This window comes from Rothia mucilaginosa, from assembly GCF_964210535.1.
GTDB lineage: Bacteria > Actinomycetota > Actinomycetes > Actinomycetales > Micrococcaceae > Rothia > Rothia mucilaginosa_F.
Genome location: NZ_CAXOMR010000012.1, coordinates 1 through 57,671, shown reverse-complemented (window position 1 = coordinate 57,671; position 57,671 = coordinate 1). Strand labels below are relative to the sequence as shown.

Here is a 57,671-nt window from a genome sequence, read left to right as displayed (position 1 = left end):
CCACCGGTGACGGTACCGGCATCGTCCACCAGGCACCCGCCTACGGTGAAGATGACCAGAAGGTCTGTGAAGGCTACGGCATCCCCGTGATCCTCTCCCTCGACGAAGGCGCAAAGTTCCTGAACCTCTTCGCCGAGCCCACCGCCTCCGGCTCTACCGCTCTGGCTGAGATTGCAGGCGTGCAGGCATTCGACGCGAACCGCACCATCATCAACGCCCTCAAGGCAGACGATGTGCTGATCCGCGAGAAGTCCTACGTGCACTCCTACCCGCACTGCTGGCGCTGCCGCACCCCGCTCATCTACCGTGCAATCACCTCCTGGTACGTGAAGGTCACCGACTTCAAGGACCGCATGTACGAGCTGAACAAGCAGATCAACTGGATCCCGGAAAACGTGAAGTACGGCCAGTTCGGCAAGTGGGTTGAGAACGCACGCGACTGGTCCATCTCCCGTAACCGCTTCTGGGGCTCCCCGATCCCCGTGTGGGTTTCGGACGACCCGAACTACCCGCGCATGGACGTGTACGGCTCCCTCGAAGAGCTCAAGGCAGACTTCGGCCGCCTGCCCCTGAACAAGGACGGCGAACCCGACCTGCACCGCCCGTACATTGACGAGCTGACCCGCCCGAACCCAGACGACCCGACCGGTAAGTCCACCATGCGCCGCGTGGAAGACGTGCTCGACGTCTGGTTCGACTCCGGCTCCATGCCCTACGCACAGGTGCACTACCCCTTCGAGAACCAGGAATGGTTCGAGAACCACTACCCGGCAGACTTCATCGTCGAGTACATCGGTCAGACCCGCGGCTGGTTCTACGTGCTGCACGTACTGGCGACCGCACTCTTCGACCGCCCCGCGTTCAAGAACGTCATCAGCCACGGTATTGTGCTCGGCTCGGACGGTCAGAAGATGTCCAAGTCCCTGCGTAACTACCCGGACGTCTCCGAGGTCCTCGACCGCGACGGCTCCGATGCAATGCGCTGGTTCCTGATGTCCTCGCCGATTCTGCGCGGCGGCAACCTGATCGTGACCGAACAGGGCATCCGTGAGGGTGTTCGCCAGGTCATGCTGCCGCTGTGGAACGTCTACCACTTCTTCGCCCTGTACGCTAACGCCGCCAACAACGGCGAAGGCTACAGCGCAAAGCTCAAGTACGACTCGCAGCACGTGATGGACCGCTTCATCCTCGGCAAGACCCGCGAACTCATCGAGCAGGTCACCGCAGCGATGGACTCCTACGACATCTGGAACGCCTGCGAATCCCTGCGCCAATACGCCGACGCACTGACCAACTGGTACGTGCGCCGCTCCCGCGAGCGCTTCTTCAACGAAGATACCGACGCATTCGACACCCTCTACACCGCACTGGTGACCGTGTCGAAGGTCGCCGCATCCCTGCTGCCGCTCAGCAGCGAGGAAATCTACCGCGGCCTCACCGGTGAACGCTCCGTGCACCTGGCTGACTGGCCCGAGGCATCCGCTTTCGCTGACGAGTCCGACCTGCTGGCTCTCATGCAGACCGTGCGTGAGGTCTGCTCCGCCGGTTCGGCACTGCGCAAGGAAAAGAAGATCCGCGTGCGCCAGCCGCTGCAGAAGATGACCGTAGCGATCGCACCCGAGCAGTTCGCTGCCCTGGGTACCGCTTTCGGCGAGAAGGGTGCGGAGTACTTCGCGAACATCGTCGAGGACGAGCTGAACCTGCGCCAGGTGGAGCTGGTCAGCGCCGACACCGTCGACCCCGCTGACTACGGCATCTCCCAGCAGCTGAAGGTCAACGCACGTGCGGCAGGCCCGCGCCTGGGCAAGCAGGTGCAGGTTGCCATTAAGGCATCCAAGTCCGGTGACTGGACCGTGACCGAGGACGGTACCGTCCTGGTCGGCGTGGCAGCCCTGGACGGCGGCCTGGCTCTGGAAGAGGGCGAATACGAGCTGGCAACCGTGGTTGCCGCTGACGCTGAGGGTGCTGAGCACACTGCGGCTGCGGTTCTGCCCGGCGGCTTCCTGGTCCTCAACATTGAGCTGACCGACGAGCTGGTTGCCGAAGGTATCGCCCGCGACACCATCCGCGCTATTCAGCAGGCACGTAAGGACGCCGACCTGAACGTTGCGGACCGCATCAACCTCTCCATCAAGGCACCCGAGGAGACCCTGGCGGCCCTGCGCGCCAACGAAGCACTGGTGACCGGCGAAACCCTCGCAGTGTCCCTGCAGCTGAGCGAAGCAGCCGAGCTGAGCATTAGCGTAGCCAAGGCATAAAACGCCTGAACCGTACGGCCGTCCCGCCCCATCACCGGGCGGGGCGGCCCGTCGTCTATCCCGCCGCACGGCGGGCCCCTGCCGGCACCGGCTGGCTATCCCAGTGAGGAGAACAATGAGCGAGAAGAACTACCCCGCAATTCCCGACCCCGAGGGCGTGGAGCGGGTCTACGGTGAACTGCTGGCACGAGCGCCCGAAAACAAGATGGCACCGCGCCTGGACGCCGTGGCGCGCGCCGTCGAAATTCTCGGCGACGTGCACCGTGCCGCACCGGTCATCCACATCACCGGCACGAACGGTAAGACCAGCACCGCCCGCATGATTGAGGCGCTGCTGCTCGGCCACGACCTGCGCGTGGGCCGCTTTACCAGCCCGCACCTTGAGAGCGTCACCGAACGTATCTGCATTAACGGTGCGCCCGTACCGGATGCCACCTTCGTGCGCATTTGGGAGGAAATCGCCCCCTACCTGCAGATTGTGGACGCGGAAATGACCTCCCGCGGCGAGCCCGCCCTGACCTTCTTCGAGTCCATTACCGTGCTCGCCTTCGCGATTTTCGCGGACGAGCCGGTGGACGTTGTGGTGCTCGAGGTCGGTATTGGCGGCACCTGGGACTCCACGAACGTTGCCGACGGCGTGGTTTCCGTGGTCACCCCGATTGGTCTGGACCACACCGACATGCTCGGCGAAACCCTCGCCGAAATTGCGACCGAAAAGTCCGGCATTATCAAGCCCGGCGGCTTCCTGATTTCTGCCGCACAGGACCCCGAAGCAGCGGACGTGCTGCTCGCCTCCGCCCGCGAGAAAGAAGCATCCTTCGCCTTCGAAGGCGTGGAGTTCGGCGTCGTCTCCCGTGAGCTTGCGGTCGGCGGTCAGCTGCTGACCCTGCGCGGCTTGGCGGGGGAGTACCCGGATGTGCCGCTGTCCCTGCACGGTGCGCATCAGGCGCAGAACGCCGTGGTGGCTCTCGCCGCCGTGGAGGCATTCTTCGGCGGTCAGCGTCAGCTGCCCGAGGACGTGGTGCGTACCGCGTTTGAGACGGTGCGCTCGCCGGGCCGTCTGGAGGTTGTGCGCACCGAGCCGCTGACCATCCTGGACGCGGGCCACAACCCGCACGGTGTGCGTGCTTCCGCCGCTGCGCTGACTGAGGCGTTCAAGCTTTCGCACCTGCACGCGGTGGTTGGCATCCTGGGTGAGAAGGACGCCCTGGGCATGTTTGAGACCATGCGCGAAGAGTACGTGGACGCTTCCGACGGCACCTTCCGCCTGTACCTTGCGGCGTCGGATTCGCCGCGTGCGATTGCCCCGGAGCGCCTGCACGAACTCGCCCTGGACGCGGGTCTGGACGAAGACTCGATCGAGGTGTTCGAGCACCTGGACGAGGCGATTGCCACCGCCATGGAGAACGCCCTCTTCGAGCAGGAGTCGGCGGGCGTGCTGATTACCGGTTCGATTACGGTCATCGGTGAGGCGCGTACCCTGCTGGCTGCGCATGAGCAGGCGAAGACCCCCGGCGCTGAGGCTGAGGAGCTGCCGGATGAGCTGCCCGCCGAGGGTGCTTACGCGGGTTCTGCGGGCGCGGCGTCGGTGGCGACTCTGGCTGCTGCGGCGGCTGCGGCTGCGTCCGCTGAGCCTGATGAGCTGCTGGACGGCATCATGGCCGAGTTGGGTGGCGAGTCTGCGCCGGGTTCTTCGCTGGAGGATTCGCTGGGCCTGCCGCTGGGTGATTCGTACACCGATGATTTCTTCGGTGACGATGACTCCGAAGAAGACTGAGACAGCTACAACCTGTTGGCTAAGCCTAATCGGGTAAGAGGTTTATACTTCTGTGCAAAGGAAGTTGGTAGCTTATGCCATGACTTTATGTGAAACCTAGCTAGGTAGAATACTGGCTAGGTGCAAAAGGTATCGAAAATCTTACACGGACAAAGGAGAGTGAGAAGATGAGTACAGAACAGTACTTGAGTCGGTTACTAAACCCGGCTCCTGGTTTTACTGAAGCTGATATCCAGTCTGATATCAAAGGTCTATTAATTGCGGCAAAAATTGCTGACGATAGCAATGTCGTAAAACTTGAAGACCCTGTTAAAGATGGCACGCATCGCCGTATTGATATCGCTATAGGTTCAACTGCTATTGAAGTTAAGAAAAAGCTTCAAAGCGTTGAATTAAATAAAAAAGAAATTAATCAGCTTTCTGGATATGTTAAGGAGAGAGCTCGTCAGGAATCGAGTCGTTACAACGGGATTCTTACTGATGGTATTAATTGGTGGCTTTTCGAGTTGCTTCCTGGTAAAGAAGAGCTTGAAAAGCAAGCTGAATTTACTTTAAATTCACAAAATGGTGATCAACTAGTTTCCTGGCTGGAATCTGTTCTTGCTATACCTGCAGAGATTGTACCTACCGCCGCAACAATTGAACAGTATCTTGGAGCAAATTCTGCGGCGTATGCTCAGGACTCGGCATACCTAAAAGCTCTATATGAAGAATCTAAAGATAATAAAACTACTAAACTTAAGCGCGAACTTTGGGCACGCTTACTCCGTACAGCACTGGGTTCTGGATTCTCCGATACGACAGACCTCTTTATTGATCACACATTGCTAGTAATCGAAGCTTTAATTATTGGTCACGCTGTTCTTGAAGTTCCGATAAGTGAATTAAAATCTAATCCGGAAGTTATTATTACGGGGCAGAAATTTGAGAAAGCAGGCCTGCATAATTTTATGGAGGCAGGATTCTTTGACTGGATTAAAGATACTAGTGAATTTAAAATCTTTTTGAATAAGATTATTGAGCGCATAGGAATGTTTTCATGGGAAAATGTTGAACATGATATTCTCAAGGTTCTTTATGAATCTATTATTAGGGCTGACAGCCGTAAGCGCCTTGGCGAGTATTATACCCCTGACTACTTGGCTCAAGGTGTAATTGCTAACACTGTGACAAACCCGTTGGAGCAGAGAATTCTTGACCCTGCCTGTGGCTCAGGAACCTTTATCTTCCATGCTATTCGTCTAATAATTTCTGAAGCCGAAAAAGCTGGGTATGATGCTAGGGAAACATTGAATGTTGTCCAAAATAATGTTTTTGGACTTGACATCCATCCTGTTTCCATCCTTTTGGCGCGCATAACTTATCTCCTTGCTCTCGGTGGTCTTCTCCTTGATAAAAATCGTCCCGAAATATGGGCCCAAATCTATCTTGGTGATTCTATTCAGTGGCATCAGCCTGATGAGGTTGAAGCAGATCAGATTCGCATTAATACAGAATCAGATGCTCAGGATATTACTGTAGAAGAAAGCGCTAGTACTCTATTCTCTATGGCTAAAACTCTTGTATTCCCCATTGCAGGAATACAGGATGCTCGTGATTTTGATAGGCTTATAATGCGGTTAACTACAGAAGCGAAAAAATATAATAATTTATCTCAAGTGCCACCTAATTGTGAAAGAATTATAAATCAATTTGGTGTCCTTGATAAAAATGATATTGAAACTTTGCAAAATACTTTTAATCTTCTTTGTGAATTGAATGCAACAGGCCGTGACAGTATCTGGGGGTATTATGTTCGTAATCAGATTCGCCCAGTTTGGCTTTCCATGCCCGAACATAAAGTTGACGTTCTCGTGGGAAATCCGCCCTGGGTTGCATATAGGTATATGACTAAGCATATGCAGCAGTTGCATAAAGCATTTTCTCAAGATAGAGGATTGTGGGGAGCCTCAAAATTAGTAACTCAGCAGGACCTCGTATCACTATTTGTGGTTCGATCGGCGGAGAAATACCTTAAAAATGGTGGAAAATTTGGGTATGTTGTTCCAAATTCTGTTCTCTCTCGCGGTCAGTATGAGACCTTCCGCTCTGGTAAATGGGGAAAGTACTTGCGCTGCGAATTCACTGAGGTCTGGGATATGGATGGAATTAGGCCCCACCCCTTCCCTGTACCTGCTGGTGTAGTTTTTGGTCGCACTAGTAGTGCGACTGAGGGAGTAGAACTGATTTCAGGTAAATGGGCTGACCATATAACTAAATTTTCTGGTCGTATAATTGGTGATAGCTGGGATGCAATTTCTAGCCGACTTGAGAAGGTTGAAGCTCCTGCTGTAGTTTCTAATTTTCAGCAATCTCCCTATCGTAAGGTTGTCACTAATGGTGCAACGATTTTCCCTAGGTTCCTCTTTTTCTATAAAAGGGATGAATCCAAGAACAAATTGGGAATGGCTGCGGGCACGGTAAGCCTTGTATCGAAGCGCACAGGAAATGAAAAACCTCCGTGGAAGAATTTGAAAGAAATTGACGCTACTTTGCATAAGAGCTATATCTATAATGTGCATCTGGGGTCATCCGTTGTGCCGTTTGGGGTTCTAAAGCCGTGGCGAGCAGTATTGCCAATTACTCAAGGCAATCTGGTGGACACTGAATCTATAGGTGTAACAGATGAATCATTTGGTGAATGGTGGAATAAGGTGAGTAGTGTATGGGAAGCGAATAAAGCCAAGAGCTCCAAGTTGTCCTTGATGGATAATTTGAATTATCAAAATAAGCTTTTGAAGCAATTCCCGATGCCAACCTATCGCGTCGTATACACTAAATCCGGTACAACGCTTGCTGCGGCGCGGCTGACGAGAACAGACGATGTTATTGATCACAAGCTATATTGGCTTCCGGCACGTAGTGAAAATGAAGCCCTGTATCTTGTTGGTATTTTGAATGCACCTGTGACACTCTCAGAGGTTCAGCAATACCAATCACGAGGACTTTTTGGTGGTCGTGATTTTGATACCTATGTGTGGAATCTCCCAATTCCGCTGTTTGATGGTAGTAATGAACTGCACATAAGGATTGCGGAATTAGCAAGAGATTGTGAAAACCTTGTATCTACTTTAGACCTTGATGAATATCAATTCCAGAAGGCGCGTAAAATTGTTAGAAATTCTTTGGTAGAGAATGGTCTTATGGAAAAACTTGATAGCTCGGTCAAGCGGCTGCTAGATCAGAATAATCCAATGTAAAAAGAGATGAGGCGGGGCGCCGCCCTTGGCTAGCATTTCTATTTGCTGGCTGGGGGAGCGGTGCCCCGCTTTTTCGCGCTCTGCCTTTTCCGCACCCAGCCTTCTTGCGCCTCCGCCTTTCTGCCTCTGCTCTCGCGCTCCCACCCGAACCCACGTTCCCTCACGCGTTCCCATGGGCTCTCACGCAACCCCAATCACCCGATTTTCTTCGGCATACCCAGCCCTCACCCACCCGAAAATCGAAAATAACGAAAATTTTTGGGCACCGAGCACACAAAACCGGGCGCGCCTGCCCGCCACGGTGCTATATTCACTGAGGCGCCAGCCCCAACGTTCGAGGCCGCACCAACACACCCGCACACATACGCATACCAGCGACGGTATGCCACATAGCGAAAGGCACCCATCATGCCCGCACCCTTCACCGATTTGATTGGCACCGATTCGTTCACGGAGACGCTGCGCCAGGAGAACATTGCCACCTGGCTCTCCGCCACGAATCACCGCTTTGTTGCTGAGCTTTTTGACGGCTCGATTGCCCCGCAGGTCATGGCGGGCTACCTGGTGCAGGATTACCGCTTCCTGGACACGTTCCTCGCGCTGATTGGCGGCGCTATCACCAACGCTGACACTCTTGCGGGTCGCCTGCGCCTGGCGCAGTTCGCCGGTGAAATCGCGGGCGACGAGAACACCTATTTCCTGCGCTGCTTTGAGACTCTCGGCGTGACCGAGCATCAGCGTGAATCCATGCCCGATACGGAGGCGACCACCGGCTTCAAGCGCCTCTTCCTGGATGCGGCGGCAAGCGGTAGCTACGCGGCAATCCTGTCAGTGCTGGTGGTTTGTGAGGGCCTGTACCTGGATTGGGCGTCGAAGGCTCCGGCGAAGCGTCCGGATTCGTTTGTGCACCACGAGTGGATTACTCTGCACGACTACCCAGAGTTCCGTGAGCTGGTTGATTTCCTGCGCCGCGAACTGGACCGTGTGGGCCCGGCGGATGCGCAGGCTGCCCGCGAGTTCTTTAGCCGCGCGGTGGAGCTGGAGCAGCAGTTCTTTGACGAGTCGTACACCCACCCGCTGCCCTAAGTAATGCCCGTGAGGAGACCCCCAGAAGGTTCCGCCCGCCGCTAAATTGCGGGCGCCTCCCGGGGGTTTTCGCGTGCTCAAGACGCCCCGAAGACATCCCGAAAGCGCCCGGAATGAGTCCTGAAAGTGCCCCGAAAACGCGCCCATCTGCGTAAAATAACACGTCATAAAACGGAACATATAGGTTGATGGCGTGCCATTTGGTGGTGGGAGAGGCTAGGATAAATGGGGTACCGCTTCCGGGGTGCTGGCTATGCCGCGCCGGTATGTACCCGCTACTGCACGAGGTGAAACACACTATCTAAAGGAGTCGTATGAGTACCGCCGCATCGAGTACTACCGAGCCCAACCACACTGAGGCAGAAAAGCAGCACGGGCGCAAGGGAACCGCTGGCGGCTACTCTGACCGACAGCTCGGGTTCTGGCTGATTGGTGCGGGTCTGATTGCGCTGATTTCTTCTGCGATTCTGGTGTATGAGCGCCTGCAGATTTACATTGATGCCGGCCACTCCACGGTCTGCGATATTAACGCCCTGCTCAGCTGCGGTACGGTGATGCGCACCCCGCAGGCGGAGGCTTTCGGCTTCCCGAACCCGTTCATTGGCCTGGTGGGCTTCTCGATTGTGGTGACTATCGGCGCTGCGATGATGGCGGGTGCGCAGTTCAAGAAGTGGTTCTGGGTGTGCGCAAATATTGGTCTGGCTGCGGCGACCGCGTTCATCATGTGGCTGTGGTACCAGACGACGTTCCAGATTAACGCGCTGTGCCTGTTCTGCATGATCGTGTGGGTTATGACCATCACGCTTTTTGTGAAGACCACGGTCCGCAATATTTCGGTGGGGGTTATCCCGGCGTCGCAGTCGATGCGTGAGAGCGCTCGCGGCTGGTCCTGGTTTGCGATTAGCCTGTGGCTGATTCTGATTTTCGGCATTATTGTGATCCGCTTCTTCGAGGTCATTGTGAATATGATGCGCTAAGCATTTGAGGGCTGATGCCCCGAACATGCAACGCCCCGGTACGTGTTGGTGCCGGGGCGTTGCTGTGTCTGCGGGCGGGTGAGGCTGCGCAGAATATACCGGGCTGGGGCGCCGCGCAGAATACGCCGGGCTAGTTGCGCCGGGTAGCGGGGGAGGCGCCGGTGACCCGAGCCGTGAAGTCAGCGGGGAGGCGGCGCGGGTGCGTATAATGGTCAGGTATATTCATGAGCGGCATCAGCCGGGACCGCCCGCGGGTTTCACCCGCGGCGTCGGTTGCCTGCCGTTCTGCTGGACACTAGATTCTTGATACCCCTTCGAGGAGAACCGTGAAGACTACCGGAATTGCCGCAATGGGCGCTGCTGCCGTTATTTTTCTGACTGCCCTGCTGTTGCTGACCGCCGGTCACTTCTCGCTGCTGTGGGTGATTCTGCTGGTTGTTTCTCCGTTTGTTTTCATTCTGGGTGTTCCGTTCGCGACCGGTTCCGGTCCGGAGTACCTGCCGACCGACCCGAAGCTTGCTCAGCAGGCTCGTGAGGCGCGCGATGCGGAGCTGGGTCTGGACTAGTTCCTTCTCTGAAAGTTTTTTGAAGCCGGGTGGTGCGTAGTGGCACGCCCGGCTTTGCTGTACCCGCAATGCGTCCGCCGCAGAGTGCCCGCGGCAATGTGCCCGTGCATCCTGCCGGGAGGTGAAGCCCAGATAGGATGGGCGGGGTGGCTTAGAGGTACCCTCTACCGGGTATAATGGAACACGGTGTCTTGTGCGCCCCGCACGCGCATAAAGATCCCCACCAACGCATCGAGGGAGAGTACCCGAAGAGCGCCGGCTATAAGCCGCGGAGCATAACTGTCGCACCGCGCGGGCCGCCCGCCTCGGCGAAGAAACCCGAAGACCGGCAGGGCACCCAGGAAGGGTGTGAGCGTGCCGTGCTCGAGAGCGAGGTGGCTGTGACCGTCGCGGCGCGCTCTGCGTTCCGCCCGCTCGCCCCCTACGGCAGAAGCACTGAACGAGATAGTGCCCGGTAGCGCCGATGAACGCGCGCCGTAGGGTGAGGCTTGAGCCGCGGTGACAGCAACTAGGCTTTGCGCTGTATGCGCGCTGTTAAAATCCTTGCGGTGCGGAGCAGGGTGTAACGAAAGAAGATTAATGTCTGACGAGAAGAACGTCGAACTTGGGGTTTTTGAGGCGCTGAACGCCCTCGCGGAGGAGAAGAACGCCTCTGCAGAGACCCGTGAAACTCTGCGTAAGAATGTTCGTGAGAGCTCTGAGGCCCAGCAGGGCACTGAGCGCCGCCGTCCGGGTCGCCCGAAGAAGGAGAAGGCTCCTGAGGTTCCCCTGGAAGAGGCGATTGCGGCTGGCCTGACCAACCTGCGTAACGCTAAGGCTAAGCACGCGCCGGCACCGAAGGTTGCCGCTCCCGCTGCGTCTGAGACCGAGGTTGCTTCTGCTCTGGATAGCCTGTTTGAGGTTGCTGAGAAGAAGGCGGCTGAGCCTGCTGTCGTGGAGAACACCGCGAAGGTCGAGACCGTCGAGAAGACCGCGAAGGTTGAAGAGATCGCCAAGGTCGAGAAGGTTGCTAAGACCGAGACCGTCGAGAAGACCGCCAAGGTTGAAGAGATCGCCAAGGTTGAGGTCGTAAACCCCGCACCGGCTGAGAAGACTGAGGCTACCGCTGAAGTTACTGAGCAGAAGGCTGAAGAGCCTGCCGCTGAGCAGCCCGCCGAGGCTACTGCAGTTGCTGAGGAATCCGCAACCGAAGAGCCTGCACCCGAGGCACCCGCCGCAGAAGAATCTGCTGAGGAGCCCGCCGCTGAGGAGCCCGAAGTAGCTCCCGAACCCGTAAAGACCATTAGCGACCTGCAGCGCGAGAAGCTGCAGGAGCTGCGCTCGCGTACCCCCATGGGTGCGATGCCGCTGTTCATGGCGCCCGAGCCGGAGGAGCTGAGCGAGCTCGCTGTTGCCGCCAAGCTGGAGCGTGAAGCACGCCGCGCCGCTGCCGAGGAGCAGAAGCGTAAGGAGCGCATGGAGCGCCGCCGCGAGGAGGCTGCCGCTGAGGCTGAGGTGACGAGCCACCGTCGCCGTCGCCGTCGCCGCGGTACCGAAGATATTGAGATTGAGGGCGGCGTTGATGATGACGTTGAGACCGTCACCAAGGTGCGTGCGCCGCGCCTGGCTGACTCTCACGCATCCAACACCGTGACCGGTGTGCGCGGTTCTACCCGTCTGGAGGCGAAGCGTGTGCGCCGCCGCGAGTCCCGTTCGCTGGGCCGCCGCCGCCACATTGTGACTGAGGCTGAGTTCCTGGCTCGCCGCGAGTCCGTGGACCGTCAGATGCTGGTTCGTCAGAAGGACGGCCGCATCCAGATTGGTGTGCTTGAGGACGGCGTGCTGGCTGAGCACTTCGTGTCTAAGACTCAGCAGGATTCTCTGATTGGCAACGTGTACCTGGGTAAGGTTCAGAACGTTCTGCCCTCCATGGAAGCTGCGTTCGTTGACATTGGACGCGGCCGCAACGCTGTGCTGTACGCGGGCGAGGTCAACTGGGATGTTACCGGTCTGGACGGTGCGCCCCGCAAGATTGAGAACGCCCTGAAGCCCGGCGATTCGGTGCTGGTGCAGGTCACCAAGGATCCGATTGGTCACAAGGGCGCCCGCCTGACCAGCCAGGTTTCCCTGCCCGGTCGCTTCCTGGTGTACGTGCCGGGTGGTTCGATGACCGGTATTTCCCGCAAGCTGCCCGACACCGAGCGTGCTCGCCTGAAGAAGATTCTGAAGGACAAGCTGCCCGAGGGTGCTGGCGTGATTGTTCGTACCGCGGCGGAGGGTGCTTCTGAGGAGGAGCTGACCCACGACATTAACCGTCTGCGTGCGCAGTGGGAAGAGATTCAGGAGAAGGCTAACTCCCGCAAGGTGCTGGCTCCGGAGATGCTCTACCAGGAGCCTGACCTGATGATTAAGACCGTACGTGACGTCTTCAACGAGGACTTCACCGCGATGATTGTTCAGGGTGAGAACGCCTGGGATTCCATCGAGGCGTACGTGACCTACGTGGCGCCGGACCTGGTTTCCCGCCTGCAGCAGTGGGATGGCGAGGATGACCTCTTCGACCACTACCGCATCAACGAGCAGCTGGCGAAGGCTCTGGACCGTAAGGTGTACCTGCCTTCGGGTGGTTCGCTGGTGATTGACCGCACCGAAGCCATGACCGTGGTGGACGTGAACACCGGTAAGTTCACCGGTAGCGGCGGCAACCTGGAAGAGACCGTCACCAAGAACAACCTGGAAGCTGCTGAGGAGATTGTCCGTCAGCTGCGTCTGCGCGATATTGGCGGCATTATCGTCATTGACTTCATTGACATGGTGCTTGAGTCGAACCGTGACCTGGTTCTGCGTCGCCTGATTGAATGCCTGGGTCGTGACCGCACCAAGCACCAGGTGGCTGAGGTGACCTCGCTGGGTCTGGTTCAGATGACCCGTAAGCGTCTGGGTACCGGTCTGCTTGAGGTCTTCTCGGAACCCTGTGAGCAGTGCGCTGGTCGTGGTCTGATTGTGCATGATCAGCCGCTGAGCGGTCGTAGCGGTGGTGCGTCGGATTACATCCACCGTCACGAGCGTAATGACCGTAAGCGTGCCCGTGCGGCTGCCCGCGAGGATTCGCGTGACCAGCAGAAGCAGGATGCCCTGGAGTCGAAGAAGGCTGAGCGCCGTAACGCTATGGCTGCGGTGGCTGCCGCATCCGCTCAGGCTGATGAGGCTTCGGAGGAGACCACTTCGACCCGTAAGAAGCGTAAGCGTCGCAAGCGTTCGCGCCGCGCGGAGACCGCTGAGCTGTCTCTGGAGCAGGAGATTCAGGGTATTGCCGAGGCTGCCAGCGAGCAGGCTCACGCGGAGGTTGCTCAGCGTGAGGACAAGGTCGCTGAGGTCACCGAGGGCAACTGGATTGGCGAGCAGGGCGGTTTCTCCCTGGAGCAGCTGGCGAGCGCGTTCGACCGCGTGGAGGAGTCCGCTGAGGATTCCTCGAATGGCTCTGACCAGGAGCGTTCGGAGGACCGTTCTGAGGAGCGTCGTTCGTCCAAGCGTGGCGAGAAGAAGTCTTCTCGTAACCGCCAGCGCCGCGAGCTGACCGATGCGGATATTGCCGCTGTGGAGGATTCCGGCGCGGGTGCGCTGGAGGACGAGCACCACGTTGACCCGGAGCTCGACCCGCGTTTCAGCCGTTCCTCGGATCGTTTCGAGGCGATTCGCGCCGGTGAGGCGAAGGCTCGTGCTTCTCAGAAGGCTGGCCGTCTTGCCCGCACCGAGGGTGAGTCGTTCCGTTCGGGCCGTGAGGATCGTTCAGCGAAGCGTCAGGACCGCGAGCAGCAGAATGCTGAGGCAACCTCCGAGAAGGCTCAGGAATCCAAGCGTGTTGAGCGTGAGGACCTGCGCATTGAGGATGTCCGCGAGACTCCGCGTGCGTCCCGCCGCCGTGCTCGTCGTGCCGCTGATGAGAAGCGCGCCGAGAAGGCTGCTGAGCAGAGCATGGCATCTGAGCAGGCACCCGCAAAGGGTGATAAAGTTGAGAAGTCCGCGAAGGCTGAGTCTCGCCCGGTGGTAACCGGCGTGATTGGTGCTCCGGCTGTGACCGGTGTGATCGGTGTGATCGGTTCGGCTCCTGCCGCAGTTGAGGCTGAGGCTCCGGTTGAGGAGGCTCAGAAGCCTACGGCTCAGGTGCCCGGTTCGACCCCGCGTAAGCGTCGCACTCGCCGTGCGGCTTCGAGCGCTGGCGCTGGTGCTCAGGTCGTGACCGTGGACGCTTCCGAGCGTGCTGAGGGTTCCGTGGTTGCTTCCGCTTCTGTTGCGGATGTGGCTCCGGTGGCTGATGACGCTTCGGCTCCTGTCTTGTTCGGCATTGGCGTTGCCGCTGCCGATATTAAGCGTGAAGGTAAGGACGATTAGTCTTTAGCTTCCGATCATCGGAATTCCGATGGTGTGTATGTTGCGCCCCGGCGGGGTGGAGTAATCCACCCCGCCGGGGTTTTTATGCCCGGTTTATCTGCGGTGTATCTGCCGGGGTTGAGTAGTATCACGTGCCGACTTCGGGTGTTCCGAAAATTTATCTATTGCGCGGCGCGTAGATGATGCCGTATCCTTAAGGACTGGTGTTTATCTCAGTGAAGCCCTATCGACGCAGGGCCAGCGGGAGACACCGCTCCCACCCGCATCGTCTTCGGCGCGGTCGAGTATTCGGCAGAGTTTGGAACGTGCGGGAGAGAGACACCACCGGTGAGCCTCGCGTGTTGGCTTCGGCGGGCAATCCCGTCGGAACGCACGGGCCGTTCCTCCTTGTTCGCGGTTATTCGACTGGCGGGGGAGGGCGCACAGCAATGAAAGCGCAGGCTGCTCATTCGTGTGAGATCCAAGAAGCAAGTTGTCGAGAAAAGTGAGTCCCATAGTGGCATACGCGATTGTACGCGCTGGCGGCCGCCAGGAGAAGGTTTCCGTAGGCGACCTCGTTACCCTTGACCGTGTTGCAGGCGAGCCCGGCAGCACCATCGAGCTGCCCGTGCTGCTGCTCGTCGACGGTGACAAGGTCACCGCTGACGCAAAGTCCCTGGCTTCCGCCAAGGTTGTTGCTGAGAAGGTTGAGGACCTGCGCGGTCCGAAGATCGTTATTCAGAAGTACAAGAACAAGACCGGTTACAAGAAGCGTCAGGGCTTCCGCGCCGAGCTGACCACCGTCAAGATTACCGCTATCAACGCGTAATTAAGACGACCGGAATTCAACCCTAAGGTAGGAATACAGAATGGCACACAAGAAGGGCGCAAGCTCCACCCGTAACGGCCGTGACTCGAACCCCCAGTACCTCGGTGTTAAGCGCTACGGCGGCCAGTCCGTCAACGCAGGCGAGATTCTCGTTCGCCAGCGCGGCACCCACTTCCACCCCGGCCTGAACGTTGGCCGCGGTGGCGACGACACCCTGTTCGCTCTGGCAGCAGGCACCGTCGAATTCGGTACCCGCAAGGGCCGCAAGGTCGTTAACATCCTGGCAGCAGCTGAGTAATACTCACCGCTAGGGCAGAGGGGGTAGGCGTTAGTCTACCCCCTCTCGCTATGACCTCGAATGCCGTGGACGCCCGTGCTGGGCTCCACGATGAGGCGCACCCCAACCCGGTCGCGCCTGCCGCCGCATCCGCAGCATGATGGGTGTGTGCCGTGCGGTGGCGAAGTGAAGATGTTCAAGATAAGGAGAACCCGTGGCAGAGTTCGTGGACCGCGTGGTCTTGCATGTATCTGGCGGTCGCGGAGGTAACGGCTGCGTCTCCGTGCGACGTGAAAAGTTTAAGCCCCTGGGCGGCCCTAACGGCGGTAATGGTGGTAATGGTGGCGCGGTGATTCTGCGCGTGGATAACCAGACCACGACCCTGTTGGAGTACCACCACAGCCCGCATCAGCACGCCCCGAATGGCGATATTGGTCGTGGCGATATGCACCACGGCTTCAACGGTGAGGATCTGGTCCTGACCGTGCCGCAGGGTACTGTGGTGAAGGACCGCGAGGGTAATGTTTTGGCTGACCTGCTGCGTGTGGGCGACGAGTATGTTGCTGCGCGTGGCGGTATGGGCGGTCTGGGTAACGCTGCGTTGGCTTCGGCTAAGCGTAAGGCGCCTGGTTTTGCTCTGTTGGGCACCCCCGGTGAAGAGGCTGATATTGTTCTGGAGCTGAAGTCCATTGCGGATGTGGCTCTGGTGGGTTACCCCTCGGCGGGTAAGTCTTCGTTGATTGCTGCGATTTCTGCGGCGCGTCCAAAGATTGCTGATTACCCGTTCACCACCCTGATCCCGAACCTGGGTGTGGTGCAGGCGGGCGATGTTCGCTACACCGTGGCGGATGTTCCGGGTCTGATTGAGGGTGCTTCGGAGGGCCGCGGTCTGGGTCACCGCTTCCTGCGCCATGTGGAGCGTTCTTCGGCTCTGGTGCACGTGATTGACTGTGCAACTCTGGAGCCGGGCCGCGACCCGATTAGTGACTTTGAGGTGATCCGCGGCGAGCTGCAGAACTATGAGGTTGACCCGACTGCGGGTGTGACCGTGCCGCTGCATGAGCGTCCGCAGATTGTGGTGCTCAATAAGATTGACGTTCCTGAGGCTCGTGAGCTGGCTGAGTTTGTTCGCCCCGAGTTTGAGGAGATGGGCTTCAAGGTCTTCGAGATTTCGACGGCTTCCCATGAGGGTTTGAAGTCCCTGATCTTTGCGATGGCAAAGCTCGTGGAGGAGGACCGCGTGGCTCGTGCCGCTGCCGAGAAGGAAGCGGAGCGCGTGGTTGTTGAGGCTCCTGTGGTTCGCCCGAAGGGCTTCCGCGGTAAGAAGAAGCAGGAGTTCATTATTCGCCGCGAGGAGCGTAACCTTGAGCCGCTGTTCCGCGTGATTGGTGAGAAGCCTGAGCGTTGGATTCAGCAGACTGACTTCAATAACGATGAGGCTGTCGGCTACCTGGCGGACCGCCTGGCGCGCCTGGGTGTTGAGGATGAGCTGTTCAAGGCTGGTGCTCGCGCCGGTGACGCCGTGGTGATTGGTGAGAACGACAACTCGGTCATCTTCGATTGGGAGCCGACCATGGTCGGCGGTGCCGAGCTGCTGTCCTCCCCGCGTGGTACGGACGCTCGTCTGGAAGAGATCATTCGCCCGACTCGTGCGCAGAAGCGTGTGGAGTACAAGGAGCGTATGGACGCGAAGGCGGAGGCTCGAGCCGAGCTGGAGTCCGAGCGTGTTGCAGGCGTGTGGACCGAGTCGGTCGAGTACCGCAAGAAGCTGAAGGAAGGCAAGGTCGACGAGAATATCGACATGCCGAACGTTGACGACTAATAGCTGAGCGTTAGCTGTTGCCCGGCTGAGGCTTGGTTGTTAGGTATTGGCGCCGCGTGCCGGGGTTCGCTCCGGTGCGCGGCGCTTTCTTTTGTTTTCTGCGCCGTCTCTTGCGCCGGTTTTGCGCGCCGGAACATGCGGATGGGCGTGCTGGCTGGGTATTCCACTGGCGGCTTAGCTCACCCCCGTCATTTCGGTGTTTTTGACCGTAAGAAGGTAGCATAGAGGGGAATGTACGCGGGCACCGTTTTCGGTGTTGCGTACCTTCTGTGTACCTGCCCGCATCCGCGCCTGTGGCGGCTCCCAAGTTGCCGTGGTGCGGTCTCTGTCCCCAGCAAGGACGGCATTTGTGACTGACCAGCCTGTTCACCTTGATTTTGGTGCTCCGAGCACCGAGTCGATTCCCCCGCGCACTCCCGGTCGGGTGCGTCTGGGCGTGATGGGTGGAACCTTTGACCCGATTCACCACGGACACCTGGTGGCAGCTAGTGAGGTTGCCGCCGTGTTCGACCTGGATGAGGTTGTGTTTGTTCCGACCGGTCAGCCCTGGCAGAAGGTGGGGGAGCGGCACGTGAGTGACGCTGAGCATCGCTACCTGATGACGGTGATTGCGACCGCGTCGAACCCTCGTTTTACGGTGAGCCGTATTGATATTGACCGTGGCGGCGCCACCTACACCTTTGATACGCTTAACGAGCTGCGCGCCCTGCGCCCGGATGCTGACCTATTCTTCATTACCGGTGCGGACGCGATCAGCCAGATTATGACCTGGCGCAATGCCCATAAGCTGTGGGATTTGGCGACTTTTGTGGGTGTGACCCGCCCCGATCATGAGCTGGATCCGCCGCTGGCAGAGGGTCGTCATATTACGACCCTGAAGATTCCTGCGATGGCGATTTCTTCGACCGATATTCGTCGCCGCGCAGCTGAAGACGCCCCCATCTGGTACCTGGTGCCCGATGGTGTGGTGCAGTACATTGCTAAGTACGGCCTGTACAAGAAGGACGCCTTGACGGCGTACCGTGACGGCTTGCCCCGCGTGAAGGATGAGTCTGGGCAGGCACCCCAATCGACGAATAATGAGGGAACACATGAGTGAAGCTACGGGTTCGAAGCCCTATAGCGAGGACGAAGCGTACCTCTACGAGACGTACGTGACCGAGGACGGCATTGAGGTACCGCCGCCTACTAAGGTGATGGGTCCGCGCCGTCTTGCCCGTTACCGTGAAGAAGTTGCCGAGTACCTGCGTGCGAACCGCCGCGGTGAGCCCGCGAAGCCTGTTGCGAACATGGGCTCCGTGATTCATACGGACGCTATTGACCCGCAGGTTTTGGCTGTTCAGCGTCGTTTTGCGGCGTTGGCGGCTCAGGGCAAGATTGACACTGAGGCGAACGATGAGGAGAAGCTGCATGAGCCTGCTCCTCTGACCAGTAGCCTGCGTGTTCTTCGCCCCGAAGAGATCGCGCAGAACCGTGTGGATGCGACTAGCCCCTCCGCGGTGGATAACCCGATGACTTCTTCAATCCCGGTCATTGCCGTGGTTAAGGAGGAGAAGCCGGAACCCGAGCTGCACCAGTACTTGGTGCGCGATGAGCCGAAAGTTGAGGAGCTGGACAGCTCTGACGTTGAGGCTGAGCAGACCGAGGTTGCTTCCATTGAGGAAGAAGCCGTTGAGATTGCTGAGGTTGAAGAGTCTGCTGACGAGCTGCCCACCCGCGTGAGCGCGGTGGACGCGCAGGGTCTTGACCTGAGCGTGCTGGATAGCGCCTCCGCTGGTGACACCGTGGATTCGGTGGACGGCGACCCGACTGTTGCTCTGAGCCCGGATGAGGTGGAGGAGCTGCTGCAGCGCATGGTGGATCGTCAGGATCCCGAAGAGTCGGCTGCTCTGGTTGAAGAGGTTACCGAGGACGCTGAAGAGTCTGAGGAAGCCGCGAAGGATGCAGAGTCCAAGGTTGCTGATTCTAAGGTTGCTAAGTCCAAGTCTGCTCCGGTACCTTCCGCTGAGGCTTCCAAGGAGTCCGCTTCTAAGGGCGCTGTTGAGAAGGCTGAAGAGGTTCTGCAGCCTGCGCAGAAGGCCTCCCTGGCGTGGCTGTGGATTGTGCTGTTGCTCGCCCTGGTCGTTGTTGGTCTGATTATGATTTTTGGCCCTAAGTAGGCCGTGAACAATGCACCCCTGTTGCGGGTGCTGCCGGCGGGTGTTCTGCCGGCAAGGAAGGAAAATATGACTGCTGCACAGTCCTCGATTGAGGCTCTGCGCATTGCCGCCCGCGCTGCGGAGGAGAAGCAGGGAACGAACCTGTTCGCTGTGGATGCATCCGACGCGATGGGTCTGATTGATGGCTTCCTGGTGGTTTCTGCCCACAATGAGCGCCTCGTAAACGCTGTTGCGGATGAGGTTGAGGACGCTCTGCGTGAGCAGGCTGACCTGAAGCCGGTCCGCCGTGAGGGTCGTTCCTCGGGTCGTTGGATTCTGCTGGACTTCGGCGATATTGTCGTGCACGTTCAGCATGAGGAGGACCGCGAGTTCTACGCTCTGGATCGTCTGTGGGCTGAGGCTCCGCGTATTGAGCTGGGCGTTGAGAACGAGGCTCCCTTCGACATCGAGGGTGAGACTGAGGAAGATGCTGCACGCATCATTCCCGCTCAGGATGAGGCGTAGGCTTCCGCTTGATTTTTAGCTGATGAGGGGTGGGCTCTGCTGGCACTGTCGGTGCCGCGGGGTCTGCTCCTTTCGGCGTGTTTGGCCGGCGTGTTGACCTGCATGTCGAGGGTGTTTCTGCCTGCCCGGTTGCCTTTTCTCCTTGCCCGGTTATCCCGAAACTTTTTTGGTTGTGGGTGCGCTGGTTTGCATCGTTGTCCGTGGTGTGTGTAATATATTCATGTTGCCTCGTTGAGGTCACTAACAGAATATGGGGATATGGCGCAGCTGGTAGCGCACCTGCATGGCATGCAGGGGGTCAGGGGTTCGAGTCCCCTTATCTCCACGTTTTCCTCGGTTGAGGAGCTTGTCGCCCGGTTCTTGTGAATCGGGCGATTTTGCTATCCACTGATAACTCTCGATAGTCAACAACGCAGTTCATAGTTGAGGAGTAGCGCATGGGAGCGCACGCACATCACGGCCACGGCGGGCATCACGGGCATCACCATGGGCACGACCATTCGCATGCCCCGAGCCCGGAGGACGCCGCCTCGATGCGTCCGCGTCTACTGATTGCGTTCAGCTTGGCGGTCGTTATTGTGTTGGCGCAGGCGATTGGTTCGCTGGTCACGGGAAGTCTCGCGCTGTTGACTGATACGGCGCACGCCCTGGCGGATGCCTCCGGTCTGCTGGTTGCGCTCACGGCGGCTTCGCTGATGACGCGCCCGGCAACGTCCCGCCGCACGTGGGGTTTTCGCCGTATTGAGGTGCTGGCGGCGCTGGGCCAGTCGGTGCTGCTGCTGGCGGTGGGTATCTACACGGCGGTTGAGGGTGTGCATCGCCTGTTCGCCCCGCCGGAGGTGCCCGGCACCGAGCTGCTGATTTTCGGTGTGGTCGGCCTGGTGGCGAACGCTATCGGCATTGCGGTGCTGGCTACGGCGAGGAACGCAAACTTCAATATGCGTGCCGCATTCCTGGAGGTGCTCAATGATGCCCTGGGTTCGTTGGGCGTGATTGTGGCGGCTATCGTGATTTGGTTGACCGGCTTCTACCAGGCGGACGCCCTTGCCGGCCTGTTCATTGCGGCGCTGATTGTGCCGCGTGCGATGCGTCTGATGAAGCAGACGACCGCGGTGCTCATGGAGTTCACCCCGGACGGCCTGGACCTGGACGCGATGCGTGAGCACATGCTCCGCGTTGAGGGCGTGGTGGAGGTGCACGATGTGCACGCTTCGATGGTGGCGACCGGTCTGCCGGTGGTGACCGCGCACGTGGTGGTTGCAGATTCTTGCTTCCACGACGGGTCTGCGGTGGCGATTCTGGACCGTATTCGCTCATGCGTGGCGACCCATTTTGAGGTGTCGGTGGAGCACTCAACCTTCCAGCTGGAGACCGCCGAGCTGGGCGGTCGCGAGCCGGCTTCGATTCGCCACCCGTAAGCCACCTGAAAACCTTGCGTGTATGATTTCTGCGGGTTGAAATAGCGGGGAGAAGTGACCGTTATATTTGGTGGCTTCAACACGCAAAAGATACACTCTTTAGGGAGCAAAAGGTGCTCCTCACCCACACACTTTGACAGGCTCACCGGCAGGCTCTTTAGAATGGCCGCCGCGGTAGTCTGCAATGATGAGTGCCTCAGCCGAGCTGAAACGGAACAGCGGGCGGGCGCATCCTGGAATTTTTGACGAGAACAACCACGATTAGCAGCAGATACGGAACACTATGCATTCACCTATTGCCACTTACCTGACCGAGACCCTCGAGTCGGTCGCTTCTGATACCTCCGGTGAGTTGGCAAACTACATTCCGGAACTTGCCGCCGTGGACCCGGACAAGCTTGCCGCGTCCATCGCCATGGTTGATGGTGAGCAGTACGCCGCCGGTGACTCCGATGTGGAGTTCACGATCCAGTCGATTTCTAAGCCGTTCGTGTACGCCCTGGCGCTCGCGGACCGCGGCTATGATGACGTGCTTGCGAAGGTGGGCGTGGAGCCTTCCGGTGAGCCGTTCAACGAGCTGTCCCTGGAGGACGGCTCCGGTAAGCCGCTGAACCCGATGATTAACGCGGGCGCGATTACCACCCATTCGCTGGTTGGTCCTCCCGGTGCGACTCAGGGCGAGCGCATGGAGCGCGTCATTTCTGGTCTGTCTGCGTTTGCGGGTCGCCGCCTGTCGGTGAATGAGCGCGTGTACGAGTCTGAGCTGGAGCACGCGCACCGCAACTACGCGATTGCGCACATGCTGCGCGGCCACGGCATCCTGACCGGTGACCCGACTGTGGCGGTGCAGGGTTATACCCGCCAGTGCTCGCTGATGGTGACGGTTAAGGATTTGGCGTTGATGGCGGCGACTTTGGCGAACTACGGTGTGCATCCGGTGACGGGTGAGCAGGTGGTTCCTAAGACTGTGGTGCGTCAGGTGCTGAGCGTCATGTTCACGTGCGGTATGTATAACGCTGCGGGTGACTGGGCGACCCAGGTGGGTGTTCCGGCGAAGAGCGGCGTGGGCGGCGGCATTATTGGTGCGGTGCCCGGTCAGCTGGGCGTGGCGACGTTCTCGCCGCGTCTGGACGGTCACGGTAACAGTGTGCGCGGTGTAGAGCTGTTCGAGCAGTTCTCTGATGACATGGGCATGCACGTGATGAACGTGCCGACCGTGGCTCGTTCGGCGTTGCGCGCGAACTACCAGATCGGTTCGGGCGATGAGTCTATGCGACTGATTCAGTTGCAGGGTCGTATCCGTTTTGCGGGTGTGGAGCGCGTGATTCGTGAGATTGTGGAATCCCCGATGGAGGGTTCGAAGGTCGCCCTGGATGTGACGCGCGTGTACGCGGTGGATGAGGTCGCTCAGAGCATGCTCCTGGAGCTGATGCGTCGCCTGCGGAATGACGGGTACAAGGTGTACCTGATTGATAACGACGAGACAATCACGAATACGGATGCGCTACGCAGCATGGGTGTGAAGGTTCTGACGAACCCGGCGGCGGTGACTTCTGCTGAGTCGGATGCTGAGCGTGTGGCTGAGGCAGACGCCGAAGAAGCTGCGGAGGCTGCAGCTCTGGAGGCGCTGAACGCTCTGGATTCCGCTAAAGCGGAGCAGCCGGAAGCTCCGGAGTCCGAGTAGGTTTCACTCCGCGTACTTGGTTGTACGATTGTGTGAACTTATATATTGAGGCCCCTTTCCCGGGCGCGTTGTGAACGCGTTCTGGGGGAGGGGCCTTGCTGTACTTAGAACTGCACCTTGCGCTGTAGCTGGAGCTGTACTTGAATCTATACCTAGAGCTGTACCTGGGATTATCCGGCGTGCGGGTAGCTTAGTGTACTGAGCGTGGTCTTCGGTGAGTGAGGGGACTGAAAGTGCATAAAGGTTCTTTAATAGCGCCGTTGTTAATCATTAAGTAATATTTTGAATTTTTCGATAGCTGACGGCGGTCTCATCATACACTCGTAATATGAACACTGTTCCACACTCAGAAACACCTATCGCTCCTCGTCAATCCGCTATTACTGACCCCACCGCTGACCGGGCGGTGGTGGGTGCTTCTGCCCGCGCCTCCATGGGGCGACGGGAACTCTTACAACACGTTGGTACCTTTGGTCTAGGCGCGGTGAGCTTCGGCGTGCTGGGTCTTGGCCTCACCGGTTGCACCCCATCGAGCAGCCCGTCCGGTAGTGCGTCGGCGAGCCCTTCTTCGACCCCTTCGGCAAGCTCGGCGGCTGCTCCTTCCACATCTGGCTCCGCATCGGGTTCTGCATCCCCGACCGCCGCGGCGTCTAAGACGGCTTCTGCGACTGCGACCTCGTCGACCCCGGTTCCCGAAGCTCGTGCCTGGACTGGCCCGCAGACCGGCCTGCCGGGTGAGGGCAAGTACATTGCGTGGACGGTCGATGACGGTGCCGACCCGGAGGTGGTGCGCGCCTACGCGGAGTTCGCACACCGTACCGGCACGCGCCTCACCTTCTTTATCAACGGCCAGTACCCGGCGTTTAGGCAGCATCGTGACCTGTTGCTTCCGCTGGTAAAGAGCGGCCAGCTGCAGATTGCGAACCACACGTATAGTCATGCGGCGTTGACGAGCCTGACGGATGAGCAGATTGTCCAGGAGTTGACCCGTAATGATGAGGAGATTAGGCGGCTGTTTGGGGTGTCTTCGAAGCCGTATTTCCGCCCGCCGTACGGGTATTATGATGCGCGCGTGTTGGCAGCTGCGGCGTCGTGTGGTTTTACGCGCCCGGTGTTGTGGTTTGGGTCGTTGGCGGATTCGTCTAATATTTCTTCGGCTGAGGTGTACGCCTATGCGGAGAAGTATGCGTTGGCTCAGCATATTGTGATTGGGCATTTGAACTATCGGGGTGTGGTGTCTGAGCTGGACCGTATTCGGGCGTTGTTGGATCGGCGCGGGTTGAAGACGGTGACGATTCGCGACTATTACGGGTAGTGTGGGGGAGTCCCGGTGGGGTCTGGTGGGTATACTGGGAGGCATGACGAAGCTTCCTCAGAACCCTATTCTTCGGCAGGTGCACCGCTTCCGTGAGGCGTTGCTGTTTTTGCTGTATTACACGGTCTCTTTTCAGGGTGTGCGTTGGATGCGTGCCCGCCACCCGCGCCTGGCGACGGCGTGGTCGGTGACCCTGTGGGTGAAGATGGTGTTGCGTGGTATGGAGCAGGTGGTGCGTATGCTGGTGCCGGTCCTGCAGGATGCGGAGGCGCGCCGTGCCCGTGCTGAGCGTGCCCGCGCCTACCAGCCGCGCTAACCTCACAGGCTGAGCTGACAGAACGAAGCTGATACGACGAAGCCCCCTCGTACTAGAAATAGTACGAGGGGGCTTCGCTATATCTGAGGTAGAAACTTAGTGCTTCTTCTTTGGCTCACACGCCACGCCGTCACCATCAGAATCAAGACCAGGACGGTAACCCGGCTCGCCACGATGCAACGGCGCCGCACCAGCTGCACGTACCGCATCACAATTCTTGTAATAAACACTCGACTGCGCCGGAGCCTGCTGAACCGGCTGCGCGGGAGCTTGCTGAGCGGGAGCCTGCGCGGGCGCCTCCGTAGCTACCGGAGCCTGCTGCACCGGCTGAACGGGAGCCTGCTGCGCGGGCGCCTCAGAAACCGGAGCTGCCGGCGCCGCCACAGAAGGCGCCTCAGCCGCCGGTGCCTGGGACGGAGCCTGTACGGGAGCCTCAGTCGTCGGAACTGGCGACGGGGTTTCCGTCGGGGTAGGAGACTCCGAAGGAGACGCAGACGCACTCGGCGTCGAAGAAGCAGTAGGGGAAGCCGAAGCAGAGGTCGACGATGACGCAGACGGCGTAGACTTCGGAGCACGAACAGACGAAGAGCAACCAGTCAGCAACAGGGCACCCGCAAGAACACCAGCGGTCGCGGCGTGAATTTTCAACACAATATTCCTTTAAAAGTGAGTGGACAAGCGTGTTCACCGTAGAACACACACTCAAGTGTAAAGGAAAACAGCCCCACCCGCAGGCAATATTGAGCCCCCAAACATTCCGACAAGGGAAGACGTAACGTGTGGGCATAGCAAAGCCCCCTTGCCCCGGTTCAACCAAGAACCGGGACAAGGGGGCTTCGCTATACCTGGGGCTGCATTAGCCAGGGGTGCTAGGGGGGAGTAGCACCCCAGCCGCGCCTCGCTCAGCGGCTACTAGGAGCAGTCGCCGTTCACATCGCAGGACGGACCCGGCTCCGCAGTGCCAGTACCAGCGCCATTACCCGCAGCGTCACCAGCCGCGCCCGCCAGCGGGTTCAAAAACTCAACACGGTGAGTCTCCTCCCACACCTGACGCAGCGCCTGCACCAGCATCTTCGCAGGCTGCGCACCACTCACCGCCCACTTCGACTCAATCAAAAAGAACGGCACACCATTAATGCCCAGCTGACGCGCCAACTGCTCATCGGCACGCACATCCGCCGCGTAACGGTCGCTCTTCAACACCGCCTCAACCTCGGCGGTATCCAGACCAATCTCAGAAGCAATATCCAGAATCGACTCGTGATCCTGCACCGAACGGCCCTGCGTAAAGTACGCCAGCTTAAACGCCTCCTGCGCCGCCGACGCTAAACCCTGCTCCGCCGCATAATGAATCACACGGTGCGCATCAAACGTGTTACCATACCGCGCCTGCCGCCAATTGAAATCCAAACCCACCTCGCGGGCGCGCTCCGCCAACGACTCCTGGCTCGCAATCGCCTGCTCCAACGGCATCTGATACTTACCGGCAATCAGCTCAGGTAGCGAACCTGCAGGATGCTCCGTAGCCGACGGGTCCAGCTCAAAACTATGCCACACCACCTCAACCTCGTCACGGTGCTCAAACTCGGCGAGCGCCAGCTCCAGGTTACGCTTGCCCACGTAGCAGAAGGGGCACACAATATCGGACCAAATATCAATACGCATGCTATCTATTCCTCTCACACTCGGATGCGGCACACTGCCGCCACTATACGCTCACCTAACGCCCCGGATGCCGTACTTATTCCCGCGCTTATTCCCGCCGGGCACAGCAAAGCCCCCTCGCGCCGGTCTGTACAGGAACCCCTATATACAGGGGTATCCGTACAAGAACCGGGGCCAAGGGGGCTTCACCTGGGAAGGTCTACACCAACCTATCGGCGGGCGGCCGCCGGTGCGGTAGTGGCAGTAGCCGCGGGTGCAGTCGTTGCCGCAGGTGCGGTGGTTGCGCGAGCAGCCGGAGCAGTCGTTGCCGCCGGAGCGGTCGTCGCCTGCTGGCTAGCCGCAACCTCATCCTCATAGCGGGTGGTCGGTGCCTGGGAAGGAGCCTCAGTGGTCGGCTCCGGGGTAGGGGCTGCCTCCGTGGTCGCCTCGGGGGACGGGGTGTGCTCCTCCGGGGTGGGGGTCGGCGAAGGTGCCGCCGCCTTAATCTCTTCCTCAGAGGCGTCACCGTAGTAGTCACGAATCGTCACCGCAGTCAGGCCGCGGTCATCAATCAGGCCCTTCACCTTATCCAGAATCGGGATGATCGTCTCGTAGTTCAGGTGGCCCAGCACAATCTGCTGCGGCAGCATGTAGCGGATGCAGCGCATGTAAATCACGCGGGAGCTGGTCTTCGCCTCGTCACCGGTAGTGCCGTTCCACATGACCGGGCGGGTAAAACCAATCTCACCGGCAGCCTTCAGCACCGCATCGTTGTAGCGGCCGTAGGGCGGGCGGAAGTACGGCTTCGACGAGACACCGAACATGCTCATAATCTCGTCTTCGTTACGCTGCAGCTCTTCCTTCACGCCCTCAGCATCCAGGGTGGTCAGGTCAGCGTGGCTGTAGGTGTGGTTCGCAACCTGAATCTGGCCGCTCTGAACCAGCGGACGTAGTAACGACACATGCTCCTTAAAACCGGTGTAAGAAGCGTTAATGAAGAACGTCAGGCGAGTATTCGTACGCTTCGAGAACTCAGCGTAGCCGCGAATCGCCTCCGGGCTTGCGCCGTCATCAACAGTCCACGCAACATACTTGCCGTCACCAATGAGGGAGTTGCCGATGCCGGGCCATTCGCGCGGCTTATCAACCGGGTTGCCAGCAGCGGCAACTGTCGGCGAATTCGTGGGTGCGGGGCGAGTAGCAGCAGCAGAGGTCTCGCCGCCAGCCTGATACGGAGTGAAATTACCGCTGGTGCCGTCGTAGTCATTCGACTTCTTCGAGCAGGCAGCAATCAGCGGAAGCATAGCAGTGCCGAGCACAAAAAGTCGGCGGTTAGGCTGTGAGTGGGTCATACTCTCCAGGATAACGCCCCCACCTGCAAGGAACGAATCTGAACAGCGAATACACCCTAAATAATGTGCACATCACACCCCGCGCTCAGCACCACAGTATTAATAGGTATAAAAACTAGGTATAAGAACACAAAATCCTAAAGCCGCAAGCCGGTAACGCTCCGCTACACTAGTGGGATGGAGAATTTGGGCACTCACGAACTGCGCAACCTTGTGAACGATGCTGCCGACGAGGCAGTTAACATCGGCTACCGTGTTGCAGACCGGCTGCACAGGTGGCGCGAAAAACGCGCCATCGCCGCCGGTCGCGAGCCTATCCTCGTGCCCACCGAAGGCTACGGACGCGCCGCCTCCGAAGGAAACCCCGGCTGGGTCCGCATCATCGCCCGCGCACTCTACAAGACGGTCAACCTCGAACGCCTGCTACAGGTCGTAGAAGGCACCCAAGACACCGCCAACCCCATGCGCGGCTGGCGCTCCTTCACTGCAACCGCAATGTCCGATGCGCCCGTCACCATCGTCATCGACGGCACCAAGTACGAGGCGTACACCGACCGCGGCGGCGTGCTCGACGTCAAACTCAGCATCGACCTGGAACCCGGCATGCACGAAGTCATCATGTACGTGCCCGGCTCCCGCGCCGTAGCAACCAGCGTCTACATCGTTCCCGAAAGCCAGAAGCTCGGCGTCATCATGGACGTCGACGACACCGTCATGGTCACCATGCTGCCGCGCCCCATGGTAGCCGCCTGGAACTCCTTCATTCTCGACGAGCACGCACGCATCCCCACCCCCGGCATGGCGGTCATGACCGACCGTATCCGCCGCAGCCACCCGGATGCGCCGTTCATGTACCTGTCCACCGGCGCCTGGAACATCACCCCGACCCTGCGCCGCTTCCTCAGCCGCAACGGCTACCCGCGCGGCACGTTCCTGCTCACCGACTGGGGCCCCACCCCCGACCGCTGGTTCCGCTCCGGAACCAACCACAAGGTCGAGTCCCTGCGCCGCCTCGCCGAGGAATTCCCGCAGATGAAGTGGATCCTCGTCGGCGACGACGGGCAGCGCGACCCGTACATCTACAACGGCTTCGCGGTACGTTACCCGGACAACGTGGCGGCGATCGTCATCCGCAACCTGACCGTGGGGGAGACCATGCTCGCCTCCGGCCGCGTGTGGAGCGACTACCGCGCTGAGCAGATGATGCGCTCGCCGCTGTGGATTGAAGCCACCGACGGCGTAACGCTGAGCAAGAAGCTGCGCGAGCTGGGCCTGATTGATTTCTAAGCGGTTACTGCTCGCCGGTTGCTAAAACCAGCGCTGATACCCAGTAAACCCACCGCAGATACCGCGAAATGCCGGTATATGCGGTGGGTTTTGGTGTTTCAGCGGAATTAACCAACTTAAACCCACGACACACCGGCTCACCAAAAAGAGTTAAAAATCTTTTCTACAGCCTTAATCACATAGCTTAAAGCCGCTCGAAGGGGGTTAACCTCCGCCTTTAAGAAAGTCCGTTCTGCTTTAAAACCGCGCCGTTCCGCGCAAGAACGGGCGAGAGTTAAGATCTCTTTAAAATCAAGCCCGAATCTGCCGGGTTTTATGCCCCCAAACGCATACATGAGGTTAACTGAACCTCAACTCAGCGGGCGAATGAACCCTTAAAAATCCTGTCCAACTTAAACCCCACCTGTGGATAACCCGGCACACCCCGCGAAAATACGGCGAACTAGCCCCGCGGCAGGGTGTGGATAAGCTGTAGACACCCTCTCTTAAGTGGGTTCAACTGTGGGTTTATCGAACGAAACACGACCCTCGCACCACATCATCTTGTGGTGAAGAAAAATCTTGACACTAGATGTAGTATTAATACTCGGTTCCACCACTACGGCACTTTTAGGCGCCCTGCCCCAGCGCAGGAAACCGCCACGCCCCACTAGGAGAGGGCAGCGGACGGCACAGCGCCCGCCGTAAACAACACGTGGCGAACCGCCGACGAAACACGCCAGATTCATTCACGAGATAAGCCCGCCCGAGCGGGAGAAAGTAAGAGGCACTCCCATGGTAGTGACCGTGTACACCAAGCCCCAGTGCGTCCAGTGCAACATGACCTACCGCGCCCTCGACGCGAAGGGTATCAGCTACACCAAGGTTGATATCACCGAAGACGCTCAGGCCCTCGAAATGGTCAAGTCCCTCGGCTACATGCAGGCACCCGTCGTCATCGCAGGCGACGAGCACTGGTCCGGCTTCCAGCCCGACAAGATCAACGCTCTGGCAGCGTAACAACCCTGCCGAAACCCGTACAAACGGAAAATCGGCACGGAACCACACCGGCACACGAGAATAAGGAGTACAGATTGAGTACCGCCCTCACGCCCAACCCCGTCGACGAGCACGCAGAAATCCGCAAGATCCTTCTGGATGCACGCAACGCCTCCGAGGGTCGAGCGACCGAGGTCGGACTGGACGACACAGCGCCACTCATCGTGTACTTCTCCTCCATCTCCGGTAACACCCACAAGTTCGTGGAGAAGATCCGCGCCCGCCGCCTCCGCCTGCCCCTGCGCACCGGCGAAGACACCCTCATTCTTGATGAGCCGTTCGTGCTCATCGTCCCCACCTACGGCAAGCCTGAAGGCGCCGGTAACGTTCCCCCGCAGGTGGTTAAATTCCTGAACGTGGAGCAGAATCGCCACCACATGCTCGGTGTGATTGGCTCCGGCAACACCAACTTTGGTCCGCTCTTCGGTATTGCGGCAGACATTGTCGCCAAGAAGTGCGATGTGCCCGTGCTCTTCAAATTTGAGCTCATGGGCACCGATTCAGATGTAGAAAAAGTCAACGAAGGATTGGAAGCATTTTGGACGCAAAACTGCCCTCAGCACTAGAAACTCTCGGTGCAGGCCACAACGGCAAGAGCGTGCCCGAAAAGTTCAAGGGTATGAGCTACCACGAGCTGAACGCACTGCTGAACCTCTACGATGAGAACGGCCAGATTCAGTTCGATGCAGACCGCCAGGCGGCACGTCAGTACTTCCTGCAGCACGTCAACAACAACACCGTCTTCTTCCACGACCTGGAAGAGAAGATCGAGTACCTGATCGAGAACCAGTACTACGAGCCGGAACTCTTCGACAAGTACAACTTCCAGTTCATTAAGAACCTGTTCAAGCGCGCCTACGCCGTGAAGTTCCGCTTCCCGACCTTCCTGGGTGCCTTCAAGTTCTACACCTCCTACGCGCTCAAGACCTTCGACGGTCAGCGCTACCTGGAGCGTTTTGAAGACCGCGTCTGCATGGTCGCACTGCTGCTGGCAGAAGGCAACGAGAAGCTCGCCGAAGACATCGTCGACGAGATCATCTCCGGCCGTTTCCAGCCGGCAACCCCCACCTTCCTCAACGCAGGTAAGAAGCAGCGCGGCGAGCTCGTCTCCTGCTTCCTGCTGCGCATGGAAGACAACATGGAGTCCATCGGTCGCTCCATCAACTCTGCACTGCAGCTCTCTAAGCGCGGCGGCGGCGTGGCATTCGCCCTGACCAACCTGCGCGAGTCCGGTGCGCCCATTAAGAAGATTGAGAACCAGTCCTCGGGCGTTATCCCCGTCATGAAGCTGCTGGAAGACGCCTTCTCCTACGCAAACCAGCTCGGCGCACGTCAGGGTGCCGGTGCCGTGTACCTGCACGCACACCACCCCGACATCTACGCCTTCCTGGACACCAAGCGTGAGAACGCTGACGAGAAGATCCGCATCAAGACCCTCTCCCTGGGCGTTGTCATCCCCGACATCACCTTCGAGCTGGCGAAGAAGAACGAGGACATGTACCTCTTCTCCCCGTACGATGTGGAACGCATCTACGGCGTGCCCTTCTCCGACATCAACGTCTCCGAGAAGTACTACGAGATGGTCGACGATGCACGCATCACCAAGAGCAAGATCAACGCGCGTGAGTTCTTCCAGACCATCGCAGAGATCCAGTTCGAGTCCGGCTACCCGTACGTGATGTTCGAAGACACCGTCAACCGCGCGAACCCCATCGCCGGTAAGATCATCATGTCCAACCTGTGCTCCGAGATCCTGCAGGTTTCTGAGCCGTCCACCTACCACGCTGACCTCGGCTACGAGACCGTCGGTAAGGACATCTCCTGCAACCTCGGTTCGCTGAACATTGCACTGACCATGGACGGCGACGACTTCGGCAAGACCGTGGAAACCGCGATTCGTTCGCTGACCTCCGTCTCCGACCAGTCTGACATCCGCTCCGTACCCTCCATCGAGCGCGGCAACGGCATGAGCCACGCCGTGGGTCTGGGCCAGATGAACCTGCACGGCTACCTGGCACGCGAGCACGTCTACTACGGTTCTGAAGAAGCACTGGACTTCACCAACATGTACTTCTACACCGTTGCCTACCACGCAATCCGCGCCTCCATGCAGATTGCTAAGGAACGCGGCCAGCGTTTCGAGGGCTTCGAGAACTCGAAGTACGCATCCGGTGAGTTCTTCGCAAAGTACATTGAGAAGGAATGGGCACCGCAGACCGAGCGTACCCGCGAACTGTTCGCTAAGCACCACATCCCAACCCGTGAAGAGTGGATTCAGCTGGCTGCTGACGTGGCACAGTACGGCATGTACAACCAGAACCTGCAGGCTGTTCCGCCGACCGGCTCCATCTCCTACATCAACGGTTCGACCTCTTCGATTCACCCGATCGCTTCGAAGATTGAGATCCGCAAGGAAGGCAAGCTCGGCCGCGTCTACTACCCGGCACCGTACATGACCAACGAGAACCTGGAGTACTACCAGGACTCCTACGAAATTGGTTACGAGAAGATCATCGACACCTACGCTGTGGCAACCCAGCACGTGGACCAGGGCCTGTCGCTGACCCTCTTCTTCCGCGATACCGCAACCACCCGCGATATCAACCGCGCCCAGATTTACGCATGGCGTAAGGGCATCAAGACCATCTACTACATCCGTCTGCGTCAGATGGCTCTTGAAGGCACCGAGGTTGAAGGCTGCGTATCCTGCATGCTCTAGCCTGAATGCTGTGACGCATTCAGCCTGAGCTGGCACACTATAACTAAAGACTGGAAGGGGCGGTTACGGTGAACACGCAAACCGCCTGCGCGACTGGCTGGGCGCGCGTGGCACTGTAACCGCCCCTTAAGAATCGGAGAATTACTAATGAGCGAAAAGGTGAAGCTCGTCGACCACGTGGTCGAGGCTATCAACTGGAACCGTATTGAGGACGAGAAGGACCTTGAGGTTTGGGATCGTCTGACCGGTAACTTCTGGCTGCCGGAGAAGGTGCCGCTGAGCAACGACGTGCCCTCCTGGAAGACCCTGACCGAGGAAGAGAAGCAGCTGACCATGCGCGTCTTCACCGGTCTGACCCTGCTGGACACCATCCAGGGTACTGTCGGTGCCGTGTCCCTGCTACCGGATGCTGTGACCGCGCACGAAGAGGCCGTGTACACCAACATTGCGTTCATGGAGTCCGTGCACGCAAAGTCGTACTCCTCGATCTTCTCGACCCTCGCCTCCACCAAGGAGATTGACGAGGCGTTCCGCTGGGCTGCTGAGAATGAGCACCTGCAGAAGAAGGCGAAGATTGTTCTGTCCTACTACACCGGTGACGACCCGCTGAAGAAGAAGGTTGCCTCCACTCTGCTGGAGTCCTTCCTGTTCTACTCGGGCTTCTACCTGCCCATGTACTGGTCTTCGCACGCGAAGCTGACCAACACCGCTGACCTGATTCGTCTGATTATTCGTGACGAGGCAGTGCACGGCTACTACATTGGCTACAAGTTCCAGCGCGGCCTGGCGAAGGAGTCCGCGGAGCGTCAGGCAGAGCTGAAGGAGTACACCTTCAACCTGCTGTACGAACTGTACGAGAACGAGGTGGCATACACCCACTCCCTGTACGACGGTGTGGGTTGGAGTGAGGACGTTAAGAAGTTCCTGCACTACAACGCTAACAAGGCTCTGATGAACCTGGGCTACGAGCCGATGTTCCCGGCGACCGTGACGAACGTGTCCCCGGCAATCCTGTCGGCACTGTCCCCGAACGCTGATGAGAACCACGACTTCTTCTCCGGTTCCGGCTCTTCCTACGTGATCGGTAAGGCTGTGAACACTGAGGACGAGGACTGGGACTTCTAAGGCGGAGACTTCTATCCTGGGACTTCTAAGCCCCTTCTCGCCTTGAGATATCAGGCTGAGATAAACCGACCCCCGCGTATCCACTGTGGATGCGCGGGGGTTCCGCCGTTTAACCGGGCTATTTAACGTGCCAGGATGCCCAGGCTTCCCCGGTATAACCTGGCGCGGAAGCGGCGGAGAAGCAGGGGAGTAGGAGCGGTCTTTCTGGTTCCGGTTGTCGGAATTTTTACCTTCACCCCGTAGCATAAAAAATTATTGATATATCGGGGTGTGGGGCGTACTCTGATACGACTAACCATCAACGCAGATTTGAAAGGAACATCATGCGTTCAGTTGTTATGGAAGCCCCCGGCAAGGTCGTCGTCAACGAAGTCGACAAGCCGACCCTGCTCGAACCCACCGACGCCATCATCAAGCTCGCAGCATCCTGCATCTGCGGCTCCGACCTGTGGCCCTACCGCGGCGCACAGCCCGTCGACCACCGGGCAATGGGCCACGAATACATCGGCGAAGTCGTCGAAGTAGGCTCCGAGGTCACCACCGTAGCCCCCGGCGACTTCGTCGTAGGCTCCTTCTGCATCTCCTGCGGCGAATGCGAAACCTGCACCGCAGGCTACCCCTCCCGCTGCCTCAAGGCCATCGCGGCTGGCGACGCCTTCATCGGCGCACGCTCCAACGGCACCCAGGCAGAATACGCCCGCGTACCCTTCGCAGACGGCACCCTCGTCAAGACCCCCGCAACCCCCACCGAAGAGCAGATCCCGCACCTGATGGCGGCATCCGACGTACTCGGCACCGGCTGGTACGCGGCAGACGCAGCGCAGGCAGGCCCCGGCAAGACCATCGTCGTTGTTGGCGACGGCGCAGTCGGCCTGAGCGCAGTCATCGGCGCCAAGCAGCTCGGCGCGGAGAAGATCATCATCATGTCCCGCAACCCCGAACGTCAGGCGCTCGCTAAGGCATTCGGCGCAGCCCACATCGTGGAAGAGCGCGGCGAAGAGGGCATCGCCAAGGTCATGGAGCTCACCGACGGCGTGGGCGCACACGGCGTCGCGGAGGCTGTTGGCACCCAGCAGTCCTTCGACCAGGCTCTCGGCTGCGTACGCCACGGCGGCTACATCGGCTTCGTGGGCGTTCCGCACGACAGCTCCATCGGCACCGATAAGCTCTTCGGCAAGCAGGTTCACCTGGAAGGTGGCCCCGCCCCCGTACGCAAGTACCTGCCGACCCTCATCGACCTGATTTACAAGGGCGAAATTGAGCCCGGCCGCGTCTTCGACATGGTTCTGCCCATTGACGAGGCGGCTAAGGGTTACGAGGCAATGGACCAGCGTACCGCTACCAAGGTTCTGCTGACTATGCCGTAATAGCCGCTCGTATCGCCGGTTCCTATACCGGCTGCTGTACCCGCAACCCGGCGTATATGCGCTACTAATCCCCGCACCGATCCTGCCGCTCCACGTGAGCGGAGGTCACCGGTTGCGGGGATTAGTGCATTAAAAATTGGGTTTATTTGCCACCTTCCGGCGAGGTGAGGGACAAATGAGTGAGCCAAGGCATAGAATAAAAGAGCATGATTCGTACAACTCGAAGGATGACAATGACGAAGAAGCCTTTCCCTTCCGACCTCGAAATCGCACTTGCCGCCGATCTTTGGCCTATTAACAAGATCGCAGCAGACAACGGCATCAGCGAAGATCGCCTTGAACCCTACGGCAAGTATGTCGCTAAGGTCCTCCTCGACGAAACCACCAACGCAGAGACCGCCCGCAAGCGCGGCTCCAAGTACATCGTGGTTACCGCAGTCACCCCCACCCCGCTCGGTGAAGGTAAGACCGCAACCTCCGTCTCCCTCGCACAGGGCTTCGCACAGACCGGCCGCAAGGCAATCCTGGCGCTGCGTCAGCCCGCAATGGGCCCGACCTTTGGCATCAAGGGCGGCGCAGCAGGCGGCGGTTACTCCCAGATCGTTCCCATGGAGAAGCTGAACCTGCACCTGACCGGCGACTTCCACGCCGTCACCGCAGCGCACAACCTGCTTGCCGCCATGATCGACAACCACCTGCACCACGGCAACGAGCTGCGCATCGACCCGCGCGCAATCGAGTGGCGCCGCGTTATCGACATGAACGACCGCTCCCTGCGCAACATCGTCGTGGGCCTGGGCGAACGCATGGACGGCGTGGTCCGCGAGACCGGTTTCGACATCACCAGCGCCTCCGAAATCATGGTGATTCTCTCGCTGGCAACCTCCTTCAAGGACCTCCGCGAGCGCCTGGCAAAGATTGTGATCGGCCTGAACTACGACGGCGAGCCCGTCACCGCAGCCGATCTGAAGGCTGACGGCGCAATGTCCGTCATCCTGGCAGACGCAATCAACCCGAACCTGCTGCAGACCCTGGAGCACACCCCCGCACTGATTCACGCGGGCCCCTTCGGCAACATCGCAACCGGTAACTCCTCCGTGGTCGCCGACTACGTTGGTCTGGAGTACTCCGACTACGTGATTACCGAGGCTGGCTTCGGTGCCGATATGGGTGCGGAGCGTTTCTTCAACGTCAAGTGCCGCGTCTCCGGCCTGAAGCCGGACGCAGCAGTGCTCGTCGTAACAGTGCGCTCCCTGAAGTCCCACTCCGGCCTGTACAAGATCGTTCCGGGCAAGCCCCTGCCCGAAGGCATGCTGCAGGAAAGCCCCTCCGACGTGGAGAAGGGCGCAGAGAACCTGAAGAAGCACATCGAGATTGTGCGCAACTTCGGTGTTCAGCCGGTCGTGGCAATCAACGCCTTCCCGACCGACTTCGAGTCCGAGCACGAGACCATCCGCCGTATCGCTGAGGAAGCTGGCGCTCGCGTCGCTATCCACCGCGGTGTGGCTGAGGGTGGTAAGGGCACCACCGACCTGGCAGACGTGGTTGCTGAGGCATGTGACGACGTTTCGGATCTGAAGTACACCTACGATCTTGAGGACTCCATCGAGACCAAGATCGAGAAGGTCGCGACCAAGGTCTACGGCGCGGACGGCATCTCCATCGCTCCCGCCGCCGCTAAGCAGCTGAAGCGTTTCGCTGAGCTGGGCTACTCGCACCTGCCCGTGGTTATCGCGAAGACCCACTTGTCCATCTCTTCGGATGCAACTCTGAAGGGCGCACCGACCGGCTGGACTCTGCCCGTGCGCGAGGTTCGCCTGGCTGCAGGTGCTGGCTACGTCTACGCTATCTGCGGCACCATGCGCACTATGCCGGGTCTGAGCAAGAGCCCCGCAGCTGAGCGCATCGGCTTCGACGAGAACGGCGTGATGGTCGGCCTGTCCTAAGGGCTTGTCCTAAGGTGACTGTGCCAGCTGATCTATAGCTAGTGGAGGCGGCGCTCCTTCCCCACAGCGGAGGAGGGGTGCCGCCTTTGCTGTGCCCTATGGTGCTCTCTGTAGTGATTATAAGGGGAAGTAGAGTACCTGAAAACGGGGGAGTGAAGGATTCTGAAACCCCTGGTGGAGGGGTCTTTCAACCTTTCATTGAGGCTTCTAGAGCGCCTGTTTTGAGGGTGAAATTGGTACGTGCTGGTTAATAATTGGGCTCTATTTGTGCTTAAAGGTCAGGTTTTATTAAACAATCTATATAGGTTGATTTTTTAGTGACACACTGCCTTGCATTTTGTGAAAATACGGCATTGACTAGGTATTTTGCTTTTTGAAAGGGGTTTTAATGGGTGCACTCAGTGAACCTGAAGACGGGGCTGTTGTTATCGTTTTGTTATAAAAGCTCTACTTTAGGGGGTATCTAATGACCCTAAACAGACCAATTGATTTTTCCCTCAAGTGTATATCCGTACACTTTTTGAACGGCGAGCAGTATATTTTTTCTACTTAATGAAGTTTCAAAAGCTTGAAGATATTTCGACCTTAACCCTCTACTTCCGCGGAATACTGGGCTAAAACCGGGTATTGAGTCTTTAAAATTACTGAGTGTGAAGCTTAGGTTAAAGGTGCATCGAAGTGCCAAAAGAGGGAAATTCTAAAATTATTTTGGGTGAAATAAGTCACATCAAAACTCGAAAAAAATGAAATTGGTACGTATGGATAGCCTAAAAAACAGCTATTTTTATTACAGAACGATTACATTGAGACTCAAGTCACTAAAACCGGCTCTCCGTACCAAATTGGGCGGTAAAACAGCCCCCAAAAAGTTCGCTACTATTGAGTCATCAAGTAATCGTGAGATTTCCAAAGTCCTCGGGTTGCTTGTGTTTGAGTGAGTGATAGATACCCCTGGGTGTCATGAGAAGCGACTGTGTATCGATGCGCAGTCGCTTCTCTGTTTAACTTTTGAATTTCACTGTTTGAATTTCGCTGGAGCCTCAGATAGACGGGACCTCGGCTAAAGCTTGTTCCGAGCGTGCTCCAGAATCTGTTCCCTGTGCATCCCGCACATTCAACGCCGAATGCGCTGATAGGGGAGCGAACCGCATAGGCGCATGCTGTGCGGTCACAACCCCTACACTGGAACTATGACTACTTACCCCGAACCCACCCTCATCTTTGAGAACCCCGAACTGACCGTCCGTGCGTTCAGCGTCTCCGAGATGGACAACAGCGTCTACCTCATCACCATGCGCGCCACCGGCGAGCAGGTGCTTATTGACCCCGCAGCCGACGCAGAAGAACTCTACGCATTCACTCTCGACGCGCTCCTGAATGACTGCCCGCAGCTTGAACTGGCAGACGGCGAAGAACGCCGCGTGCGCGTCATGGAGAAGGAAGAGGATTTCAACTCCATCAGACCCCGCGCAATCGGTCTGACCGGCATCCTGGTCACCCACGGCCACTGGGACCACATCCGCGCTATTAAGGAGCTCGACCACCTCACCGGTGCCGTGACCTCCGCGGGTGCAGCTGACGCAGCCTCCATTAAGGAGCAGGAAGACTACACCGTCGAAGAAGAACTGACCGGCGGCGAAAGCTTCGACTTCTACCTCTCTGACACCGTCATCCGCGCCCTGCACGTGCCCGGCCACACCCCCGGATCCATCGTCTACACCCTCAAAACCACCTGGGAAGACGGCACCCCCGCAACCCTGCTGTTCACCGGCGACACTCTCTTCCCCGGCGGCGTGGGCAAGACCGACTCCCCGCAGCAGTTCGGCGAGCTCTTCTCCAACGTGCTCGAAAAGCTCTTCGGTGGCTTCGAAGACGACGCCATCGTACTGCCCGGCCACGGCCGCTCCACCACCCTCGGCGACGAGCGCCCCCATCTGGAAGACTGGGGAACCCGCGGCTGGTAAACCGCGCCTGACAGTCCGCCTCATATAAGTACTGCACCCTCATGCCTTCACCCGCCGCATAATCCCGCTGGTGAAAGGCGTGAGGGTGTAGAATTTAAGTTCGAAGATAAGACGAAAGGATTTTCGATGACACCCCGCTCGGCACACGGTAGCACCGCACTCAAAGCGAACGATCTGACCAGTATCCGGGTGCAGGGTGCCCGCGAAAACAACCTCAAGAACGTAGACCTCACCATTCCGCGTGATGCGATGGTCGTCTTCACCGGCCTCTCCGGCTCCGGTAAGTCCTCCCTCGCCTTCGACACCATCTTTGCGGAAGGTCAGCGCCGCTACGTCGAGTCGCTGTCCTCATACGCGCGTATGTTCCTCGGACAGGTCGATAAGCCCGACGTAGACTTCATCGAGGGCCTCTCCCCGGCGGTGTCTATCGACCAGAAGTCCACCTCCAAGAACCCGCGCTCAACCGTCGGTACCATCACCGAAATCTATGACTACATGCGTCTGCTCTGGGCGCGCATCGGCCACCCGCACTGCCCCGAATGTGGCGAAGAAATCACCCAGCAGACCCCGCAGCAGATTGTGGACATTCTGCAGGAGTACCCCGAACGCACCCGCCTGCAGATTCTCGCGCCCGTCGTCAGCGCACGTAAGGGCGAGTTCGTGGACCTCTTTAAGGATCTGCTGACCCAGGGCTATTCGCGTGCCCGCGTGGACGGCGAAACCGTGCAGCTCTCCGACCCGCCCAAGCTCGCCAAGCAGTACAAGCACACCATTGAGGTGGTCGTCGACCGCATCGTCATTAAGGACGGTATTCACCAGCGCCTGACCGACTCCATCGAAACCGCGCTCAAGCTCGCCGACGGCCGCGTACTCATCGACTTCGTGGACCGCGAGCAGGACGACCCCGAACGCACCCGCTCCTTCAGCGAAAACCTCGCCTGCCCCAACAACCACCCGCTGCAGATCGACACCATCGAGCCGCGCGCCTTCTCCTTCAACTCGCCGTTCGGCGCATGTAGCGCCTGCGACGGCATCGGCTCGCGCCTGGAAGTAGACACCGAACTGCTCGTACCCAACCCCGACCTGACCCTCGGGGAGGGCGCTATCGCCCCCTGGTCGCAGGGCAAAGCAACCACCGAATACTGGCTGCGCCTGCTCGCAGGCCTGGGGGAGGAGCTCGGCTTTGACCTGAACACCCCCTTCAAGGACCTGCCCGCCAAGACCCGCGCCGCCATCCTGGAGGGCAAGGACTACAAGGTTGAGGTGTCCTACCGCAACCGATTCGGCCGCGAACGCCGCTACACCTCCGGATTCGAAGGCGTGAAGGCGTACATCAAGCGCAAGCACGAAGAAACCGAATCGGACTTTGCCCGCGACCGCTACGAACAGTACATGCGCCAGGTCGCCTGCCCCTCCTGCGGCGGCGCGCGCCTGAACCCGACCATCCTCGGCGTGAAGGTCGGCGGCCAGTCCATCGCAGACATTACCGACCTGTCCCTGGCTGACGCGCTCGCCTTCGTGCGCGGCCTGCAGCTCAGCGCCCGCGAAGCCAAGATTGGTGAGCAGGTCCTCAAGGAAATTGACGCGCGCCTGCAGTTCCTGCTGGACGTGGGTCTGGACTACCTGACCCTCTCACGCTCCGCCGGTACGCTCTCCGGCGGTGAGGCGCAGCGCATCCGCCTCGCAACCCAGATTGGTTCCGGCCTGGTCGGCGTGCTCTACGTGCTCGACGAGCCCTCCATCGGTCTGCATCAGCGTGATAACCGCCGCCTCATCGAAACCCTGACCAAGCTGCGCGATATGGGCAATACGCTTATCGTGGTTGAGCATGACGAAGACACCATGCGCGAAGCCGACTGGATCGTGGACGTAGGACCCGGCGCCGGCGAACACGGCGGCGAAATCGTGCACTCCGGCAGCTTTGAAGAGTTGCTGAAGAACACCAAGTCCATTACCGGCGACTACATGGCTGGCCGCCGCAGCATTGAGGTGCCCGCATCCCGCCGCCCCGTGGACAAGAAGCGCCAGCTGACCGTGCACGGCGCCCGCGAAAACAACCTCAAGAACGTGACCGCGTCCTTCCCGCTGGGCGTATTCACCGCGGTGACCGGCGTGTCCGGCTCGGGTAAATCCACCCTCGTCAACGACATTCTGTACACCTCCCTGGCGAACAAGCTCAACGGCGCCAAGCAGGTACCCGGACGCCACAAGAGCATCGACGGCCTGGAACACCTGGACAAGGTCATTCACGTGGACCAGTCGCCCATCGGCCGCACCCCGCGCTCGAACCCCGCCACCTACACCGGCGTGTTCGACCACATCCGCAAGCTGTTCGCAGAGACCAGCGAAGCGAAAATGCGAGGCTACACCCCCGGCCGATTCTCCTTCAACGTCAAGGGCGGCCGTTGTGAGGACTGCTCCGGCGACGGCACCCTGAAGATTGAAATGAACTTCCTGCCGGACGTGTACGTGCCCTGCGAAACCTGCCACGGCAAGCGCTACAACCGCGAAACCCTCGAAGTGCACTACAAGGGCAAGACCATTGCCGACGTGCTCGAAATGCCCGTGGAAGAAGCCGCAGAGTTCTTCGCCGCGTTCACCCCGATTGCGCGCCACCTGAACACCCTCGTGGACGTGGGCCTGGGCTACATTCGCCTGGGTCAGCCCGCAACCACCCTCTCCGGTGGTGAAGCGCAGCGCGTGAAGCTCGCAACCGAACTGCAGAAGCGCTCCAACGGCCGCTCCATCTACGTGCTGGACGAGCCGACCACCGGCCTGCACTTTGAAGACATCCGCAAGCTGCTCGCCGTGCTGCAATCGCTGGTCGACAAGGGCAATAGCGTCATCACCATCGAGCACAACCTGGACGTGGTTAAGTGCGCCGACTGGATTATCGACATGGGCCCCGAAGGCGGTAGCGGCGGCGGCACCGTCATCGCCGAGGGCACCCCGGAACAGGTGGCTCAGGTGAAGGGCTCGCACACCGGTGCGTTCCTTGCTGAGATCCTGAACTAGCCGAGATCCTGAACTAGTCAAGAACTTGACCTAGAGGAAACCTACGTGACTGATACTCAAGGAACCGAACCCACTCGGGGAGCTGTGAACCGGGGAGCCGTGAATCGTGGTGCTGTGACCACTGCGGACCGTGCGCGGCATATCCTGCACACCCAGCTGGAGGCAGACTTCTGCCAGGCACCCGGCTCGATTAGCCGCGCCCTGGAAGAGCTACGCGACTACCCGGAAGCCGAGAGCCTGCCGCTACTCGCCACCGTGCAGCCGCCCTCCGAGAAGATGGGTGCCGCACGCCGCCGCAACGACGACATTTGGGAGTTGCGCGTCGCCAACTACGCGAGCGTCGGCATTCTCTGCGCCAAACATCCGCGCGTGCTGGACAAGGCCATCGATTACATGCTCGGTGACCAGTCGAACTGGCTCGGCGACTACGCGCAGCTCCGTCAGCTCAACGAACTGCTTACCCCCTACACGCTGCAGGTCAGCGGCACGAGCATCTACTACACGCCCGGCCGCGCCCTGCTGAACTCGGTCGTACCCGAGGGCGTGCAGGCACAGGAGGTCAAGTGTGCCGTGCCCGGTGTGGGCATGATGCGCCGCGTCGACCCCGCCGAGCTGAAAGCGGCGTTGCTCGCCGAAATCACGGGTGAGCGCGCTATTCGCAGGGAGGCAAACGCCTCCGCGGGTGCGATTGAGGTTGACCCGGAAGACACGGAGGCGCGCGTAACCCGCCTGCGCGTGGACCTGCTGGATGCTGAGCAGATTGAGCGATTCCGCGGGGATAAGCGCTACTCGAACGCGCTGGGCTTTAGCGAACGCCGCCCGGATGTGCTGGTGCTTGCCGCCTACCCGGTGGACGAGGACGCACCTGAGGCATCTGATGCAGCCGTAGCGGGGGAGAGCACCCCGGTGCACGCAGACCCTATCGCTATGGTTGGTCTGAGCGATGATTCGCCGATTATGCGCCAAATCGGTATTGATGTGCTGCCCACCTGGCGTGGTGCCGGCATTGCGAGCGTGCTGGTGCGTGATGCCGCCCGACTCACCCTGGCGGAGGGGTACCTGCCGTTCTACGGTACGAGCCCGTCGCACATGCTGTCGCAGAGGGTTGCGTTGAACGCCGGGTTGGTGCCGACCTGGTGGGAGTACGTCTCCACCAGCCTGAACGATTTGCCCATGGACTAGTTACCCATGGACTAGAGCCGCCCGCGCTAGGCATAACGCATATACAGAAAGCCCCCGAGATTGGTGTCTCGGGGGCTTTTCGCTGCTGGTTTCGCGGGGCTCAGAGTTGCACGGGGTCAGCGTCTAGCGGCTGACCCTTTAAAGCTCCGCACCGTTGCTGGCAATCACCTCGCGGTACCAGTGGAAGGACTTCTTGCGGTAGCGTGCCAGGGTGCCGGTGCCGTCGTCGTTGCGGTCCACGTAGATGAACCCGTAGCGCTTGGACATCTGCGCGGTCGAGGCGCTAATCATGTCGATGCAACCCCAGGTGGTGTAGCCGAGCACGTTTACGCCGTCCTCAATCGCCTCGCGTACCGCGTGCAGGTGCTGGCGCAGGTAGTCGATGCGGTAGTCGTCTTCCACGGTGAGCTCGCCGTTCACCTCGACCAGCTCGTCGCGGGCGCCCAGGCCGTTCTCCACGATGAACAGCGGCTTCTGCCAGCGGTCCCAATACTGGTTGAGGACCACGCGCAGGCCGGTCGGGTCAATCTGCCAGCCCCATTCGCTGGCGGGCAGGGTCGGGTTCGCCACGCCGCCGAGGATGTTGCCTTCGCCGCGTGCCGGGTCGCCGGTCGCGCAGGTGGACATGTAGTAGCTGAAGGACACGAAGTCCACGGTGTTCTTCAGGTCTTCGCGGTCCTGCTCGGTGATGTTCAGTTCCACGCCCTTTTCACGCAGGGAGCGCAGGAAGTAGCCGGGGTAGGTGCCGCGTACGTGCACGTCACCGAAGGCGAAGTTTGCCTGTTCAGCCTGCATGGCGGCGAGTACGTCGGCGGGGTCGGGGGTGAGCGGGTAGGTGGGCATGGCAAGAATCATGCAGCCAATCTGCGCGCCCGGTGCCAGTTCGCGAGCCGCAGCGGTAGCGCGCGCGGAGGCGACCAGTTCGTGGTGCATCGCCTGGTAGAGGTCGGCGTCGCTGAGCTGATCCGCCGGGGTGTTGATGCCGCCGGACATGAACGGCAGGTGCAGCATGGAGTTGATTTCGTTGAAGGTCAGCCAGTACTTTACGCGCTTGCCGTAGCGGGCGAACACGGTGCGGGCGTAGCGTTCGTAGAAGCCGATGAGTTCGCGGCTGGTCCAGCCGTCATACTGCTCCACCAGGTGCAGCGGGGTTTCGTAGTGGCTGAGGGTGATGAGCGGTTCCATGCCGTGCTTTTCGAGCTCGTCGAGCACGCGGTCGTAGAAGGCGAGGCCCGCCTCGTTCGGCTCGGATTCGTCGCCGCGGGGGAAGATACGCGACCAGGCGATGGAGAAGCGGAAGACCTTGAAACCCATCTCTGCGAGCAGGGCGATGTCTTCGCGATAGCGGTGGTAGAAGTCGATGCCCCCCAGCTTGAGGTTGTCCTCGGTGGGCTCTGCGGTGCGCGGGTATAGGCCGCCGGCGGGCAGCACATCCTGCAGGCTGGGGCCCTTGCCGTCTTCGTTCCAGGCGCCCTCGAACTGGTTGGCGGCGGTGGCGCCTCCGAAGAGGAAGCCGTCGGGGAACGCGCCGAGCGGCTGCGGCTCGGTGAGCGCCGGGCTGCTGGGCAGAGGGCTGGTTTGGGCGGTGATGTGCTGGTCCTGATGCACGGCGTCCTCCGGGGTGCTTTGGGTCTTTCTTCTACCCTAGCGGAGGGGGTGGGGGATTACTAGGTTTTGCACTGTAAACCGCGCCAAAAACCGCCGTGCGGAGCATCCAGCGGGCACGCAAAAGCCCGGCATCCTCACGCGAAAATTCACGTGAAAATACCGGGCTTTTATACAGCGCCTAACGCTGAGCTAAGCCGCCTCGGTGCCTGCGCTACTAGTTAGCGAAGCCGAGCGCGAACAGCCACGCGGTACCGACCGCACCCCAGACGACGAGGTTCACCATAGCCGCCATGAAGCCGACCTTGAACCATTCGCCCACACTGAAGTAGCCGGAACCGTAGTACACACCAGCCGGGCCGGAAGCGTAGTGGGTGATGCCGCCAATCAGGTTACCCATGAAGCCGAGGAACAGCGCCGCGAACATCGGCGGAACACCCGCAGCGACAGCCGCACCGAGGAACACTGCGTACAGCGCCACAACCTGCGCGGTGTTCGAAGCGAACATGTAGTGGATGAAGAAGTACGCCAGAACCAGGACCGCGAACGCCATGGGCCACGCCATGCCGCTGATGCTGTGCGCCGCCTGCTGACCGATTCAGTCAACAACCTTGAGCTTCTTCAGGTGGTCCGCCATGCCGACGAGCACGGCGAAGAAGATGAGGGTGGACCATGCGCTGGAGTTCTTCGCCAGGTCCTTCCAGGTCAGGACCTTGGTGACCAGCAGAATCGCGATGCCGAAGAAGGCGGCACTGGTGGCGTCAATACCCAGGGAAGTACCGGTAACCCACAGGACCAGCAGCATCACGAAGGTGCCGAGCATGATCCATTCCTTCACGCTCATGGGACCCATTTCGTGCAGTTCCTGGCGGGCGTGCTCGGGTGCGTCCGGAGTCTTCTTGATAGTCGGCGGGTAAATCTTCGACATAATCCACGGCATCACAATCAGTGCCGCAAGACCGGGAACGATTGCCGCGAGCGCCCAGGTACCCCAGTCAAGGTTGAGGCCGCGGTCGTGCGCGAACTTCTGCGCCAGCGGGTTACCCGCCATTGCGGTCAGGAACATTGCCGAGGTGATGGTGTTGACCTGCGCCTCGGTCATGAGCAGGTAGGAGCCGAGCTTACGGCGCGATTCGGGGGTCTCGTTGGTGGAGCCGTTGACCTCGGAGAGGGAACGGATAATCGGGTAAATCACGCCACCGGCACGCGCAGTGTTGGAGGGGGTGGCGGGGGCGAGAACCAGGTCGGTGATTGCCATACCGTAGGACAGGCCCAGCGAGGACTTGCCGAGCGCACGCACGAACAGCAGCGCGATGCGCTTGCCCAGGCCGGTAATGAGGAAGCCGTCGGCGATGAAGAACGCGGCAACAATAATCCAGATGGAGGAGTTACCGAAGCCGGTCAGCGCCTCGTTCTTATCCGCCATGGTGCCGGTAATCATTGCGGCACCCAGGCCGACGAGCGCCACGGACGGGGTCGGCAGCGGCTGCAGGATCAGGCCGAGGATAGTGCCGACGAAAATGGCGAGCATGTGCATGCCGCGCGGGTCGACGCCTTCGGGGGCGGGAATGAACCAGATGGCGAGGGTTGCTACGAGGATGATGGCAACGTGCAGAATCAGCTTGTTTCGCTGTTTGCGGGCTACGCTCACCTCCTGGCTGGGGGCGGCGGCTACCGCTGTGTTGGTGGACTGTGACATGTCCGTACTCCTTATGTGAAACGTACAGTTTGGTCCGTGGCGGGTGGGCCGTCACGGTGTGCGCGTTTCTTCTGCGTTGTCATGCTGTGTTGTGTACTTGTGGCAACGTGTGGGATGCCACGTAGTCTTTTAATCGTAATGGGTTGGATTCACGGAGTGAAGAAATTCGGCATAAAAAATGTGAATATGGCCGGGTGTATTGGCGGCTGGGATTCTGCGGGAAATAACCGGGGAGAACGCCGGGGGCGCGCTGAGGAACGCGCAGCCCTTGAGCTACCCCTGAGCTGTTCCTGGGTCACCCTTGAGACGTCCCACCACCCACACGCCAGCGTGACGGGTGCAACGTAAAATAGGAACGTGCAGATTATTCGAGAGACCGGCCCCGAGTCCGGCGATATCCTCATTCACCACGACCAGACGGCGCAGATGCTCCGCGAGGTGGCAACCGGCAAGCGTGAAGCCACCCTACGCATGTATCAGCCGAACCCGACGGTCGCGTTCGGCCGCCGTGACGAGCTGAACCCCGGCTTCGCGGAAGCCTCCGCGGCGTGCGCCGAGCACGGCTTCGAGGTGCTGGTGCGCAAGGTCGGCGGGCATGCCGCCGCGTACCATCAGGGGTGCCTGGTCGTGGACCATTTTCAGCCTGCCTCCGACGCCCGCAGCGGTAACACCCTACGCTACGAGCTGTTCGGTTCCATGTACGCGCAGGCGCTCCGCGAGGTCGGCGTGGATGCGCGCATGGGTGAGATTCCGGGGGAGTACTGCCCCGGTGAGTATTCGGTGCACGCGCAGCTGCCCGCCTCCGCAGGTGGTGGCCGCATCAAACTGGTCGGCACCGCCCAGCGCGTGGTGACCGGCGGCTGGTGGTTCAGCACCGGCATCGTGGTCTCCGATTCTGCGCCCCTGCGGGCGGTCACCGCGGACGTGTACCGCGCCCTCGGTATGGACCTTGACCCCGCCACGGTTGGCGCGGCGCAGGACGCGAACCCCAACCTGCTCATGGAAGACCTGGAAGATGCCATCGTTGAGGTGTACGCCCAAAACGGCTTTCACTAGGTGATTCAGTCAGCGGATTCCGCTCATTTTTATCTCTGACTTTTACCCCCAAACCCACACGATTTACCCCCACTGATTTATCCCACCTGAAGCGAAGGAGCATCCATGCGTTGGGCACAGATTAAAGACTCGAAGGGCAGCCGCGCGGTCTGCTTCTTTGAAGAGACCGTGTACGAGCTTCCGGCGAAGCTCAGCCCGCTGCTGAATTTCTACAGCCGGTTCCGCCTGAACTTTGGCGACCCGAAGAATGCCGTGGCGATTCTCAAGGAGAACGGCGCGACCGTCATGGGTCACGGCGAGGAGCTCTGGAACTCTCTGCCGTTTATTCGCCCGCTGGATAAGCCCGGCAAGATCGTGTGCGCGGGCTTGAATTACCGCGACCACGCCGCGGAGATGAACCTTGAGGTGCCCGAGTACCCGGCGCTGTTCGCGAAGTTCCCGAACGCACTGATTGGCCCCGGCGAGCAGATTCGCATGCCCGCTGATGACGGCACCGGCAGTACGAAGGTCGACTGGGAGGTGGAGCTCTGCCTGGTCGTGGGCGCTCGCCTGCGTAACGCCACGGAGGAGCAGGCGCTTGATGCCCTGATGGGTTACACGGTCCTGAATGACGTGTCGGTGCGTGATTGGCAGGGTCGTTCTTCGGAGTGGTTCCAGGGCAAGAACTGGGACGCGATGACTCCGTTCGGTCCGGTGATTGTGAGCGCCGATGAGGTTGACCCGGTCGCCGGGCTGGAGCTGGTCTGTGAGGTGGACGGCGTGGTGCGTCAGCGCGGCACGACGGCGGATATGGTGTTCACCCCGGCGCAGCTGCTCTCCTATATTTCTCGGTTCATGACCTTGGAGCCGGGCGACCTGGTGGCGACGGGTACGCCCGCCGGGGTTGGCTTGTCGCTACATCCGCGTCAGTGGTTGAAGCCGGGGCAGACGGTGCGCACCCGCATCGAGGGCATTGGCGAACTGGTGAATGTTTGCTCGGAGGCGGGCGCGCTGTAGTTATCCGGTGGCTCTGCGCGCAATCGCGGATGAACCCACGTGAACCCACGGAGGCGCCTGCAGCACCTCGTGTTGGGTGCACTGGAAGGCACCCATAAGTGAATACTTATGCACCCCGCATGTGTTTTTGAGGCGCATGCGGGGTGTTTTTATTCCTTTTAAAGCTCCCGGTGGGCGGCTTAGATTTTCTGGGGTACGCAGCGGAGAGTGCCTCGAGTGGGGGAGTGTGGCGAATGCATGGTTACGCACTGTCAAACACACGAAAACTTTAAACTTTGAGCTAAATCTTAGGGTTTCGAGTGGGTTTTGTGGGTCTGTGGAGGTGAAGCAATGCATGTGCCCCGACTGCAGATCTGGCCCAAAAGCTGCCGATTGAGCACACGAAACCCCCTGTTTCAGTGACTGAGACCATATCTGCCCAGAGTGCAGTATTCCAAATTGTGGGCACGTGTGAGAAATTCAACAGAAGGTTTTGGCGCGTCGTTCCGGGAACTTTGTGGTTGAAGGTTTAGTTTTCCGTGCGCGTTTTTCGTTTTTCTCAAATTACTCTCGCCTGACTAGGAATAAAGCCTAAACACTGCGGTGCAAATTCTGAAAGTCTAAACATCTATCAGTGCACGCAGGTGTAAAGAAATATGAGTCTAAACCTGAACCTTTAGCAAAAAATCGGTGCCCTGAATCACAAACTCGTTTTGCGTTCGCCCCAAAGACTATGTAGGGTATGGGGATTATCTGAGAGTTTCCTGAGAATTCCTGCCAGAAGATCAGGGCCCACCCGGGCACACCCTCAGATGCATATTTCACTCACGTCCGTGTTTGTTCATACAAACGCACTCACTCAAACAAGCCGACACGAACGGAAGAAAAACATGACCACAACTGCATCCAAAAACCCGGCACAGCGCCCGGCAAACCGCCGCCGTGCCACCATCGCTGCCTCCGCAGCATTGGCAACCGTCATCACCGGCGCGAACCTCCCCGCGACCTTCGGTGCAACCGCCTCCACCCGCAACGTAGCCGGTACCACCTGCGTCGACGCAGGCTACCGCACCGTGCCGACCCTCGCGAACATCACCAACGTCGCCCCCGGTCCGACCTGCTACTGGACCCCCGACCCGCAGGCGAAGACCATCGACACTCTCGCACCGGTCAACTCCTCCCTCACCAAGGCGCAGCTGACCACCACCGAGAACACCTCGCCCCTGAGCGGCAAGCTCGCCAGCGACTCCTTCGCAGCGCAGAAGCTCACCGGCACCGAAGCCGTCGCAGCCAACAGTAGCGAAATCAGCCGCACCTTCCTCGAATACTCCGCCGATGCGGGCAACCACCCCATCACCACCGCCATCAACGCGGGCACCGTGAAGAAGGACCGCGCCCAGAGCGTTGGCGGCCACGAGAACATCCCGACCCTCGCCGTGAACTCCGCGAACCCGCACCAGGAGTACGTGGAGGTCGTCTCCCGCGACAACCGCATCAACGCTAACGCGGAGAACAAGCGCATCCTGACCGGCGGCATCCCGATCCCGAAGTGGCTTGCCGAGGACCACGGCCTCTCCGGCGACCAGTCCGTCGCCCTGTACGACGAGGCAACCGGCATCTGGCGCTCCTACTTCAAGTTCGTCAAGGATGCAGACGCACAGACCTACACCAGCACCGCCCGCGTGCAGGTTGGCGGCGGTAACGCGTCCACCCCCAAGAGCGCCAAGATTCAGTACGACAACGTCGGCCGCGGTAACGCAGGTCAGACCGTCACCATCAAGGCACCCGTCAGCATCGACGCGAAGTCCGGCAACGCCCGCACCTCCTACCCGATTGCTCGCGGCGCGAAGTTCCGCCTGGCAAAGAACGTGCCCGGCGCGTCCATCAACGAAAAAACCGGCGAGATTACCTACAAGATTCCCGCCGGCACCCGCGGCACCGTGGACATCCCCGTGGCGGTTGACTACCCGGCAATCTACCACGTGTCTTCCGGCGGCTACATGCTCGCTAAGCCGAACTTCGGCGGCGTGGGCGAGGACAACTACTGGCTGACCCTCAAGAACGGCACCTCCTCCGTGGTGGGCATGGCGAACGAGCTCACCCAGATTGGTGTGGACGAGCTCAAGGCGGGCAAGATCAACCACATGGTGTCCATTACCGCGGCTGACTATGCGGCGCTGACCTCCTCCTTCCCGGCGAAGGGCACCGACGGCAAGCTGGACATGAGCAAGTTCCCGAACGCGCCCCGCGCAGGTCAGCGTGGCTTCCTGCCCGCAAGCTTTGACGTGGAAGAGCACCTGGCGAACACCGGCCACGCCGACGACCAGCTCAGCCGCATGATTCTGACCGCGATGAAGGAGTACGGCTTCATCCTCGCGGACCACAACCTCTTCACTAACGCATTCAACCTGGAGGCGGCAAGCTCCTACGCACCCTACGCCCGCCAGGGTAAGAACGTGTACAAGGAAGACCCGCAGCTGGCTGCAATGTTCGCGAACTTTGTGCCCAGCGGCTTCACCGGCAACCAGTTCCCCTGGCAGCAGGTGCAGTGGATGCCCGTGAACTACACCGAGTCCGCTGAGAACACTGCACGCCGTGAGGGCACCCAGGTTCTGCCGCAGAGCAACAACCAGGCTGCCGACTCGAACGCTGACGCACACAAGATTGCACGCCCCGTGACCGTGCGCCGTTCCGCGGTGCGCACCCCCAAGGCGGAACGCATCAGCGACGCCGAGACCCAGAACGCAGCAGTGAACCAGTCTTCGGCGGCAGTGAAGTTCAAGTACCCCTCGAACGCCTACGGCAAGACCGGCACCGGCTCCGGCGTGATCTACCAGCCCGCCGAGCACCACGCCACCGTCTACTCCGGCGAGACCGCGGTTGCGCAGAGCGTGCACCAGTCGCACAAGGTTTCCCCGAACTACCGTTACGCCCGCGACTACAACTTCCAGGAAATCGAGCAGACCCCGAACTTCCGCCCCAGCCGCTGGGTCAACAAGGAGAAGGTCAACACTGCTGGTGGCCAGTTCTCCAGCGCGGAGACCGGCATCCGTTTTGCCTCCAACGGCAAGACCGGCACCTACTCGATTGACCTGAACACCCACGATGTCACCGGCACCACCTGGGACCTGCGCCGCGACAACGGTACGAACATCACCGTGAACCGCACCGGTAAGGCGCCCGCCCGCATGTCCGACGTGAAGGCGAAGAAGGGCTCCGCCGCGCAGCTGTACTCGATCCCGTTGAAGGTGCACGTGGTGGATAAGAACAGCCCGATTGCCCGTGAGGACTCGGTCTCCCTGTACTCGGGCACCACCCAGAACGTGGCGGTCCTGAACAACGACGAGGCATCCTTCGGCGCATACAGCCGCGGCGAGACCGTCAAGAAGCTGGAGCTGCTCAACCAGCGCGGCCAGGTCGTCAGCGCATACAGCGACGAGTACGCCACCTACCGCGTGGTGACCCTGCCCGACGGCACCCAGGGCATCGCGGTTTCTGCAAAGTCCAAGCAGGGCTTCGCACCGGTGGTCCGCTACCGCGCAGTGACCGACAAGGGCGTGAAGTCCGCTGAGGGTTACCTGCAGGTGGCAGTCGCTAACCGCTAAGGTGCTCTAGGGTTTCATACCCGCGAGCTGATGCACCGCTGATTCGCAGTTAGGATGCGGCGCTTGGCATTATGACCGCAATGTGATGAACCGCTCTAGGAGGGTGGTGGTCCACGATGTTGCCGCCACAATGACAGCGCACCGATAGCCGCGAACATAAGCGCACATAGGGGAGAGGGGCACGCTCAAGAAAGCACGCCGCGCAGGCGTAACTTTCTTGACGTGCCCCCTTCCTGTACCTAAGGTGAAAATACTATGACTCAGAGCCAGCACACAGACCAGACCGAAACTAACACCACCCACAACCACGCTGACCACGCCGCCGAGCAGGTAGCAAAGCATGTAGCTGAGCACGTCTCAGAGCACACCCACGAGGTGCCCGCTAACGCGCCCCTCCTCGAAGGCAACAGCCCCAAGGATTGGGAGGAACAGTTCGGCCCGTCCGTGGCGATTTTCTCTGCGCTCGCGAACCCGCTGCGCCTGGCGATTGCGCACCATCTGATGCACCGCCCGCACAGTGTGAGCGAACTGCACACCTGCCTGGGTATTTCGCAGCCGCTTGCCTCGCATCATCTGCGTATCCTGCGTGAGGCGCACGTGATTGACCGTGAGCAGCATGGCCGCACCACTATTTACCGTCTGAAGGACGACCATATTAGCCACATTGTGGTTGACGTGTATGAGCATACGCGTGAACATCATGCGGACTAGTCTGCCCTCAAGCTGAGCGTTTGCTGGGAGCCGTTGTAAGATGGTGTGTGTCCGTGCACCAGTACAGTGCGGAATAGTATGCGCACCCGCGGCGCCCCGAGCGGCCGCGCGCGCCTGAGTTAAGGAGACTTATGTCTGCCGCTGATTCTTCAGCAATTGTTATTAGCGTTTCTGGTGAGGAACGCGAGGTTACCGCGAAGACTGCCGCTGAGCTGTTCGCTGACGACCCGAAGATCGTTGTGGCACGCGTGAACGGCGTGCTCGTTGATCTCTCCCACGAGCTGTCTGCTGGCGATTCCGTTGAGCCGGTTTTCATTCACGAGCCGGACGGCCTGAACGTTCTGCGCCACTCCGCTGCGCACGTGATGGCGCAGGCGGTGCAGGAGTACCGCAAGGACGCCAAGCTGGGTATTGGCCCGTACATTACTGACGGCTTCTACTTTGACTTTGATGTGGCTGAGCCCTTCACCCCGGAAGATCTGAAGAAGATCGAGAAGTCGATGATTAAGATCATCAAGTCCGGCCAGCTGTTCCGCCGCCGCGTGGTCACCCACGACGAGGCTGTTGCTGAGATGGCGAACGAGCCGTACAAGCTGGAACTGCTTTCCCTGACCCAGGGCCCCGGTTCTGGTGCGGATGCTGCCGAGGGCGCATCCGTGGAGGTTGGCGAGGGTGAAATCACCATTTACGACAACGTGCACCCGAAGACCGGCGAGACCGTCTGGAAGGACCTCTGCCGCGGCCCGCACCTGCCGAACACCAAGCTGATTGCTAACGGCTACGCCCTGATGCGTGCCGGTGGCGCGTACTGGCGTGGTTCTGAGAAGAACCCCATGCTGCAGCGTATTTACGGTACCGCATGGCCGACTAAGGAAGAGCTGGTGGCGTACAAGGAGCGCATCGCTGAGGCGGAGCGCCGTGACCACCGCCGCCTGGGCCGTGAGCTGGACCTGTTCTCCTTCCCGAAGAACATTGGCCCCGGCCTGCCGGTGATTCACCCTAAGGGTGGCGTGATTAAGCGCGAGATGGAAGACTACGTGCGTACCCGCCACATTCAGGAGGGTTTCCAGTACGTCAGCACTCCGCACATTTCGAAGGAAGACCTGTTCTACACTTCCGGTCACCTTCCGTACTATGCGGACGGCATGTTCCCCTCCATGGAGCTGGATAACGGTAATTACCGTCTGAAGGCTATGAACTGCCCGATGCACAACGAGATTTACCGTTCTCGTGGCCGTTCGTACCGTGAGCTGCCGCTGCGTTTCTTCGAGTTCGGCACCGTGTACCGTGACGAGAAGTCCGGCGTGCTGCAGGGCCTGACCCGCGTTCGCATGATCAGCCAGGACGACTCTCACTCGTACGTGACGAAGGAGCAGGCACCGGACGAGGTGCGTCACCTGCTGAAGTTTATGCTGAGCCTGCTTGAGGACTTCGGCATGACTGACTTCTACCTTGAGCTGTCCACTCGCGACACTGAGGGTGATAAGAAGGATAAGTTCATCGGTACTGATGAGCAGTGGGAAGAGGCTACCGCGGTTCTGGAGCAGGTCGCGAAGGAGACCGGCCTGGAGCTCGTCCCGGATCCCGGTGGAGCTGCGTTCTACGGCCCGAAGATTTCGGTTCAGGCGAAGGACGCGATCGGCCGTACCTGGCAGATGTCGACCGTTCAGTACGACTTCAACCAGCCGAGCCGTTTCGGTCTGGAGTACCAGGCTGCTGACGGCACCGTGCAGGAGCCGGTCATGATTCACTCGGCGAAGTTCGGCTCGATTGAGCGCTTCTTGGGTGTGCTGACCGAGCACTATGCGGGTGCGTTCCCGGCTTGGCTGTCGCCCGTCCAGGTCATTGGTGTGCCGGTGGCTGAGGCGTTCAACGATTACATGACCGAGATCGCGGACAAGCTGCGTGCGCACGGTGTGCGTGTTGAGGTGGATTACGGTTCGGATCGCTTCACGAAGAAGATTCGTACCGCGTCTACCGAGAAGGTTCCGTTCATTCTGATTGCTGGCGGTGAGGATGCGGAGCACGGCGCTGTTTCGTTCCGTTTCCGCGGCAACAAGCAGGAGAACGGTGTGCCCGTGGATGAGGCTGTGGCACGTATTGTGGAGCATATCCGCAACCGCGTGAACGAAGACCCCAAGCCCAGCACTGAGGCTGCTGAGTAGTACTAGGCTTTCTGGTCTAGCTCATATATAGAAACCATCCCCTTTGCGGCGACAAGCTGCGGAGGGGGTGGTTTCTTTGTGCGCTTTGGGGAGACGCGGGCGGGGGTGCGGTTGGGTACAAAAGCTGTGTTGTGGTGGAGTTTTCCCTAGTCCGGGCGGGTGTCTTCGTGCTAGTGTAAGTGATGGCGCTAACGTTCGTTGCCGTTCAAATGAGTCTTTTATAAAAGTTAATTTAAATATTTTATTCAGTACAATTCCTTTTCTATTTCATTTAGGAAGGTGATTAAAAATTGATGGCGACTTTCTGCAATTTGTTTGGCAGTCTCCGTGTTCATTTCATCTTTTAAGAGGAGCAACTTGTCATGGAAATGTTGGATGGTATCAGTAAGGGGCCTCCCTTTGTGGCCACCATAGGAAAAAGTTCGCGCAATTCCTACAGCTCCTATCGCATCCAAGCGGTCTGCATCCTGGACAATCTTGCCTTCTATGGTTTCTGGATGTTTACCGCGATTTTTGCTGAAAGAAACAGCATTGATAACCTGACAAATCTGGTCGATTCGGTTTTGAGGAATACAAATCTCTTCTAGAAACGTGCGAGCATTCGCATTATTCTCTGTTTGAAATAATTTATCATCATCAGCATCGTGAAGAAGAGCTGACAAGCCCACTATCTCCATATCACATGGACCTTCTGCTTGTGCGATTCTCATAGCATTGGTATAGACGCGAAGGGTATGCTCTACATCATGGCCATCCGCTCGATCAGCAAATAAAGTTTTAACATACTGCTTTGTAGTATGGATTCGTTCTTCTATCATCGTTCTTCTCCTTTGTTATATCTTACTTCAATCAATCTCATGATAGGCTTTGCCTGCCTTATCTAGGTCGTAATATTGATAGAACTCTTCTTTTGTCTGTGTGGTATGGACTTGACCATCCTTTTCTGTCTGGTTAAAACTTTGAAAGTCGATTAACTACACTCAATTTTCGCATAGTCATCCGAATTCCAAATTTCTTTTCAAGATAATTAGTATTTAAACGTTTTTTTCGAGCTTCACGTGGTAAATATAGGTAACAGCACTCGTGACCACCATAGAACTCTTCATCTCCAAAATTCTCTCTACTAAGTTCTGTTAGAGTACTTTCGGGAATCTGTTCATTAGTAAAAACTAGATGAACGCGAGAACTATCATAAGTATTATCAAATGGGTTTTCTTGAATAGCAATCTCTAATTGATTAATTTCTTTGATGATTATTGATAAATCAGCTCCAATTTTATCCAAAATTGTATCATGAACTAACTTTCTGATTTCTTCGTCAGATAACTCTGATTCTAACACTACATTCCCGCTCTGAATATATGTTTGAACATTTAAAAATCCAACTTCCGTTAGGATTTCTACTAAATAAGACATTTTTGGAATTCTATTGGTGCCAGTTGGTGTTACTCCACGAAGGAAAATAATTTTTTTCATATTAACTTTACAATGCTTCTTTTGCTAGAGAGTTCATCATTTCCCCATAGTATTGAGGGGCTCCCGTTGAAAAATAATTAAACCATGCTTCAACTGTAGTTTTTGAATATAGGCCCAACTCCTCGACAATTAACTTAGCCCATAATAAAGAGCCGGCTGAACTTGCGGTAATAAGATTTCCGTCTTGAACTGCAATCTCATCTTTATAATAACTATGTCCTCGATAATGTTGGCTCATCTGGCTTAAAAAGAATGGAGCATTACTCGTATGATATCGATTATCTAAAATTCCTTTTTCGGCTAATCCCAAAGTGGCTCCACAGATAGCTCCAACTAAGATATTTTCTTGTAGTAGTTTAGAGGCAAGTTCTAAAACGTCATCTTGCTCATTGTTCAACCAACTATCTCCTCCGATAAGCAATAGAGCATCTGTATTTGCAGTATCTATATCATATAGATTAAAATCTGGAACAATTGTCATTCCTCCAGCAGTTTTTATAGACTTTTCCCCTTTGGAAACCGTTAATAATTTTACTTTAGGTTCTCCCAACATAGCCTGCAAACTTAGTGCATGCATCAAATAGCCGTGTTCCCAATCGGCCATAGTATCTTGAACATACATATAAATATTTTTCATAATGCCTGCCACCCTTTGATAAATAATCAAACTATTAATTTTTTATTGTATCATATTTTGTGTTTCAATGTAATACCAATATTTTTTACTTCATTAGTAAAATAGCGATTTTTAAATATTGAACAACCTGCGGAGGGGATGGTTTTTATGTGTGCTTTTTAGGGGTGGGTGAAGAAAGTTGTGTTGTGAAGGGAGTTTTTAGGTCCAGAGTGCTAGCGTGGTAGTAAGGCGAACGTCCATAGTCATTCAGAAAATGGGTAGCTGGATGGTCCTGAAAATGATGTATCGCTGTTGATTATTGAGGGAGCACGAGCGTATGAAGTCGAATAAGTATGTTCCTGTTGGGATGCTGTTCTTGATCCTGGCAATTATCTTGAACGTAGTGTCAAATGTCAGCGACCTAGTGCTTGGAATCCTTTATGGCATCTCAATAGCAGTATTGATTATTGGACTACTTAATAGTCGAAAATAGGCGCTGTAACAGACAAAGGAGGGACCCGGCGGGCTATCACATCAGATAGCCCGC

39 protein-coding genes, 1 tRNA gene and 1 pseudogene (1 of these 41 running past the window's edge) are annotated in these 57,671 nt (G+C 58.7%); 33 read left to right on the top strand and 8 right to left on the bottom strand.

What is annotated here, in order from left to right:
- The 18 genes from ileS to AB8C10_RS05440 form a co-directional block, all read left to right on the top strand.
- A protein-coding gene (ileS, locus tag AB8C10_RS05525) for an isoleucine--tRNA ligase (protein WP_368867106.1) crosses the window boundary here: on the top strand, nt 1–2,258 show its 3' portion. 1,084 nt of this gene lie to the left of the window's left edge; only the last 2,258 of its 3,342 coding nucleotides appear in the window; the start codon falls outside the window, past its left edge; its stop codon occupies nt 2,256–2,258.
- Between the two features lie 115 nt (nt 2,259–2,373).
- A complete protein-coding gene (locus AB8C10_RS05520; protein ID WP_368867105.1) occupies nt 2,374–4,035 on the top strand; it encodes a folylpolyglutamate synthase/dihydrofolate synthase family protein in 1,662 nt (553 codons plus the stop codon).
- Between the two features lie 167 nt (nt 4,036–4,202).
- Nucleotides 4,203–7,274 (top strand): N-6 DNA methylase, encoded by a 3,072-nt coding sequence (locus AB8C10_RS05515; protein WP_368867104.1) that lies wholly within the window; start codon nt 4,203–4,205, stop codon nt 7,272–7,274.
- 408 nt (nt 7,275–7,682) lie between these two features.
- Nucleotides 7,683–8,360, top strand: a complete 678-nt coding sequence (locus AB8C10_RS05510; RefSeq protein WP_368867103.1) for a TenA family protein — start codon at nt 7,683–7,685, stop codon at nt 8,358–8,360.
- A gap of 314 nt (nt 8,361–8,674) precedes the next feature.
- On the top strand, nt 8,675–9,337 hold the full coding sequence (locus AB8C10_RS05505; RefSeq protein ID WP_313988976.1) for a vitamin K epoxide reductase family protein: 663 nt from the start codon (nt 8,675–8,677) through the stop codon (nt 9,335–9,337).
- 326 nt (nt 9,338–9,663) lie between these two features.
- Entirely contained in the window at nt 9,664–9,903 is a 240-nt protein-coding gene (locus AB8C10_RS05500; protein ID WP_070677334.1) for a nucleoside-diphosphate sugar epimerase, read from the top strand.
- A gap of 579 nt (nt 9,904–10,482) precedes the next feature.
- Nucleotides 10,483–14,274, top strand: a complete 3,792-nt coding sequence (locus AB8C10_RS05495; protein ID WP_368867102.1) for an Rne/Rng family ribonuclease — start codon at nt 10,483–10,485, stop codon at nt 14,272–14,274.
- Between the two features lie 496 nt (nt 14,275–14,770).
- Nucleotides 14,771–15,082: a 50S ribosomal protein L21 gene (rplU, locus tag AB8C10_RS05490; protein WP_005505764.1), complete on the top strand. Its 312-nt coding sequence runs from the start codon at nt 14,771–14,773 to the stop codon at nt 15,080–15,082.
- A 40-nt stretch (nt 15,083–15,122) separates the two neighbouring features.
- Nucleotides 15,123–15,380 (top strand): 50S ribosomal protein L27, encoded by a 258-nt coding sequence (gene rpmA / locus AB8C10_RS05485; protein WP_005505766.1) that lies wholly within the window; start codon nt 15,123–15,125, stop codon nt 15,378–15,380.
- Between the two features lie 193 nt (nt 15,381–15,573).
- Complete coding sequence (gene obgE, locus AB8C10_RS05480; protein ID WP_314390197.1) at nt 15,574–17,181, top strand: GTPase ObgE; 1,608 nt, start codon at nt 15,574–15,576, stop codon at nt 17,179–17,181.
- Nucleotides 17,182–17,530: 349 nt separating this feature from the next.
- Nucleotides 17,531–18,280 (top strand): nicotinate-nucleotide adenylyltransferase, encoded by a 750-nt coding sequence (gene nadD, locus AB8C10_RS05475; protein WP_070543680.1) that lies wholly within the window; start codon nt 17,531–17,533, stop codon nt 18,278–18,280.
- Nucleotides 18,273–19,340 (top strand): sulfite reductase subunit alpha, encoded by a 1,068-nt coding sequence (locus tag AB8C10_RS05470; protein ID WP_368867101.1) that lies wholly within the window; start codon nt 18,273–18,275, stop codon nt 19,338–19,340. The genes nadD and AB8C10_RS05470 overlap by 8 nt, the downstream gene beginning before the upstream one ends.
- 66 nt (nt 19,341–19,406) lie before the next feature.
- Nucleotides 19,407–19,844 carry a ribosome silencing factor gene (gene rsfS / locus AB8C10_RS05465; protein ID WP_005505774.1) on the top strand — a complete coding sequence of 146 codons (438 nt, stop codon included), beginning with the start codon at nt 19,407–19,409 and terminating at the stop codon, nt 19,842–19,844.
- A 252-nt stretch (nt 19,845–20,096) separates the two neighbouring features.
- Nucleotides 20,097–20,169 (top strand) — tRNA-Ala (locus AB8C10_RS05460).
- 112 nt (nt 20,170–20,281) lie between these two features.
- Nucleotides 20,282–21,262: a cation diffusion facilitator family transporter gene (locus tag AB8C10_RS05455; protein WP_368867100.1), complete on the top strand. Its 981-nt coding sequence runs from the start codon at nt 20,282–20,284 to the stop codon at nt 21,260–21,262.
- Nucleotides 21,263–21,545: 283 nt separating this feature from the next.
- Nucleotides 21,546–22,946, top strand: coding sequence for a glutaminase (locus tag AB8C10_RS05450; protein ID WP_368867099.1), 1,401 nt, complete (start codon nt 21,546–21,548; stop codon nt 22,944–22,946).
- A 328-nt stretch (nt 22,947–23,274) separates the two neighbouring features.
- The gene (locus tag AB8C10_RS05445) at nt 23,275–24,261 is read left to right on the top strand and encodes a polysaccharide deacetylase family protein (protein WP_368867098.1); all 987 of its coding nucleotides are present in this window, start codon (nt 23,275–23,277) and stop codon (nt 24,259–24,261) included.
- Between the two features lie 43 nt (nt 24,262–24,304).
- Entirely contained in the window at nt 24,305–24,577 is a 273-nt protein-coding gene (locus AB8C10_RS05440; protein WP_303976317.1) for a hypothetical protein, read from the top strand.
- A 96-nt stretch (nt 24,578–24,673) separates the two neighbouring features.
- On the opposite strand, the gene AB8C10_RS05435 is transcribed toward AB8C10_RS05440, so the two are convergent.
- From AB8C10_RS05435 to AB8C10_RS05425, 3 genes are all read right to left on the bottom strand, one after another.
- The gene (locus tag AB8C10_RS05435) at nt 24,674–25,228 is read right to left on the bottom strand and encodes an excalibur calcium-binding domain-containing protein (protein WP_368867097.1); all 555 of its coding nucleotides are present in this window, start codon (nt 25,226–25,228) and stop codon (nt 24,674–24,676) included.
- A 261-nt stretch (nt 25,229–25,489) separates the two neighbouring features.
- The gene (locus AB8C10_RS05430) at nt 25,490–26,242 is read right to left on the bottom strand and encodes a DsbA family protein (protein WP_368867096.1); all 753 of its coding nucleotides are present in this window, start codon (nt 26,240–26,242) and stop codon (nt 25,490–25,492) included.
- A 209-nt stretch (nt 26,243–26,451) separates the two neighbouring features.
- Nucleotides 26,452–27,573 carry a polysaccharide deacetylase family protein gene (locus AB8C10_RS05425; RefSeq protein WP_368867095.1) on the bottom strand — a complete coding sequence of 374 codons (1,122 nt, stop codon included), beginning with the start codon at nt 27,571–27,573 and terminating at the stop codon, nt 26,452–26,454.
- A gap of 177 nt (nt 27,574–27,750) precedes the next feature.
- Between AB8C10_RS05425 and AB8C10_RS05420 the strand changes: the two genes are divergently transcribed.
- The 10 genes from AB8C10_RS05420 (at nt 27,751) to AB8C10_RS05375 (ending at nt 43,216) form a co-directional block, all read left to right on the top strand.
- Nucleotides 27,751–28,860: an App1 family protein gene (locus tag AB8C10_RS05420; protein ID WP_314669246.1), complete on the top strand. Its 1,110-nt coding sequence runs from the start codon at nt 27,751–27,753 to the stop codon at nt 28,858–28,860.
- Between the two features lie 774 nt (nt 28,861–29,634).
- Nucleotides 29,635–29,859 (top strand): glutaredoxin-like protein NrdH, encoded by a 225-nt coding sequence (gene nrdH, locus AB8C10_RS05415; protein WP_005505794.1) that lies wholly within the window; start codon nt 29,635–29,637, stop codon nt 29,857–29,859.
- Nucleotides 29,860–29,933: 74 nt separating this feature from the next.
- Complete coding sequence (gene nrdI, locus AB8C10_RS05410) at nt 29,934–30,464, top strand: class Ib ribonucleoside-diphosphate reductase assembly flavoprotein NrdI (protein ID WP_049338466.1); 531 nt, start codon at nt 29,934–29,936, stop codon at nt 30,462–30,464.
- Entirely contained in the window at nt 30,437–32,617 is a 2,181-nt protein-coding gene (gene nrdE / locus AB8C10_RS05405) for a class 1b ribonucleoside-diphosphate reductase subunit alpha (protein WP_005508802.1), read from the top strand. Before nrdI ends, nrdE begins: the two co-directional genes overlap by 28 nt.
- Before the next feature lie 147 nt (nt 32,618–32,764).
- Nucleotides 32,765–33,742: a class 1b ribonucleoside-diphosphate reductase subunit beta gene (gene nrdF / locus AB8C10_RS05400; RefSeq protein ID WP_005508801.1), complete on the top strand. Its 978-nt coding sequence runs from the start codon at nt 32,765–32,767 to the stop codon at nt 33,740–33,742.
- A gap of 323 nt (nt 33,743–34,065) precedes the next feature.
- Nucleotides 34,066–35,109: a zinc-dependent alcohol dehydrogenase family protein gene (locus AB8C10_RS05395; RefSeq protein WP_315355269.1), complete on the top strand. Its 1,044-nt coding sequence runs from the start codon at nt 34,066–34,068 to the stop codon at nt 35,107–35,109.
- Between the two features lie 233 nt (nt 35,110–35,342).
- Nucleotides 35,343–37,055 (top strand): formate--tetrahydrofolate ligase, encoded by a 1,713-nt coding sequence (locus AB8C10_RS05390; RefSeq protein WP_005508799.1) that lies wholly within the window; start codon nt 35,343–35,345, stop codon nt 37,053–37,055.
- Between the two features lie 1,190 nt (nt 37,056–38,245).
- Nucleotides 38,246–39,019, top strand: coding sequence for an MBL fold metallo-hydrolase (locus tag AB8C10_RS05385; protein WP_049345546.1), 774 nt, complete (start codon nt 38,246–38,248; stop codon nt 39,017–39,019).
- A gap of 126 nt (nt 39,020–39,145) precedes the next feature.
- Entirely contained in the window at nt 39,146–42,034 is a 2,889-nt protein-coding gene (uvrA, locus tag AB8C10_RS05380; RefSeq protein ID WP_298457141.1) for an excinuclease ABC subunit UvrA, read from the top strand.
- A 45-nt stretch (nt 42,035–42,079) separates the two neighbouring features.
- Nucleotides 42,080–43,216: a GNAT family N-acetyltransferase gene (locus AB8C10_RS05375; RefSeq protein WP_368867094.1), complete on the top strand. Its 1,137-nt coding sequence runs from the start codon at nt 42,080–42,082 to the stop codon at nt 43,214–43,216.
- A 138-nt stretch (nt 43,217–43,354) separates the two neighbouring features.
- Here the strand turns inward: AB8C10_RS05375 and AB8C10_RS05370 are convergent, their stop codons facing one another.
- Nucleotides 43,355–44,824, bottom strand: a complete 1,470-nt coding sequence (locus tag AB8C10_RS05370) for a glycoside hydrolase family 1 protein (protein ID WP_368867093.1) — start codon at nt 44,822–44,824, stop codon at nt 43,355–43,357.
- A 214-nt stretch (nt 44,825–45,038) separates the two neighbouring features.
- Nucleotides 45,039–46,520: pseudogene (locus tag AB8C10_RS05365) on the bottom strand (anion permease).
- Between the two features lie 357 nt (nt 46,521–46,877).
- Here AB8C10_RS05365 and AB8C10_RS05360 point away from each other — a divergent pair.
- From AB8C10_RS05360 to thrS, 5 genes are all read left to right on the top strand, one after another.
- Nucleotides 46,878–47,576 carry a biotin/lipoate A/B protein ligase family protein gene (locus tag AB8C10_RS05360; RefSeq protein ID WP_368867092.1) on the top strand — a complete coding sequence of 233 codons (699 nt, stop codon included), beginning with the start codon at nt 46,878–46,880 and terminating at the stop codon, nt 47,574–47,576.
- Nucleotides 47,577–47,681: 105 nt separating this feature from the next.
- On the top strand, nt 47,682–48,572 hold the full coding sequence (locus AB8C10_RS05355; protein WP_368867091.1) for a fumarylacetoacetate hydrolase family protein: 891 nt from the start codon (nt 47,682–47,684) through the stop codon (nt 48,570–48,572).
- A gap of 869 nt (nt 48,573–49,441) precedes the next feature.
- Nucleotides 49,442–52,156 carry a Rib/alpha-like domain-containing protein gene (locus AB8C10_RS05350; RefSeq protein WP_368867090.1) on the top strand — a complete coding sequence of 905 codons (2,715 nt, stop codon included), beginning with the start codon at nt 49,442–49,444 and terminating at the stop codon, nt 52,154–52,156.
- A 255-nt stretch (nt 52,157–52,411) separates the two neighbouring features.
- On the top strand, nt 52,412–52,867 hold the full coding sequence (locus AB8C10_RS05345; RefSeq protein ID WP_368867089.1) for an ArsR/SmtB family transcription factor: 456 nt from the start codon (nt 52,412–52,414) through the stop codon (nt 52,865–52,867).
- A 131-nt stretch (nt 52,868–52,998) separates the two neighbouring features.
- Nucleotides 52,999–55,032, top strand: a complete 2,034-nt coding sequence (thrS, locus tag AB8C10_RS05340; protein WP_070690737.1) for a threonine--tRNA ligase — start codon at nt 52,999–53,001, stop codon at nt 55,030–55,032.
- Between the two features lie 245 nt (nt 55,033–55,277).
- Here thrS and AB8C10_RS05335 read toward each other — a convergent pair whose 3' ends face one another.
- The 3 genes from AB8C10_RS05335 to AB8C10_RS05325 form a co-directional block, all read right to left on the bottom strand.
- Nucleotides 55,278–55,850, bottom strand: coding sequence for an HD domain-containing protein (locus AB8C10_RS05335; protein WP_368867088.1), 573 nt, complete (start codon nt 55,848–55,850; stop codon nt 55,278–55,280).
- Nucleotides 55,851–55,983: 133 nt separating this feature from the next.
- Nucleotides 55,984–56,508 carry a DUF1697 domain-containing protein gene (locus AB8C10_RS05330; protein WP_368867087.1) on the bottom strand — a complete coding sequence of 175 codons (525 nt, stop codon included), beginning with the start codon at nt 56,506–56,508 and terminating at the stop codon, nt 55,984–55,986.
- Nucleotides 56,509–56,515: 7 nt separating this feature from the next.
- On the bottom strand, nt 56,516–57,175 hold the full coding sequence (locus AB8C10_RS05325; RefSeq protein WP_368867086.1) for a DJ-1/PfpI family protein: 660 nt from the start codon (nt 57,173–57,175) through the stop codon (nt 56,516–56,518).
- Nucleotides 57,176–57,671: the final 496 nt, after the last annotated feature.

Coding starts and splice junctions, on each gene's coding strand:
- AB8C10_RS05430 (WP_368867096.1), bottom strand. CDS start 26,242: ATGCGTATTGATATTTGGTCCGATATTGTGTGCCCCTTCTGCTACGTG.
- AB8C10_RS05520 (WP_368867105.1), top strand. CDS start 2,374: ATGAGCGAGAAGAACTACCCCGCAATTCCCGACCCCGAGGGCGTGGAG.
- AB8C10_RS05510 (WP_368867103.1), top strand. CDS start 7,683: ATGCCCGCACCCTTCACCGATTTGATTGGCACCGATTCGTTCACGGAG.
- rsfS (WP_005505774.1), top strand. CDS start 19,407: ATGACTGCTGCACAGTCCTCGATTGAGGCTCTGCGCATTGCCGCCCGC.
- AB8C10_RS05440 (WP_303976317.1), top strand. CDS start 24,305: ATGACGAAGCTTCCTCAGAACCCTATTCTTCGGCAGGTGCACCGCTTC.
- AB8C10_RS05515 (WP_368867104.1), top strand. CDS start 4,203: ATGAGTACAGAACAGTACTTGAGTCGGTTACTAAACCCGGCTCCTGGT.
- AB8C10_RS05355 (WP_368867091.1), top strand. CDS start 47,682: ATGCGTTGGGCACAGATTAAAGACTCGAAGGGCAGCCGCGCGGTCTGC.
- thrS (WP_070690737.1), top strand. CDS start 52,999: ATGTCTGCCGCTGATTCTTCAGCAATTGTTATTAGCGTTTCTGGTGAG.
- AB8C10_RS05335 (WP_368867088.1), bottom strand. CDS start 55,850: ATGATAGAAGAACGAATCCATACTACAAAGCAGTATGTTAAAACTTTA.
- AB8C10_RS05390 (WP_005508799.1), top strand. CDS start 35,343: ATGACGAAGAAGCCTTTCCCTTCCGACCTCGAAATCGCACTTGCCGCC.
- AB8C10_RS05495 (WP_368867102.1), top strand. CDS start 10,483: ATGTCTGACGAGAAGAACGTCGAACTTGGGGTTTTTGAGGCGCTGAAC.
- AB8C10_RS05505 (WP_313988976.1), top strand. CDS start 8,675: ATGAGTACCGCCGCATCGAGTACTACCGAGCCCAACCACACTGAGGCA.
- AB8C10_RS05395 (WP_315355269.1), top strand. CDS start 34,066: ATGCGTTCAGTTGTTATGGAAGCCCCCGGCAAGGTCGTCGTCAACGAA.
- nrdF (WP_005508801.1), top strand. CDS start 32,765: ATGAGCGAAAAGGTGAAGCTCGTCGACCACGTGGTCGAGGCTATCAAC.
- AB8C10_RS05420 (WP_314669246.1), top strand. CDS start 27,751: ATGGAGAATTTGGGCACTCACGAACTGCGCAACCTTGTGAACGATGCT.
- AB8C10_RS05445 (WP_368867098.1), top strand. CDS start 23,275: ATGAACACTGTTCCACACTCAGAAACACCTATCGCTCCTCGTCAATCC.
- AB8C10_RS05455 (WP_368867100.1), top strand. CDS start 20,282: ATGGGAGCGCACGCACATCACGGCCACGGCGGGCATCACGGGCATCAC.
- uvrA (WP_298457141.1), top strand. CDS start 39,146: ATGACACCCCGCTCGGCACACGGTAGCACCGCACTCAAAGCGAACGAT.
- AB8C10_RS05385 (WP_049345546.1), top strand. CDS start 38,246: ATGACTACTTACCCCGAACCCACCCTCATCTTTGAGAACCCCGAACTG.
- nrdH (WP_005505794.1), top strand. CDS start 29,635: ATGGTAGTGACCGTGTACACCAAGCCCCAGTGCGTCCAGTGCAACATG.
- AB8C10_RS05425 (WP_368867095.1), bottom strand. CDS start 27,573: ATGACCCACTCACAGCCTAACCGCCGACTTTTTGTGCTCGGCACTGCT.
- rpmA (WP_005505766.1), top strand. CDS start 15,123: ATGGCACACAAGAAGGGCGCAAGCTCCACCCGTAACGGCCGTGACTCG.
- AB8C10_RS05470 (WP_368867101.1), top strand. CDS start 18,273: ATGAGTGAAGCTACGGGTTCGAAGCCCTATAGCGAGGACGAAGCGTAC.
- AB8C10_RS05350 (WP_368867090.1), top strand. CDS start 49,442: ATGACCACAACTGCATCCAAAAACCCGGCACAGCGCCCGGCAAACCGC.
- AB8C10_RS05330 (WP_368867087.1), bottom strand. CDS start 56,508: ATGAAAAAAATTATTTTCCTTCGTGGAGTAACACCAACTGGCACCAAT.
- AB8C10_RS05345 (WP_368867089.1), top strand. CDS start 52,412: ATGACTCAGAGCCAGCACACAGACCAGACCGAAACTAACACCACCCAC.
- AB8C10_RS05450 (WP_368867099.1), top strand. CDS start 21,546: ATGCATTCACCTATTGCCACTTACCTGACCGAGACCCTCGAGTCGGTC.